The organism is Catellatospora vulcania (genome assembly GCF_009720385.1).
In the GTDB taxonomy this organism is placed as follows: domain Bacteria; phylum Actinomycetota; class Actinomycetes; order Mycobacteriales; family Micromonosporaceae; genus Catellatospora; species Catellatospora vulcania.
The window spans coordinates 1-57409 of the sequence record NZ_WARX01000007.1 but is presented as its reverse complement, the minus strand read 5'-3'; the positions used below and the strand labels follow the sequence as shown (position 1 = coordinate 57409).

At 71.9% G+C, this 57409-nt stretch carries 51 protein-coding genes (1 of these 51 cut by a window edge); 23 read left to right on the top strand and 28 right to left on the bottom strand.

The window, feature by feature from the left end; genetic code table 11:
* Window positions 1-190, top strand: partial view of a PP2C family protein-serine/threonine phosphatase gene (locus tag F6W97_RS28285; protein WP_230687048.1) — the final stretch only. Its footprint begins 1409 nt before the window's first position; 190 of the gene's 1599 nt are visible here — the last part of the coding sequence; its start codon lies beyond the left edge, outside the window; the stop codon is at window positions 188-190.
* Window positions 191-203: 13 nt separating this feature from the next.
* A complete protein-coding gene (locus tag F6W97_RS28280; RefSeq protein ID WP_155373593.1) occupies window positions 204-1142 on the top strand; it encodes an anti-sigma factor RsbA family regulatory protein in 939 nt (312 codons plus the stop codon).
* 2 nt (window positions 1143-1144) lie between these two features.
* Here F6W97_RS28280 and F6W97_RS28275 read toward each other — a convergent pair whose 3' ends face one another.
* Both F6W97_RS28275 and F6W97_RS28270 read right to left on the bottom strand, forming a co-directional pair.
* A complete protein-coding gene (locus tag F6W97_RS28275) occupies window positions 1145-1594 on the bottom strand; it encodes a CBS domain-containing protein (RefSeq protein WP_196279369.1) in 450 nt (149 codons plus the stop codon).
* A gap of 35 nt (window positions 1595-1629) precedes the next feature.
* Window positions 1630-2307, bottom strand: a complete 678-nt coding sequence (locus tag F6W97_RS28270) for a DUF6766 family protein (RefSeq protein ID WP_230687047.1) — start codon at window positions 2305-2307, stop codon at window positions 1630-1632.
* 133 nt (window positions 2308-2440) lie between these two features.
* Between F6W97_RS28270 and F6W97_RS28265 the strand changes: the two genes are divergently transcribed.
* A complete protein-coding gene (locus F6W97_RS28265) occupies window positions 2441-4024 on the top strand; it encodes an HAD-IIIA family hydrolase (protein ID WP_230687046.1) in 1584 nt (527 codons plus the stop codon).
* 16 nt (window positions 4025-4040) lie between these two features.
* Here the strand turns inward: F6W97_RS28265 and F6W97_RS28260 are convergent, their stop codons facing one another.
* The 3 genes from F6W97_RS28260 to F6W97_RS28250 all read right to left on the bottom strand — a co-directional run bounded on the left by F6W97_RS28260 (window position 4041) and on the right by F6W97_RS28250 (window position 5140).
* Window positions 4041-4283: a hypothetical protein gene (locus tag F6W97_RS28260; RefSeq protein ID WP_155373591.1), complete on the bottom strand. Its 243-nt coding sequence runs from the start codon at window positions 4281-4283 to the stop codon at window positions 4041-4043.
* A 63-nt stretch (window positions 4284-4346) separates the two neighbouring features.
* Window positions 4347-4745, bottom strand: coding sequence for a hypothetical protein (locus tag F6W97_RS28255; protein ID WP_155373590.1), 399 nt, complete (start codon window positions 4743-4745; stop codon window positions 4347-4349).
* 65 nt (window positions 4746-4810) lie between these two features.
* Window positions 4811-5140, bottom strand: coding sequence for a DUF2795 domain-containing protein (locus F6W97_RS28250; RefSeq protein ID WP_155373589.1), 330 nt, complete (start codon window positions 5138-5140; stop codon window positions 4811-4813).
* Window positions 5141-5275: 135 nt separating this feature from the next.
* On the opposite strand from F6W97_RS28250, the gene F6W97_RS28245 reads away from it, so the two are divergent.
* Window positions 5276-5497: a hypothetical protein gene (locus F6W97_RS28245; RefSeq protein ID WP_155373588.1), complete on the top strand. Its 222-nt coding sequence runs from the start codon at window positions 5276-5278 to the stop codon at window positions 5495-5497.
* A 34-nt stretch (window positions 5498-5531) separates the two neighbouring features.
* On the opposite strand, the gene F6W97_RS28240 is transcribed toward F6W97_RS28245, so the two are convergent.
* Window positions 5532-5858 (bottom strand): plasmid stabilization protein, encoded by a 327-nt coding sequence (locus tag F6W97_RS28240; RefSeq protein WP_155373587.1) that lies wholly within the window; start codon window positions 5856-5858, stop codon window positions 5532-5534.
* A 136-nt stretch (window positions 5859-5994) separates the two neighbouring features.
* Here F6W97_RS28240 and F6W97_RS28235 point away from each other — a divergent pair, with 136 nt between their 5' ends.
* The 4 genes from F6W97_RS28235 (at window position 5995) to F6W97_RS28220 (ending at window position 12644) form a co-directional block, all read left to right on the top strand.
* The gene (locus F6W97_RS28235; RefSeq protein ID WP_155373586.1) at window positions 5995-7719 is read left to right on the top strand and encodes an NlpC/P60 family protein; all 1725 of its coding nucleotides are present in this window, start codon (window positions 5995-5997) and stop codon (window positions 7717-7719) included.
* An 8-nt stretch (window positions 7720-7727) separates the two neighbouring features.
* The gene (locus tag F6W97_RS28230) at window positions 7728-9605 is read left to right on the top strand and encodes a GH25 family lysozyme (protein WP_155373585.1); all 1878 of its coding nucleotides are present in this window, start codon (window positions 7728-7730) and stop codon (window positions 9603-9605) included.
* A 174-nt stretch (window positions 9606-9779) separates the two neighbouring features.
* A complete protein-coding gene (locus F6W97_RS28225; protein ID WP_155373584.1) occupies window positions 9780-11054 on the top strand; it encodes an arginine deiminase in 1275 nt (424 codons plus the stop codon).
* Window positions 11055-11093: 39 nt separating this feature from the next.
* Entirely contained in the window at window positions 11094-12644 is a 1551-nt protein-coding gene (locus tag F6W97_RS28220) for an alpha/beta fold hydrolase (RefSeq protein ID WP_155373583.1), read from the top strand.
* 7 nt (window positions 12645-12651) lie between these two features.
* Here F6W97_RS28220 and F6W97_RS28215 read toward each other — a convergent pair whose 3' ends face one another.
* Together F6W97_RS28215 and F6W97_RS28210 are read right to left on the bottom strand one after the other, a co-directional pair.
* Window positions 12652-13260: a hypothetical protein gene (locus tag F6W97_RS28215; protein ID WP_155373582.1), complete on the bottom strand. Its 609-nt coding sequence runs from the start codon at window positions 13258-13260 to the stop codon at window positions 12652-12654.
* Complete coding sequence (locus F6W97_RS28210; RefSeq protein WP_155373581.1) at window positions 13253-13819, bottom strand: hypothetical protein; 567 nt, start codon at window positions 13817-13819, stop codon at window positions 13253-13255. The genes F6W97_RS28215 and F6W97_RS28210 overlap by 8 nt, the downstream gene beginning before the upstream one ends.
* A gap of 253 nt (window positions 13820-14072) precedes the next feature.
* On the opposite strand from F6W97_RS28210, the gene F6W97_RS28205 reads away from it, so the two are divergent.
* The gene (locus F6W97_RS28205) at window positions 14073-14303 is read left to right on the top strand and encodes a hypothetical protein (protein ID WP_155373580.1); all 231 of its coding nucleotides are present in this window, start codon (window positions 14073-14075) and stop codon (window positions 14301-14303) included.
* Window positions 14304-14317: 14 nt separating this feature from the next.
* On the top strand, window positions 14318-14779 hold the full coding sequence (locus F6W97_RS28200; protein ID WP_155373579.1) for a hypothetical protein: 462 nt from the start codon (window positions 14318-14320) through the stop codon (window positions 14777-14779).
* Window positions 14780-14820: 41 nt separating this feature from the next.
* Here F6W97_RS28200 and F6W97_RS28195 read toward each other — a convergent pair whose 3' ends face one another.
* On the bottom strand, window positions 14821-15207 hold the full coding sequence (locus tag F6W97_RS28195; RefSeq protein ID WP_155373578.1) for a DnaJ family domain-containing protein: 387 nt from the start codon (window positions 15205-15207) through the stop codon (window positions 14821-14823).
* A 263-nt stretch (window positions 15208-15470) separates the two neighbouring features.
* Between F6W97_RS28195 and thrS the strand changes: the two genes are divergently transcribed.
* The 3 genes from thrS to lon all read left to right on the top strand — a co-directional run bounded on the left by thrS (window position 15471) and on the right by lon (window position 20207).
* Window positions 15471-16718, top strand: a complete 1248-nt coding sequence (thrS, locus tag F6W97_RS28190) for a threonine--tRNA ligase (RefSeq protein ID WP_155373577.1) — start codon at window positions 15471-15473, stop codon at window positions 16716-16718.
* Window positions 16719-16866: 148 nt separating this feature from the next.
* Window positions 16867-17673 carry a hypothetical protein gene (locus F6W97_RS28185; RefSeq protein WP_155373576.1) on the top strand — a complete coding sequence of 269 codons (807 nt, stop codon included), beginning with the start codon at window positions 16867-16869 and terminating at the stop codon, window positions 17671-17673.
* 170 nt (window positions 17674-17843) lie between these two features.
* Window positions 17844-20207 (top strand): endopeptidase La, encoded by a 2364-nt coding sequence (lon, locus tag F6W97_RS28180; RefSeq protein ID WP_155373575.1) that lies wholly within the window; start codon window positions 17844-17846, stop codon window positions 20205-20207.
* A gap of 70 nt (window positions 20208-20277) precedes the next feature.
* On the opposite strand, the gene F6W97_RS28175 is transcribed toward lon, so the two are convergent.
* Entirely contained in the window at window positions 20278-20481 is a 204-nt protein-coding gene (locus tag F6W97_RS28175; protein ID WP_144124622.1) for a cold-shock protein, read from the bottom strand.
* Between the two features lie 189 nt (window positions 20482-20670).
* On the opposite strand from F6W97_RS28175, the gene F6W97_RS28170 reads away from it, so the two are divergent.
* On the top strand, window positions 20671-21336 hold the full coding sequence (locus F6W97_RS28170; RefSeq protein ID WP_155373574.1) for a class I SAM-dependent methyltransferase: 666 nt from the start codon (window positions 20671-20673) through the stop codon (window positions 21334-21336).
* Here F6W97_RS28170 and F6W97_RS28165 read toward each other — a convergent pair.
* Entirely contained in the window at window positions 21333-22103 is a 771-nt protein-coding gene (locus F6W97_RS28165; protein WP_155373573.1) for an AAA family ATPase, read from the bottom strand. The genes F6W97_RS28170 and F6W97_RS28165 overlap by 4 nt on opposite strands.
* 71 nt (window positions 22104-22174) lie before the next feature.
* Here F6W97_RS28165 and F6W97_RS28160 point away from each other — a divergent pair, with 71 nt between their 5' ends.
* Both F6W97_RS28160 and F6W97_RS28155 read left to right on the top strand, forming a co-directional pair.
* A complete protein-coding gene (locus F6W97_RS28160; protein ID WP_196279368.1) occupies window positions 22175-23116 on the top strand; it encodes a DUF5996 family protein in 942 nt (313 codons plus the stop codon).
* 9 nt (window positions 23117-23125) lie between these two features.
* Window positions 23126-24475, top strand: a complete 1350-nt coding sequence (locus tag F6W97_RS28155) for a chloride channel protein (RefSeq protein WP_155373572.1) — start codon at window positions 23126-23128, stop codon at window positions 24473-24475.
* A gap of 106 nt (window positions 24476-24581) precedes the next feature.
* On the opposite strand, the gene F6W97_RS28150 is transcribed toward F6W97_RS28155, so the two are convergent.
* The 7 genes from F6W97_RS28150 to dhaK form a co-directional block, all read right to left on the bottom strand.
* A complete protein-coding gene (locus F6W97_RS28150) occupies window positions 24582-26021 on the bottom strand; it encodes a M1 family metallopeptidase (RefSeq protein WP_230687045.1) in 1440 nt (479 codons plus the stop codon).
* 38 nt (window positions 26022-26059) lie between these two features.
* Complete coding sequence (locus F6W97_RS28145; RefSeq protein ID WP_155373570.1) at window positions 26060-27760, bottom strand: glycerol-3-phosphate dehydrogenase/oxidase; 1701 nt, start codon at window positions 27758-27760, stop codon at window positions 26060-26062.
* A 10-nt stretch (window positions 27761-27770) separates the two neighbouring features.
* Window positions 27771-29288, bottom strand: a complete 1518-nt coding sequence (gene glpK, locus F6W97_RS28140) for a glycerol kinase GlpK (protein WP_155373569.1) — start codon at window positions 29286-29288, stop codon at window positions 27771-27773.
* Window positions 29289-29328: 40 nt separating this feature from the next.
* Entirely contained in the window at window positions 29329-30198 is an 870-nt protein-coding gene (locus F6W97_RS28135; protein ID WP_155373568.1) for an MIP/aquaporin family protein, read from the bottom strand.
* A gap of 227 nt (window positions 30199-30425) precedes the next feature.
* Complete coding sequence (locus F6W97_RS41295; protein WP_155373567.1) at window positions 30426-32006, bottom strand: putative PEP-binding protein; 1581 nt, start codon at window positions 32004-32006, stop codon at window positions 30426-30428.
* Window positions 32006-32650, bottom strand: coding sequence for a dihydroxyacetone kinase subunit DhaL (gene dhaL / locus F6W97_RS28125; RefSeq protein WP_155373566.1), 645 nt, complete (start codon window positions 32648-32650; stop codon window positions 32006-32008). Before dhaL ends, F6W97_RS41295 begins: the two co-directional genes overlap by 1 nt.
* A 2-nt stretch (window positions 32651-32652) precedes the next feature.
* Complete coding sequence (dhaK, locus tag F6W97_RS28120; RefSeq protein ID WP_155373565.1) at window positions 32653-33651, bottom strand: dihydroxyacetone kinase subunit DhaK; 999 nt, start codon at window positions 33649-33651, stop codon at window positions 32653-32655.
* Window positions 33652-33860: 209 nt separating this feature from the next.
* Between dhaK and dhaM the strand changes: the two genes are divergently transcribed.
* Both dhaM and F6W97_RS28110 read left to right on the top strand, forming a co-directional pair.
* Window positions 33861-34253, top strand: a complete 393-nt coding sequence (gene dhaM / locus F6W97_RS28115) for a dihydroxyacetone kinase phosphoryl donor subunit DhaM (protein ID WP_155373564.1) — start codon at window positions 33861-33863, stop codon at window positions 34251-34253.
* Complete coding sequence (locus tag F6W97_RS28110; protein ID WP_155373563.1) at window positions 34237-34497, top strand: HPr family phosphocarrier protein; 261 nt, start codon at window positions 34237-34239, stop codon at window positions 34495-34497. Before dhaM ends, F6W97_RS28110 begins: the two co-directional genes overlap by 17 nt.
* 202 nt (window positions 34498-34699) lie before the next feature.
* Here the strand turns inward: F6W97_RS28110 and F6W97_RS28105 are convergent, their stop codons facing one another.
* Complete coding sequence (locus F6W97_RS28105) at window positions 34700-35668, bottom strand: aldo/keto reductase (protein WP_155373562.1); 969 nt, start codon at window positions 35666-35668, stop codon at window positions 34700-34702.
* Between the two features lie 174 nt (window positions 35669-35842).
* Between F6W97_RS28105 and F6W97_RS28100 the strand changes: the two genes are divergently transcribed.
* Complete coding sequence (locus tag F6W97_RS28100) at window positions 35843-36925, top strand: alpha/beta fold hydrolase (protein WP_155373561.1); 1083 nt, start codon at window positions 35843-35845, stop codon at window positions 36923-36925.
* 54 nt (window positions 36926-36979) lie between these two features.
* Here the strand turns inward: F6W97_RS28100 and F6W97_RS28095 are convergent, their stop codons facing one another.
* On the bottom strand, window positions 36980-41242 hold the full coding sequence (locus F6W97_RS28095; protein WP_407924616.1) for a discoidin domain-containing protein: 4263 nt from the start codon (window positions 41240-41242) through the stop codon (window positions 36980-36982).
* A gap of 656 nt (window positions 41243-41898) precedes the next feature.
* Here F6W97_RS28095 and F6W97_RS28090 point away from each other — a divergent pair.
* Complete coding sequence (locus F6W97_RS28090) at window positions 41899-44379, top strand: discoidin domain-containing protein (protein WP_155373559.1); 2481 nt, start codon at window positions 41899-41901, stop codon at window positions 44377-44379.
* Between the two features lie 183 nt (window positions 44380-44562).
* On the opposite strand, the gene F6W97_RS28085 is transcribed toward F6W97_RS28090, so the two are convergent.
* Window positions 44563-44772 carry a hypothetical protein gene (locus tag F6W97_RS28085; RefSeq protein WP_155373558.1) on the bottom strand — a complete coding sequence of 70 codons (210 nt, stop codon included), beginning with the start codon at window positions 44770-44772 and terminating at the stop codon, window positions 44563-44565.
* A 144-nt stretch (window positions 44773-44916) separates the two neighbouring features.
* Here F6W97_RS28085 and F6W97_RS28080 point away from each other — a divergent pair, with 144 nt between their 5' ends.
* Window positions 44917-45873 (top strand): ATP-binding cassette domain-containing protein, encoded by a 957-nt coding sequence (locus F6W97_RS28080; protein ID WP_155373557.1) that lies wholly within the window; start codon window positions 44917-44919, stop codon window positions 45871-45873.
* Complete coding sequence (locus F6W97_RS28075; protein ID WP_155373556.1) at window positions 45870-46688, top strand: ABC transporter permease; 819 nt, start codon at window positions 45870-45872, stop codon at window positions 46686-46688. Before F6W97_RS28080 ends, F6W97_RS28075 begins: the two co-directional genes overlap by 4 nt.
* Window positions 46689-46833: 145 nt before the next feature.
* Here the strand turns inward: F6W97_RS28075 and F6W97_RS28070 are convergent, their stop codons facing one another.
* The 4 genes from F6W97_RS28070 to F6W97_RS28055 all read right to left on the bottom strand — a co-directional run bounded on the left by F6W97_RS28070 (window position 46834) and on the right by F6W97_RS28055 (window position 53347).
* Window positions 46834-50085 (bottom strand): AfsR/SARP family transcriptional regulator, encoded by a 3252-nt coding sequence (locus F6W97_RS28070; RefSeq protein ID WP_196279367.1) that lies wholly within the window; start codon window positions 50083-50085, stop codon window positions 46834-46836.
* A 169-nt stretch (window positions 50086-50254) separates the two neighbouring features.
* Entirely contained in the window at window positions 50255-51640 is a 1386-nt protein-coding gene (locus F6W97_RS28065; RefSeq protein ID WP_155373554.1) for a DUF1996 domain-containing protein, read from the bottom strand.
* Between the two features lie 499 nt (window positions 51641-52139).
* Window positions 52140-52721, bottom strand: coding sequence for a hypothetical protein (locus tag F6W97_RS28060; protein ID WP_155373553.1), 582 nt, complete (start codon window positions 52719-52721; stop codon window positions 52140-52142).
* A 191-nt stretch (window positions 52722-52912) separates the two neighbouring features.
* A complete protein-coding gene (locus F6W97_RS28055) occupies window positions 52913-53347 on the bottom strand; it encodes a potassium channel family protein (protein WP_330164991.1) in 435 nt (144 codons plus the stop codon).
* A gap of 156 nt (window positions 53348-53503) precedes the next feature.
* On the opposite strand from F6W97_RS28055, the gene F6W97_RS28050 reads away from it, so the two are divergent.
* Window positions 53504-54166: a hypothetical protein gene (locus tag F6W97_RS28050; protein WP_155373551.1), complete on the top strand. Its 663-nt coding sequence runs from the start codon at window positions 53504-53506 to the stop codon at window positions 54164-54166.
* A 118-nt stretch (window positions 54167-54284) separates the two neighbouring features.
* Here the strand turns inward: F6W97_RS28050 and F6W97_RS28045 are convergent, their stop codons facing one another.
* The 3 genes from F6W97_RS28045 to F6W97_RS28035 form a co-directional block, all read right to left on the bottom strand.
* Window positions 54285-55676: a GH1 family beta-glucosidase gene (locus F6W97_RS28045; protein WP_155373550.1), complete on the bottom strand. Its 1392-nt coding sequence runs from the start codon at window positions 55674-55676 to the stop codon at window positions 54285-54287.
* Window positions 55673-56569 carry a carbohydrate ABC transporter permease gene (locus F6W97_RS28040; RefSeq protein ID WP_155373549.1) on the bottom strand — a complete coding sequence of 299 codons (897 nt, stop codon included), beginning with the start codon at window positions 56567-56569 and terminating at the stop codon, window positions 55673-55675. The genes F6W97_RS28045 and F6W97_RS28040 overlap by 4 nt, the downstream gene beginning before the upstream one ends.
* Window positions 56569-57409 (bottom strand): carbohydrate ABC transporter permease (locus F6W97_RS28035; protein WP_155373548.1); only part of this gene is annotated, 841 nt, incomplete at its 5' end. The genes F6W97_RS28040 and F6W97_RS28035, both read right to left, overlap by 1 nt.

Sequence of the window (57409 nt, the reverse complement as noted above, 5' to 3'; positions counted from 1 at the left end):
CGTCACCGAACGCCGCAACAGCCACGAGTTCTTCGGCACCCAGCGGCTCGCCCAGCGGCTGACCTACCTGGCCGGCCATCCGGCCGACGTGATCGCCGCCAGGCTGCGCACCGCCGCGGTGGACTTCTCCGCCGACCCGCCGCGCGACGACATGGCCATCATGGCGGTGCGCAACGACGCGGAACAGTGAGAGGGGTGCCCGCATGAGCTATCCGCGCTCCCCGCTCGCCCGCCACGACGCCCTGCAGTACCACGACGACGACCAGCTGCTCGACGCCGTGGTGCCGTACCTGCGCGAGGGCGCCGAAGCCGGCGACAGCGTGGTGCTGATCTGCCGCCCCGACAACGCCGCCCGCCTGCGCGACGCGCTGGACGGCCACCGGATCGCCGAACTGGCCTACGGGGACGTGTACGGCGGCACCATCGCCGCCCTGACCGCCTACCGCGAGCTGGTCGCACGCGAGCAGCAGCGCGGCAGCAGCCGGGTCCGCGTGGTGACGGAGATCGACTTCGGGTCCCGGCCCAGCGGGCAGTGGGAGTGGGCCCGCTTCGACGCCGCGCTCGGCCACGCCCTGGCCGACTACCCGGTCTGGAACCTGTGCCTGTACGACCGCCGCCGGGTCCCCGCGGACATCCTGCGCGCCGGCGAGAGCAGCCACTCTCACCTGCTCGCCGAGGGCGGGCGGGTGCCCAGCGCCCGCTACACCGACCCGGTGACCCTGCTGGGCGAGGCCGGCATGCGCTGGCGCGACCCGCTCGAGGACGCCCCGCCCCGGCTGGACGTCGCCGGCCCGCACGACCTGGCCGCGCTGCGGGCCGCCGTGGAGCAGACGCTGCTCGGCGACGGCATGTCCGCGTACGCGGTGCAGGGGTTCGTGCTGGCCGTCAGCGAGGTCGCCACCAACGCGATCCTGCACGGCGCGGCCCCGGTGCGGGTGCGGCTGTGGTCCGACGGCAGGCGCGCGCTGTGCTCGGTGTCCGACGGCGGGCGGTGCTTCAGCGCGTACAGCGGTTACGTGCCCACCGACCGGGTGGTCGGCGCCGGTGGCATGGGGTTGTGGCTGGCCCGCCAGATGACCGACGACCTCACCATCGACGCGGCGGACGGCGGCTGCGTCGTCCGCCTCGGCCTCAACGCCTGAGCTCACCCGTCCGGCCTGGTGGACCAGCCCATGCCCGGGGCGCCCGCGTCGGACTCGGGCGGCTGCGGGCGCTGGCCGCGGGTCAGGTCGTTCCAGGTGATCACGCCGATGACCCGGTCGCTCTCGCAGACGGGCAGCCGGCGCAGCGAGCGCTGCTTCATGATCCGGGCGGCCTCGCCGGTGTCGTCGTCCGCGTGCACCGTCACCAGTTCCCGGTGCGTCAGCTCCTCGGCCAGCACGGTGCGGGGGTCGCGTTCCGCGGCGATCACCCGTACGACGTCTCCGCTGGTCACGATGCCGATCAACCGCTCGCCCTCGGTGATCAGCACGTCGCCGATGCCGTGGTCGCGCATCAGCCGGGCCGCCTCGGTCAGCGTCGTGCCCGCCTCCACGCACACGGGCCGGCCCGTCATGACGTCCCGGATCGTGCGTCCGGCCAGTTGCTCTTCCACGCTCCCAGTGTCGCCGGGCCGGGACCCCGCCGGGCTCATTCGCCGGTCTGCGCGTCCGGCGCGGTCACCGGCTTCGACTCGGGCGAGCCGTGCTGGCGCAGCACGATGCTCAGCACGATGAGCGCCCCGACGGCCAGGAACTCGCTCTGCCAGTTCTGCATGGACTGGAACCAGAAGTCCGGCGAGCCCAGGAACTCCAGCGCGCTGATCGGCGGCCGGCCGCGCAGCGCCTCCTGCTCGTTGTGCTCGGCGACGCCGCCGAGCAGGTGGCCGGCGAACGACAGCACGAAGAACCCGAGCAGCACCAGGGACAGGCTGTTGCGGTAGAGCACCTGCGCGAAGCCGCGCCGCCGGGAGGGCTTCGGGGAGTCCCCCGTCGCCGCGCCGGGCAGGTCCTGCGGCCGGTCCGGCTCGTCGGGCTGCTTCGACTCCGCCGAGCCGCGCTGCACCAGGTACGCGGTAAGCAGCACGTACGAGCCCATCTGGAGGAACTCCGACTCCCAGTTCTCGAACACCGCCTCCGCGAAGTGGCCGGTGCGCAGGTAGTGCAGGTATGAGTCGGCGGCCACCCCGTAGTCGGCCAGCTCCTCGTTGCGCGCCTGCCAGCCGAACACGCTCTGCAACACGATGAACAGGGCGAAGGCGCCGAACATCGTGACCGACAGCGCGTTGTCCCGCAGCAGCCGTGGTAGCCGTGGCGGTCCCGGTGTCACCGGTCACCACCCGTAGAACGTCCTAGGCTGCTAGACCATTGATGCGGGTCGCCAAAAAGGATTCTTGTGACAATCATTACTTAAACCACTCCGTGGGATGTTTGGTGCAAGCAAGACAGGGTAAGCCCCGCAGGTGCGCAGAGCTGAGATCGACAGCAGGTCCACCGGCCTGTTCGATGCGGTGCTGTTCGACCGCGACAACACCCTGATCCGCGACGTGCCACGACTCGGCGACCCCGATCTGGTCGTGCCGATGCCCGGCGTACGCGCCGCGCTGGACCTGCTGCGCGAGGCCGGCCTGCGGATCGGCGTCGTGTCGCACCAGTCCGCCGTCGGGTTCGGGTTCGTCACGCGGGCGCAGGCGGAGGCGGTCGACGCGCGCATCGCGGCGCTGCTCGGCCCGTTCGACACCTGGCAGACCTGCTGGCACACCCCCGCCGACGGGTGCGCCTGCCGCAAACCTTCGCCCGGCCTGATCACCGCCGCGGCCCGCGACCTCGGGATCAGCCCGCACCGCTGCGTCATGGTCGGCGACCTCGGCACCGATCTGCAGGCCGCCGCCGCGGCCGGGGCGACCGGGCTGCTGGTGCCGACCGGGCAGACCTGCGTGGCCGAGGCCGCCGCGGCGCCGTACCGCGCCCCCAGCCTGCTGGCCGCCGCGGAGTGGATCCTCGCTCGCGGCAAGCTGCTGCGCCCGGGCCCGGCGGGCGCCGACGAGCCCGGCAACGTGCTCGCGGTCCGCGCCGGCTCGGCCGGAGACGTGCTGCTCACCGGACCCGCCCTGCGGGCGCTGGCCGCGCGGGCGCACTCGGTCTCGCTGCTCACCGGGCCGCCCGGCGTGCCCGCCGGGCGGCTGCTGCCGGGCGTGACCCGGGTCCTGGAATGGCGCACCCCGTGGGCCGAACGCGATCCCGCTCCGGTCGACAGATCGGCGGTGGACGGGCTCATCGACACCGTACGGTGCTGGCAGATCGACGAGGCTGTCATCTTCACCTCGTCGGCGCAGTCGCCGCTGCCCACCGCGCTGCTGCTGCGGCTGGCCGGGGTCGGCCGGATCAGCGCCGTGTGCGAGGACTATCCCGGGGCCCTGCTCGACGTGCGCCACCGCGTGCCCGACGACCTGCCCGAGGCGCACCGCGCGCTGTCGCTGGCCGCCGCGGCCGGCTATCGGCTGCCCGACGGTGACGACGGCCGGCTGCGTACGGTGCTGCCGGACGCGCGCACCCGCACCGGCCGCGTCGTGGTGCATCCCGGCGCCAGCGCGTCGGCGCGCGGGCTGCCCCGCAAGATCGCCGTCGAGATCGTGCGGGAACTGGCGCTTTCCGGCCGGGAGGTGCTGGTCACCGGCGGGCCCGACGAGACCGAGCTGACCGCCGAGGTGGCCGGTGACGTCGCGGGCGACCTCGGCGGGCTCACCGACCTGGCCGCGCTCGGCCGGCTGCTGGCCGGCTCGGCCTGCCTGGTCGTGGGCAACACCGGCCCGGCGCACCTGGCCGCGGCGGTCGGCACACCGGTGGTGAGCATGTTCGCGCCCACGGTGCCGTTCGCCCGGTGGGGCCCGCACGGCGTCCCGCACGTGCGACTGGGTGACCCCGACGCGCCGTGCCGCGACACCCGGGCGCTCACCTGCGCCCAGCCCGGCCACCCCTGCCTCGGCGAGATCGATCCCGCCGAGGTGGTCGCGGCCGTGGACCTGCTGGCAAGGACCAGGCCCTGAGCCGCCGGGCAGGCGCTCACTCCTCCGGGTCGACCAGCGCCCGGAAGCGGTAGATCCAGGCGGGTTCCCCGGCCGGGTTGGCTTCGCGCACGTACACGGCCTCCCACGGGTCGTCGCCGGCCCACTGGTCGCGCCCGGCGTCCATGCCGTTCGGCAGGCAGATCGAGTACGTCTCCGGCGGGTCGACGGCCGAATCCACCTCGATCTCCCGCGTGATCTCGGCTGCGCCGTGCACGAACTTCGCGGCGATCCTGTCCACCCGAACCGACTCCCTTCGATCAGCACCCGTTCGCGGTCACGGACCCGTCCTGCGGGCCGCCTGTCACACCTCGGTGGCCAGCTGGTCGGCCGGCACGTTCAGGGTCACCGCGTCGTCGCGTACGGCGGCTATCTGGGCTGCGCCCGCATAGCGTCCGCGCCGCAGCAGCCCCCTGCCCTTGATCTTCACGTAGCCCTCGCGCAGCAGCAGCTCGGCGAGCTCCTGCTCGACGTCCGGCTCCGGGCCGGCCGCCTCCTGGACGATCCGCCCGAACAGGCTCACCGACTCGCTCATCCGCTGTCCGTCCGCGGTGAGCGCGGCCTCGTCCCCGATCTTGACGTCCTGCACGGTGCCCAGCTCGGCCCCGGTGCTGTCGACGACCCGCATGCCCTCGCGCACCGCGCCGATCGGCCCGGGATCGTCGATCCCGGGCACCAGCCCCGCGCCGTCCTCGTCGGCCATGTCAAAACCTCACCACGCCGGAGCGCCTCCGCGTGCAGGTTCCGCCGTGCGGGGTACCACCGGCCTCAGAAGCGGTCCTCGACCTCCAGGCCGAGGGCCTGCCACAGCTCCCGGCCATTGGCGAAGCTCCGTCCGGGTTCCAGCGTGCCCAGCTCGTCGAGCACCTCCTCGGGAGCGTCACCGCCACGCGCCACGTCGAGCAGCTGCTCGGCGGTGGCGGGGAAGGTCGCCAGAGACACGTGCTGACCGATGCGGGCACGCAGCTCGCGGCGGTCCGGGTCGCGCTCGTCGGCGCTCACGACGCCGTCGCGACCGGGCGTGTCCCAGGACCGCGCGTCGATGTCGTCCTCGACCGGGTCGACGGCCTGCCTGCTGCCATACGGTGTGTGCGTCATACCGCCGGGGTTCCCGCGAGCGGGCGACCCGAAACACCTTCACCCGATTTGTCGCGACGGATAGGCCTCGCCCCGGTTCAACCAGGCGGACACTGGGTACGACGTCGCCGGATCACGGACGGAAGGAGGCGGGAGATGGCCGAGGACACCGGCGAGATGCTGGAGACGCTGCTGGACACGCTGTTCATCGGGGAGGAGCGGCTCAGCGTCGCCGAGCTGCGCCGCCGGGCGGTCGCCGAGGACATGCCCTCACAGGTGCAGCTGTCCATCGACACCCTGCCCGAGGGCGAGTACGCCCAGGACGAGGTCCTCGATGCGCTGCACACGCATACCGTGATCACGCCGCCCTCGTCCTGACCGGTCTCGGTAGCCCAGGCGGCGGCCTCCGGCCTCAGCGGTCGACGGCGCGCAGCAGCTCGTCCTTGGTCATGGTCGAGCGGCCCTTGATGTTCTTCTTCTTGGCCTCCTCGTAGAGCTGGTCGCGCGTGCGGCCGCCCTCACCGCGGTGCGAGCGCAGCCCGCCGCGGCGACCCGACGAGATGTCCTTCTTCGACAGCGCGCTGGACTGCTTGGCCTCGCCCGCGCGCGCCCTCTCCTTGTTGACGGTGCGGGCCGCGATCTCCTCGGCGACGTCCTCGGACTTGCCGCGCTCCTCCGCGCTGGCCTTGATGTGCTTGTACTGGCGCTCCCGCTTTTCGCTCCAGGCCTGCTGAGGCATGACAGCTCTCCTTTCACGCTGCTGTGGGCATTCCCGCCGCCTGCCGGGCCGAAACGTGCGACGCGCCCGCGGAAGATCGCTCCACGGCACGCCCGAGCAGGCGCAACGCCATCCGGCACCGCTCCGTTAACACGGCATGCGGGAAAGCGGATCATGCACGGGGAACGGGGGCGTCCGGACCGGCTCACGCCTGCGGCACGGCGAGCGGGAGGGCCGCGACCGCGGTCCGCTGCACCGGGCGGCCGCCGGTCTGCTGGCCGCCGTCGCGGCGCTCGCGCTGGCCGCGCCCGCGGCGGCGGCGCCCGACGGCGCGGACGACCCGGACGTGCTGCGCCCGCAGGGCGTCGACGCGCAGGGCCTGCCGCTGCAGCCCGACGGCCTGGCCGGGCCGTCCCGCGGGCTGGGCCGCCCGATCACCCGGATGCAGATCCTCGCCCGCGCCGCGATCTGGGCCGACGCGGCCGTCGGCTACAGCCAGCTGAAGTTCCGCAAGGGGTGGCGCACCGACTGCTCCGGCTACGTCTCGATGGCCTGGGAGCTGGGCCGCAACCACTGGACCGGGGACCTGCACCAGGTCGGCGAGCGGGTGGACTTCGCCGACATGCGTCCCGGCGACATGCTGCTGTACCACAACCGGGCGCGGCCGAAGGACGGCTCGCACGTCGTGCTGTTCGAGCGCTGGGTCGGCGAGCCGGGCGGCGACTTCGTCATGTACGAGCAGACGCCGCCCTCGGTCAAGCACCGCACCTGGTCGGACTCGGGCTACAGCCGCAAGAGGTACAAGTCCTACCGCTACCGCAACGTCATCGAGGACGAGGCGGTCTGGTACCCGGTCGCCGGGGACTGGGACGGCGACGGCCGGGTCACCGCCGGCACGGCCGTGCCGGAGGGCGACGCCTGGCGCTGGCGGCTGTCCGACGACCCCCGGGGCGCGACGACCGACGCCGACTTCCTCTTCGGCGACGTGCGCAAGCTGCCGATCGTCGGGGACTGGGACGGCGACGGCCGGTGGACCCCCGGCACCGTCGACCTGACCGGCGAGCACCACGACTGGTACCTGGCCAACTCGCTGCGCGGCGGCGAACCCGACGTGCGCCTCGGCTACGGCGACGTGGAGAAGGCCCCCGTCGTCGGCGACTGGGACGGCAACGGCACGTTCACCCCGGGCGTGGTCGACGCCGAGGGCGACGTGCGCGACTGGTACCTGGCCAACAGCCTGGCCGGCGGCGACCACGACGTGCACGTCGGATTCGGCGACGTGGACAAGGTGCCGGTGGTCGGCGACTGGAACGGCGACCGGGTGAGCACGCCCGGCGTCGTCGACGGCGACGGCGAGCACCGGGACTGGGAGCTGACCAACAGCCTCGACGAACCGGCGACCGACACCGAGGTTTCCTTCGGCGACGTGGCGCAGCTGCCGGTGACCGGGGACTGGGACGGCGACGGGTTCGTCACCCCCGGCGTCGCCGACCCGGCCCCGGGGCACGAGTGGCGGCTGTCCAACGCGCTGGCCAGCGGGATCGCCGACACCGTCTTCGCGTACGCCGGTGCGCCCATGGTCCCGGGCGGCCCCGCCGGGCCGTCGCCTTCCCCGGCCGCCGCACCGAGCGTCGTTCCCCTGCCGCTACCCACGGCGAGCATCTCCCCCGCAGTGCCGAGCCCCACGCCGAGCGCGCCCGCCGCGATCCCCGGCGCGGCCATCCCCACGACGCCCGTGTCCGCGCCGCCCGGGTCCGCGACGCCGGGCGGGGACGCCGGGCCGCTGCCGGGCTCGACGCCGGAGCCGTCGGCGAGCCCGGCAGCCGAGTTCGCGCCGCCACCCGGGGTGCCACCGCTGGACCAGCCCACCGTTCTGCATTGAGGAGAGCCGTGAAACGTACCCGCACCGCCACCGCCCGCCGCGCCGTGATGGCCGCGGCAGGGCTGGTCCTGTCCCTGACCGCGCTGCCGGCCGGGGCCGCGCCGCCGAATGACCCGCTCGGGCCCGACGGCAGGCCGATCACCGACGGCTGGGCGGGCGCGGGCACCCCGGCAGAGCTGGCACCGCCCGCAACCGCGCGGGCGATGGCCGCCGCGCCGGGCGGTTACCCGGTCACCGGCATCGACGTGTCGCACCACCAGGGGAACATCGACTGGGACAAGGTCGCCGACAAGGGCGCCAAGTTCGTCTACGCCAAGGTGACCGAGGGCGTGCACTACGTCGACGCCTCGTTCAAGGACAACTACAGCGGGGCGCGCAAGAACGGCATCCTCTTCGGGGCGTACCACTTCGCCCGGCCGGACAAGACCAACGGGCGTACCCAGGCCGACTTCTTCCTCGACCGGGCGCAGTACCGCAACGACGGGCGCAGCCTGCCGCCGATGCTCGACATCGAGTGGCCGTACAAGCTGGGCGGCAAGCTGGTCGCGCCCGGCCCGTGCTGGGGCAAGTCCAAGAGCGAGCTGGTCCGCTTCATCCGCGACTTCACCGAGCGGGTACGCGAGCGCACCGGCAGCGCCACCATGATCTACACGAACCCGAACTGGTGGAACCCGTGCACCGGGCGCAACGCCGACTTCGGCGACCACTACCTGTTCGTGTCCAGCTACACCGACAAGGTCCGCGGGCTGCCCGCCGGGTGGGACCGGTGGACGCTGTGGCAGTACGCCAACCACGGCAAGCTGCCCGGTGACGAGAACGTCTTCAACGGCAACCTGGCCGACCTGAACAGCCTCGCCGCGAACCCGGCCGGGCCGCTGCCCCGCCCCGTCGTCGGCGACTGGGACGGCAACGGCACGATGACGCCGGGCCTGGTCAGCGCCGAGGGCGAGACCTGGCGCTGGCGGCTGTCCAACACGCTGGACGGCACACCCGACCCGGCGCTCGACTTCACCTACGGCGACTCGGAGAAGGCCCCGATCGTCGGCGACTGGGACGGCAACGGCACCTACACCCCCGGCACGGTCGACGCCGAAGGAAAACGGCGGGACTTCTACCTGGCCAACGGCTTCCGCAGCGGACCGGCCGACATCCACACCGGCTTCGGCGACGTCGAGGACATCCCGGTGGTCGGCGACTGGGACGGCAACGGCACGTTCACCCCGGGGGCGGTGGACAGCAGCGGCAAGCTGCACGCGTGGAAGCTGACCAACACGTTCGAAAAGCCGGTGACCGAGGTCCAGTTCGCGTACGGCGACGCCGCCAAGACGCCGATCGTCGGCGACTGGGACGGCAACCGCACCTTCACGCCCGGCACCGTCGACATGGACGGCGAGCGCCACGACTACTACCTGAGCAACGTCACCACGGGCGGCCCGACCCAGGTCCACACCGGGTTCGGCGCGGTGTACACGGTGCCGCTGGTCGGCGACTGGAACGGCGACAAGGTCTTCACGCCCGGCGTGATCGACGCCTCCGGGGACGCGGGCCTGGTCTGGCAGCTCACCAACAGCCTGACCACCGGCGCCGCCGAGGTCACCTTCACGTACGGCGGCACCGGTGCGGGCGCGGCTCCCGCACCCGCCGCCGTCCCGGCCCCGGCGTCGCCGCAGCCCGGCACGTCGCCGAGCCCTTCGCCCATGAGCGCGCCCGCGGCCGCGGCCCGGCCGTCGGCCTCGCCCAGCCGCATACCGTCGGCCTCGCCGAGCCGCACTCCGGCGGCGGCGTCGAGCCCGTCGCCCACGCGGGCCGCCACCTCCGCACCCGGCCCGCGCCCGACGCCCTCGGGCCACACCCACCCGGCAACCCGCAGCGCGCCACGGCCCTAGCCCAGCTCGCAGTTCCGCGAAGGTTAAGAAGGGCACCTTCTGCAACGCATAGCGTTGTGAAGGTGCCCTTCCTTCGCTTCGTGAAGCGGCGATTCGGCGCGAAGAAGGTGAATCGGACGTAGCATTCGGGGCAGCGGCGAGGACGGTGGGAGGGCTGCGGCGAAGGAGCGCGCGATGACCGGATTCGGAGTCCACTCGGAGGTCGGCAGGCTGCGCAAGGTGCTGGTGCACCGCCCCGACCTGGCGCTGCGCCGGCTCACCCCGTCCAACCGGGGCGAACTGCTCTTCGACGACGTGCTCTGGGTGGAGCGGGCGCAGCAGGAGCACGACCAGTTCGTCGCCGAGCTGCGCTCCCGCGACATCGAGGTGTTCCTGCTGCACGACCTGCTCACCGAGGCCCTGGCCTCGCCCGAGGCGCGGGAGTGGGTGATCGGGCACACGGTCAGCCCGTACACGGTGGGTCCGGCCATGGTGGACGCGGTGCGCGAGGCGCTGGCCAACATGGACCCCGAAACGCTCGCCACGCACCTGACCGGCGGGGTGACCCGGGCCGAGCTGATGCAGTTCGCCGACGACGACCGGCTGGCCGCGCGCTCGCTGGCCGTGGCGACCACGGTCGGCTCGTCGTTCATCCTGCCGCCGCTGCCCAACCACCTGTTCACCCGCGACACCTCGTGCTGGATCTACGAGGGCGTCTCGCTGAACCCGATGTACTGGCCCTCGCGCCAGCTGGAGACCGTGAACCTGGGCACGGTCTACCGCTTCCACCCGATGTTCCGGCAGGAGAAGATCAACTTCTGGTTCCCGGACGCGGGCAAGGACGAGCACGACGAGTTCGACATACAGTCTTTCGGCCGCTCGTCGATCGAGGGCGGGGACGTGATGCCGGTCGGCAACCGCACCGTCCTGATCGGCATCAGCGAGCGCACCACACCGCAGATGGTCGAGATCCTGGCGCAGCGGCTATTCGCCCGCGGCGGGGCCGACCGGATCATCGCCGTGCAGCTCGAACGCAAACGCCAGTTCATGCACCTGGACGTGGTGTTCACGTTCCTGGACCGGGACACCGTCACCGTCTACCCGAAGGTCGTCGACGGCACCACGGCATACAGCATCCGCCCCGGCGACAAGGCGGGCACGCTCGACGTCACCGCCGAGGACAGCTTCCTGGCCGCGGTCGCGCACGCCATCGGGCTGTCCCACGAGAAGGACCTGCGCGTCGTCACTACCGGCGGCGACGAGGCGCAGCAGGAACGCGAGCAGTGGGACTGCGCCAACAACGTGGTCGCGCTGTCCCCCGGCGTGGTCGTGGCGTACTCGAAGAACGTCTACAGCAACCGCAAGTACCGCGAGGCGGGCATCGAGGTCGTCGAAATCGACGGCTTCGAGATCGGCAAAGGCCGCGGCGGCGGCCACTGCATGACCTGCCCGCTGCTGCGCGACGCCTGACCGCGCGGGCGGCCGGTCGGCGACGAACGGGGGATCGTCATGGCCAGGGGTGTCTTGATCCGGCGCGCTCGGCTCGGGCTGCGCGCGGCTGCGGTCGCCGTCGTGGCGGGCCTGGCCGCCGGATGCGCGACCGTGCCGAACGCCATGGTGACGCGACGCGAGCAGCCGGGGATCGCCTGGACGAGCTGCGAAGGCCTGGACCAGCGGTTCGAGTGCGCCAAGGTGCCGGTGCCGCTCGACTGGTCCGAACCGAACGGGCAGCGCATCGAGCTCGCGGTGATCCGCCACCTCGCGAGCCGCCCCCAGGAGCGCATCGGGTCGATGTTCATCAACCCGGGCGGACCCGGTCAGAGCGGTGTCGAGCTGGTACGCGGCGGCGGCGACGACTTCGACGCGTGGGGCGGCGGCCGCTTCGACGTGGTGAGCTGGGATCCCCGCGGCACCGACGGCAGCTCCCCGGTCCGGTGTTTCACCAGCGACGCCGACGAAGCCCGGTTCTGGCAGGGCGTGGCGATCCCGTCCACCGCGGCCGAGTCGACGGCGTACCAGGCCAAGGTCACCGAGCTGGCCCGGCGCTGCGGCGAGGTGAGCGGCAAGCTGCTGTCGCACATCTCCACCGCCGACACCGCCCGCGACCTCGACAGGCTGCGCGAGCTGTCCGGCGACAAGCTGATCACCTATGTCGGGCTGTCCTACGGCTCGATGATCGGCCAGACGTACCTCAACCTGTTCCCCGGCCGGACCCGGGCGATGATGCTCGACGGCATCGTCGACGCGGTCGACTACACCACCAGCGCGGAGACGCGGACCGCCAACAACGTCTCCTCCGCCGACGCGGTCTTCGCACAGTTCGTCAAGCTGTGCCAGGAGGCGGCCTCGGGCCGGTGCGCACTCGCCGGGCACGGCGTGCCGGTCGCCGAACGCGTGGAGACCCTGTTCGCCATGGCGCGCCGCGCACCGATCCCGGCACCGCACGCCGACCCGCCCGGCACGCTCAGCTACAGCGACCTGCAGTTGTCCACGTTCAACCCGCTCCGCACGCCGCTGACCTGGCCGCAGTTCGCCAAGGACCTCGACGCCGCGGCCGCCGGCGACGCCTCGGCGCTGCTGACCACGGCCCGCCAGCTGAAGGGCCCGGTCGGCTTCGCCGCGGCGACCACGTCCGCCGCAATCAGCTGCGTGGACGGCCCCGCCCGCGCGCCCGTGTCGCGGTGGCCGGCCGAGATGGCCCGCTTCACCGAGGCGGGCAGGCTCTGGGGCACGGTGCTCGGCTGGTGGCTGTGGGCCCCGTGCGCCGCGAACTGGCCCGCCTACGACGCCGACCGCTACGCCGGACCGTGGAACGCGCCGACCGAGACACCGGTCCTGCTGATCGGCGCCCGCTATGACGCGGGCACGCCCTACCGCAACGCGCAGGTCGCCGAGAAGCGGCTCGCCAACGCGGAGCTGCTCACCCTGGACGGCTACGGCCACCCGAGCTACCAGGTCCCCAGCGAGTGCATCGACCAGGCACGCGAGCGCTACCTCGTCGACCTGGTCACGCCGCCCAAGGGCACCGTCTGCCGGCCCGACCAGCAGCCGTTCGGCTGACCGCGCCCTACTGGCCGAACGGGTAGTCCGGGAGGAACTGGTAGTAAAGCGGCTCGCCGTCCGCGGCGAACGCCTGGATCCGGTCGGCCTGACCCGCTTCGAGGACCGCCACGACGTACCGGAAGTCGCTGTCGAACAGCCGCTCCGGGCGCAGCGACGCCGCGGGAGCGGTGCCGGCGGCCGGCACCTGGAGAACCGCTATCTCGTCGTAGACCACCGACACGATGAGGACCCGTCCGCCCTCCGGCAGCGGCACCTTCAGCAGCGACGGGGCCCCGAACAACGGGCCGGCCGGATCGGGCAGGGGGCCGTGCCAGAGCCGCTGGACGTCCCGCTCCCAATGCTGGTCGCACATCAGCGCGCGGCGCGCCCCGTTGACCCGCACCTGCAGGCAGCCCTCGCCGGAGTCCGTCGACTGGCCGAGCACGCTCCACGCGACGGTCCCCGACGTGCCCTGGCCGAGCAGCAGCAGCGGGCCCGGCGGATCGCTGGGCCAGAACATGAACGCCGCGATGATCGCCAGCACCGGCACCGTCACGAAGTCCTGCGGGCGCGGGCGCCACCAGGGCCGCCGACGGGGCGCGGCGGTGGGCGCGGCGGGAACCGGCTCAGACAATGTCGATCTCCTGACCTGACGCGTCGAGCAGTTGCACCCCGGCCATGACCGGCTGCCCGCCGACCTCGGCCAGGTCGACCGGCAGCCGGGCATCCCGCAGGTGCAGCAGCACGGCCGGATGGTCGAGGCCCGGCACCGCCTGGGTCGGGGCCTCGATGACGTGACCGCCGGGCAGGGTGTAGCGCACGGTGACGGTCCCGTCCGGCAGCAGACCGAACGCGATCAGCTCGGTCGCGAATCGGCCGGACGGGTCGAGGACGAACGTCTCGCGGGTCTGCGGCGCCCAGCCGTGCGCCCCCTCCGGCTTGCGCGCCGGGCAGTAGGTCAGCACCTCGTCCGGCGACCTGCCGCCGATGTCGCGCCGGTAGACCAGGCAGCCCTCGTCGGCTCGGACCGAGACGGGATGGTCGCGCTCGGTGTAGGCGAGCAGCGGATCAGGCCCCGGAATCAGCACCGACCAGCCGATGTAGGCGAGCATCGCCAGCACCAACGGGCCGGCCACGATGCCGAATCTGTCGAAGTACGACTCCCAGAATCCCGCGGGTTGCGGCGGCGGCACGGGTGGCACGTCCGTGGCGGCGACCTCGGGTGCGGCGGCGGAAGCCCGCTGCGCGGCGGCTGCACGGGCTTCGTGAAGGGCATTCCGGCGCCTGGATCGCCTTGACATCGGCCCAGGATATAGACCGACCGCCAACCGGTTGATCGATGCGTTCACCTGCCTGGAATCGGATCAGCGGGGCCACGGGCACGGGCTGACGCCCTGTCCGTGTGGAGGTCTGCGGCGCTGGCCGGTGCTCGGTACCATGCCCGCCGTGATCCCCCTCCGACCGATCGTCCGCACCCGTGTCGTCGTCCTGCTGGTCCTGGCGCTCGCGGCGGCTGCCCAGCTCCTCACCGACCGGGGCTTCGAGCCGTTGCAGGTGGTTGCGCCCCTGGCCGGAATGGTCGTGAACGCGTACTGGCTCATCCGCCCGAACGGGCAGGCCACGGCTTTCACGGTGCGGACCGGGCGTTCGTCGCGTCGTCACGTTCGGCACGCCTGATCGCCATCGCGATGGTGTGCCTGCAGTCCCGCACCATCTTCGGCGAAAGGGTCGTTGACGGCCCCGTCGGCAACCTGATGATCGCGATCTCCGGCACCTGTGTCGCGGTACTCATCGGGATGGTCTGGTGTGACCTGCCCCGGCTCGAACTGCGCGCCGAAGGCATCCACCTGCCAGGACTCCGCGCCTTGGACATCCCCTGGGAGGCGCTGGCCCCCGGGTTCCCGCAGCGCCCCACGATGCGCAGCTGGCTGCTCCGCCTGACTGTCGCCCGGCTCGAACTCCTGCCGGTGCGTATGCGGCGCCGCCCGATGCTTTCGCTCGGCTGGGACACCCACCCGTGGCTCGTCGCGGGGGCGATCCGGTGGTACGTCGAGCACCCTGAGGACCGTGTCCGCATCGGCACCCGAGCCGAACACGACCGGCTGGTGTCGATGCTCCGCGCATCCACCGAAGCGGCCACCCCGGTGGCCTGACGCGCCGTGGCGGTCGCCCCCGACCGCGGTGACGGCTGCGGTCAGCGGCCGCGGCGGGCCCGCCACTGGCGCACCGCGGCGTCGGCGTCGACCAGGGCCAGGGCCACCGCGGGACCGGCCAGCTCGCCCCGGTGCGCGCGGACGATCCGGACGTTCAGTTCCGCGATGTACGTGCGTACCGCCTGCTCCGAGGTCTTCTTGGCGACCGCTTCGGGCAGGTCCTCGACGTCGCGGCGCAGCAGCAGGGTGGCCGGGATCGCCGCGGACAGGTTCTCGCGCTGGACGAGGTCGCGCAGCCACCAGTCATCGGGCAGCGTCTCCCCCGCCCCGGGCAGCGGCTTGCCCGCGCCGGGCAGGTCGTCGAACTCGCCGCGCTCCTGCGCCTCACGGATCTGCTTGTCGATGCTCGACTCGTACCAGTGCGCCACCGCTCACCCCCGGGTGATCGACTCCTCGATCCGAAGGTACCCCGGTGACGGATATCGCTTGCCCAGGGGTGCGGCGGGCACGTTATCGTGCTCGGTATGCATCAGCACGCGGTCAGCACGACGACGCCGGGACGTCCCGGCGCTTGTACGCGTTGACCTGCTGATCTTTCAGTCGACCGTCGGCCCCGGGGCACACGCCCCGGGGCCGGCGCGTATCCGCCCCCACGTGTGCTCCGGGCCGTTGAACTCCCCAGGAGCACACCGTGAAGGACCACCGCCGCCTCGGCCGCGACCTCGAGATCTACCACTCCGACCCGATGATCGGCGCGGGGCTGCCGCTGTGGCTGCCCGCCGGCGCCGCCGCCCGCCACGCGATCGAGGAGCACGTGCGCGAGGAGGAACGGCTCGCCGGATACCAGCACGTCTACTCCCCGCCGATGGCCAAACGCCAGATGTTCGAAAAGTCGGGACACCTGGCCAAGTTCGCCGACGACATGTTCCCGGCGATGTCCGAGGACCCCGACGCGGCCGCCGACGACCCTGAGGCGCTGATGCTGCGCCCGAGCCTGTGCCCGCACCACGCGATGGTGTTCCGCTCCCGCGGCCGCTCCTACCGCGAGCTGCCGGTGCGCATCGCCGAGCTGGGCGGCATGTACCGCGCCGAGCGCTCCGGCGTGGTCGGCGGGCTGAGCCGGGTGCGGGCGATCTCGCTCAACGACGCGCACGTGTTCTGCTCACTCGACCAGGTCGGCGCGGAGGTCGCGCTGGTCCTGGCCATGTGCGCCCGGATCCATCCGGCGCTCGGTTTCGCCGCCGACGGCTACCGGCTGTCGCTGCGCGGGCCGGGAGCGGGCTACCTGGGCGCGGACGCCGACTGGGCGCGGGCCGAAGCGCTGCTGCGCGACGCCCTGGTGCAGGCCGGGGTGCCGTTCGAGGAGGTCCCGGGCGAGGCCGCGTTCTACGGGCCGAAGATCGATATTCAGGTGCGCGACCTCGCCGGGCGGGAGTCCACCCTGGCCACCGTGCAGGTGGACTTCGCGCAGCCGGAGCGCTTCGACCTGTCGTACACCGACCGCGACGGCAGCCCGGCCCGGCCGGTGATGGTGCACCGCAGCATCGTCGGCAGCATGGAGCGGCTGATGGCGCACCTGCTGGAGGTGCACCAGGGCGCATTCCCGGCCTGGTACGCCCCTGTGCAGCTGGCCGTGGCCCCGGTCGGCGAGGCGCAGGACGCGGCCGCACGGCTGTTCGCCGAGCAGGCGCTGCGCGCCGGTCTGCGGTCGTCGCTGAGCCTGGACGGGTCGCTAGGCCTGCGCATCCGTGAGGCGTCCCAACGCCGGGTGCCCTATCTGGCCGTCATCGGCTCCCGCGAAGCCGACTCGGGCGAGGTCTCGCTGCGCCTGCGCGACGGCCGGCAACTGCCGCCGATGCCGTACGCGCAGGCCCTGGCCCTGATCGGCGGCGCGGTCGCGACCCGCTCGCCGGAACTCGCGCCCGCGCCGGTGGCATGAGCGACGCTGCGGCCACATCCCAGGAGTTGTGGCCACAACTCCTGGGATGTCCGCACCGGGACAGACACCTCCGTGCCCGTGGCAGCGACTTCGAACCACTCGGAACGGTTAGCAGGGTGACAATCCCGCGTCAAAGGAGGAATCGCCCATGAGGTCGTCGCGCGTGCTCGGGTACGGGCTGGGAGTTTGGCTCGGCATGGTCGGCATCTCGCTGATCCTGCTGCCCGCCGAGGGCAAGCACGAGGCCCTGTACGAGTCGGTCAAGCTGACCACGATGGTGGCGCTGGTGCTCGGCTTCGCCATCCGCTACCTGCGCCGGCGCCCGGAGGCCGCAGGCCCCGAGGGCGTGCTGGTCGGCCTCGTCTGGGCGGCCGTCACCACCGCCGGTGACCTGGGCCTGTACCTGGGCGGCGCGTTCAACATCGGGCTCGACGTGTACTTCACCGACGTCGCCTCCTCGTACTCGGTGATGCCCGTGATCACCGGCCTGGCGATCGGCCTGCTCGCCCCCAAGCCGTCCACCTTCCCGGCCGCAGCCGAGCCCGCGGCAGCGACGGCAGAGTCGGCCGCGCACGCGGCGGTCGGCGCGCCCGCGGCCGTGCCCGCCGCCACGAACGACGTGGCGCCCTCGCAGGCGACCGTTGCCGAGCCTGCGCAGGCGGTCGCCACGGCCGAGATCACGCCGGTGCAGGCGGTCGCCACGGCCGAGGTAGCGCCGGTGCAGGCGGTCGCCGCCGAGGTCGCGGCCCAGGTCGCGCCCCAGCACCCCGGCCGCGCCGGAGCCGGCGCGCAGCTGGATGTCGACACGGTCGAGCTGCACACGATCCCGGACGCGCCCGCCGTGCCGGTGCCCGCGCCGAGCCACGCCGAGGCCAGCCTCGTCGCCGCCGGACCCGCCGCGCTACCCGCCGAGGAGACCGACCGCCCGATCTACATCCCCCGCGGCAACTGCTGACGCGACCCCACGGGAATCCCAACCCGCCCGAGACGGTTGCCGCCCACGTGCCCCCTGCGGCGCAGCGGTGCGATGTGGTGTGGGTCACAGGGGTTGGTTGAGGGAACAACCAAGGTCGTCCTGGACTTGAGTGGGTAAGACTCAAGTTCACAGGATGGCAGGTGTCGAAGATGACCACACTCCCCGTTCTTCCCCTGGATGACGCCGTCCTGCTGCCCGGCAACGTGGTGGCGGTGGCGCTCCAGCCGGACACCCAGGCCGCGATCGACGCGGCGCGGGCTTCCGGTGACAAGACCGTGCTGGCCGTGCCCCGCCTCGACGGCGAGTACGGCACGTACGGCGTGACCGCGGTGATCGAGAAGGTCGGCCGCCTCCCCAGCGGAGAGCGTGCCGCGGTGCTGCGCGGTGTGACCCGTGCCCGTATCGGCTCCGGTGTGCCGGGTCCGGGCGCCGCGCTGTGGGTCGAGGCGACCCTGGTCACCGAGCCGGAACCGGCCGGCCGCGCCAAGGAGCTGGCCCGCGAGTACAAGGCCCTGGTCGTCGCCGAGCTGCAGCAGCGCGGCGCGTGGCAGGTCGTCGACGCCGTGGAGCGGATGACCGACCTGGGCGAGCTGGCCGACTCGGCCGGGTACGCCCCGTGGCTGACGCTGGCGCAGAAGGTCGAGCTGCTCGGCTCGCCGGACGTGACGGCGCGGCTGGAGCTGCTGGTCGGCTGGGCGCGTGGGCACGCGGCCGAGCAGGAGGTCTCCGAGAAGATCAACAGCGAGGTGCGCGAGGGGCTGGAGAAGTCGCAGCGCGAGTTCCTGCTGCGCCAGCAGCTGGCCGCGATCCGCAAGGAGCTGGGTGAGGACGAGCCCGAGGGCTCGGCCGACTACCGGTCCCGGGTGGAGTCCGCCGACCTTCCCGCCAACGTCCGCGAAGCGGCCATGCGCGAGGTGGGCAAGCTGGAGCGCGCCAGCGACGCCTCCCCGGAGACGAGCTGGATCCGCACCTGGCTGGACACGGTGCTGGAGATGCCGTGGAACGTGCGCACCGACGACAACACCGACCTCGCCGCGGCCCGGGCGGTGCTGGACGCCGACCACGCGGGCCTCGACGACGTCAAGGAGCGCATCCTGGAGTACCTGGCGGTGCGCAACCGCCGCGCGACCCGCAACCTGGAGAAGGTGGGCGGACGCGGCTCCGGTGCGGTGCTGGCCCTGGCCGGTCCGCCCGGGGTGGGCAAGACCAGCCTCGGCGAATCTGTGGCGCGGGCGCTCGGGCGCAAGTTCGTCCGGGTGTCGCTGGGCGGCGTGCGCGACGAGGCGGAGATCCGCGGTCACCGGCGCACCTACGTCGGCGCGCTGCCGGGCCGCCTGGTCCGGGCGCTGCGTGAGGCAGGTTCGATGAACCCGGTGGTGCTGCTGGACGAGGTCGACAAGATCTCCGCGGGGTACGCCGGCGACCCGGCCGCGGCCCTGCTGGAGGTCCTCGACCCGGCGCAGAACCACACCTTCCGCGACCACTACCTCGAGGTCGACCTCGACCTGTCCGACGTGCTGTTCCTGGCCACCGCGAACGTGGTGGAGACCATCCCCGGCCCGCTGCTGGACCGGATGGAGCTGGTCACCCTGGACGGCTACACCGAGCAGGAGAAGGTCGCCATCGCCCGGGACCACCTGCTGCCGCGGCAGCTCGACCGGGCCGGCCTGACCGCCGGCGAGGTGTCCATCAGCGACGGCGCGCTGGGGGCTATCGCCGCCGAGCACACCCGCGAGGCGGGCGTACGCCAGCTGGAGCGCGCGCTGGCCCGGATCCTGCGCAAGGTCGCCGTCAAGCAGGCGGACGACAGCGCGCAGGTGCAGGTCGACAACGGCAACCTCAAGGAGTTCCTGGGCCGTCCCCGGTTCACGCCGGAGTCGGCGGAGCGCACCGCCACACCGGGTGTCGCGACCGGACTCGCGGTCACCGGAGCGGGCGGCGACGTGCTGTTCATCGAGGCGACCTCGATGGACGGTGAGCCGGGGCTGACCCTGACCGGCCAGCTCGGCGACGTGATGAAGGAGTCGGCGCACATCGCGCTGTCGTACCTGCGCTCGCACGGCCGCAAGCTGGGGCTGGACCCCAACGCGCTGGCCGGGCGGCGGATCCACCTGCACGTGCCCGCGGGCGCGGTGCCCAAGGACGGCCCGAGTGCCGGCATCACCATGGTCACCGCACTGGCGTCGCTCGCGTCCGGACGTCCGGTCCGGCCGGAGTTCGGGATGACCGGCGAGGTCACCCTGAACGGGCGGGTGCTGCCCATCGGCGGCGTCAAGCAGAAGCTGCTGGCGGCGCACCGGGCGGGCCTCACCGAGGTGATCATCCCGGCCCGCAACGAGCCGGATCTGGACGACGTTCCGGCGGACGTGCGGGAGGGTCTGACGATCCACGTGCTGTCCGATGTCGCCGACGTGCTGGCGCTCGCGCTGCGTCCGGCCGAGCCCGCCGAGGGCATGGCGCAGGCCGGTGACAACGCCGGCAACCCCGTGGCACCGGCGCTGGCCGGAGCCTGACGAACAGGGGCGAACGGGAAGGGCGTCCCCACCACCTGTACGGTGGTGGGGACGCCCTTTGCTGCACTGATCAGAGCGGGTGGACGTTAGCCGCCTGCGGGCCCTTCTGGCCCTGGGTGACCTCGAACTCGACCTGCTGGCCCTCTTGGAGCTCGCGGTATCCGCCACCGGAGATGGCGGAGTAGTGGACGAAAACGTCCGCACCCCCGCCGTCCTGCTCGATGAAGCCGAAGCCCTTCTCAGCGTTGAACCACTTGACGGTGCCGGTTGCCATGAATCCCTCTCACGGGGCCGTCGACTGCCCCGCACCGCACTGCGCGGTGCGGCTATTGCCCCACAACCGCTGACCCTAGCGCGCCATGCACGGGAAGGATGACTTTTGCCGACGAACAGGGCGATTCTGCGACCGATCGAGCGCCGGATCGGGCATGCTGGGCGAGTGACAGGTCGCGTTGATTACGCAATGCATGACCTCAAGGACAAAACACTCTCGGTGCACAGCGACGGTCTCGACCGGCTCTCGCTGATGCCGGTGCCCCTCGTACCCGAGATCCGCCTGCACCTCGCGGTCGACGCGATCGTGTGGTGGGCCCGGATGGAAGCCGAGGCGGGGCAGGCCCTGGCGACCCCGTTCTGGGCGTCCGCCTGGGCCGGCGGCCAGGGCGTGGCGCGGTACGTGCTCGACAATCCCGAGGTGGCGCACGGACGCCGGGTGCTCGACCTCGCCGCAGGCTCCGGCCTGGTCGGGATCGCGGCCGCACTGGCCGGCGCAGCCACGGTGACCGCCAACGACATCGACCCGTACGCCATCGCGGCGGTCGAGCTCAACGCGCGGGCCAACGGGGTGACCGTGACAGGCCGACAGGGCGACCTGCTCGACGGTGACGGCGGTGACGCCGATCTCGTGCTGGCCGGCGACGTCTTCTACAGCGACGAGATGGCCGAGCGGGTGATGCCCTTCCTGCGGCGCGCCGCCGACCGCGGCGCGCGGGTGCTCGTCGGCGATCCCGGCCGGGACTACCTGCCCACCACGGAGCTGGCCCTGGTGGCGACCTACGACACCGGCAGTGCGTTGACCTTCGTCGACGCCCAGCTCCACCGCGTCAACGTCTTCCAGCTCGGCGGCTAACCAGCCGCGCCGCTGCTGTCCGGGTCCGACCCGGACAGCAGGTGGTGCAGGTACACCTGCGGCTCGGCGAGGAACGAGCGGGTCAGCGCGACCGGCTCGGCCTCGTCGAAGCCGACCGGGGTGATCCCGCCGCCGCTGTCGAGCTGCAGGATGCGCGCCCCGGGCACGGCCAGCAGGATCGGCGAGTGGGTCGCGATGACGAACTGCGAGCCCTGGCCGGTCAGCTCCTGGATGCGGGCGATGACGGCCAGGCAGCCGTACACCGAAAGCGCCGCCTCCGGCTCGTCGAGCAGGTACAGCCCCTGCGCGCCGAACCGGTGCGTGACCAGGTCCAGGAACGACTCGCCGTGCGAGCGCTCATGCAGGTTGCGCCCGCCGTAGGAGCCCTGCACGTCCAGGCGCTCGATCTCGGTGGCGACGTTGTAGAACGACTCCGCGCGCAGGAAGAACCCGGTGCGCGGCTTGCGCAGGCCGCGTACCAGCGTCAGGTGCTCGCCGAGCACGGACTCGCTGGCCCGGGTGGCGAAGTTGAAGTTCTGCGAGCCGCCCTCCGGGTTGAACCCGGCCGCCACCGCGATCGCCTCGACCAGGGTCGACTTGCCGGTGCCGTTGTCGCCGACCAGGAACGTCACCTTCGGGTCCAGCTCCAGCCGCCCGGCCTTGCGCAGCCCCGCCACCACCGGCAGCGCGAACGGGTACGCCGTGGTGTCCACCCCGTCGTCGTCGAGCTCGACCCACCGCAGGAACCCGCCACCCGCCTTCGCCATCCCCCGACCGTATCGCCGCCCGCCCCGCCGAACCGCCGCCGCGCCCGGCCCGGGTCCGGCATGCTGGGAAGGTGACCAGCAAGGGAGTCTGGCCTGCGTTGACGCTGGCGGAGTGGTCGGACACACGGGACACGCTGCACCTGTGGACCCAGGTGGTGGGCAAGGTGCGGCTGGCGCTGGAGCCGATGATCAACCATTGGTGGCAGGTGCCGCTCTACGTGGACGTCCGCGGTTTCACCACCTCGCTGATGCCGTACGGTTCGGCCGGGCTGGAGATGACGTTCGACTTCCAGCGGCACGTGCTCGACCTGCGCACGACGGGCGGCGAGCGCCGCGAGGTGGAGCTGCGCCCGCGCAGCGTCGCCGATTTCTACGCGGCCGTGATGCAGGCGCTGGACTCGCTCGGCATGCCGGTCGACATCATGGCCCGGCCGGTGGAGCTGCCGGTGGCGATCCCGTTCGCCGACGACGAGCAGCACTGCGCGTACGACCCGGAGTACGCCCACCGGTTCTGGCTGGCGACGGTGCAGATGCACCGGGTGTTCACCGCGTTCCGGGCCCGGTTCCAGGGCAAGGTCAGCCCGGTGCACCTGTTCTGGGGCGCGCTGGACCTCGCGGTGACCCGGTTCTCCGGCGAGGAGGCCCCGCCGCATCCGGGCGGGGTGCCCAACTGCCCCGACCGGGTCAGCCGGCTGGCCTATGACCACGAGGTGAGCAGCTGCGGCTTCTGGCCGGGCGGCGGGGCCGAGGGCGCCTTCTACTCGTACGCCTACCCCGAGCCGCCCGGCTTCCAGGCCTGGCCGGTCCTGCCCGAGCAGGCCGTCTACGACATGGAACTGGGCGAGTTCCTGCTCCCGTACGAGGTCGTACGCACCGCCGAGGATCCGGACGCGACCCTGATGGCGTTCCTGCAGTGCACCTACGAGGCCGCCGCCGAGCTCGCCGCCTGGGACCGGAACGCGCTGGAGGTCTCCGCCGCCGTCTACGCGAGATCCTCGGGCGGCAGCGCATAACGTGGTGACATGTCGGACATTGCACCGCAGGAGGCAGCGGACCGCGAGACAGCACTCGTCCGGCAACCGGAATACCTGCGGGTCCTCGGAATCGCCGGGCTGCTGGGCGTGCCCGTGTCGCTGGTGGCCTTCGGCTTCCTGGCCCTGCTGCACGCCGCCGAGCACCGGATCTGGCACGACCTCCCGCACGCGTTGACCGGCGGCGACTCCCCGCCCTGGTGGTGGCCGCTGCCGCTGCTGGCGCTCGCCGGACTCGGCGTCGGCGCGGTGGCCCGCTGGGCTCCCGGCCACGGCGGGCACACCCCCGCCGACGGCATGGGCGGCCCGCCGCCGACCCCCGCACAACTGCCCTGGGTCCTGGTCGCGGCGCTGATCAGCCTGCCGCTGGGCGCGGTGCTCGGGCCGGAGGCGCCGCTGATCGCCGGTGGCGGCGGGCTGGCGCTGCTGGCCGCGCACCTGTTCGGCATCGAGCCCGGCAGCCGTCCGGCGCTGATCGTCAGCGGGGCGGGGGCCGCGGCCGCCATCGCCGCGATCTTCGGCAGCCCCGTGGTCGCCGCGGTGCTGCTGATCGAGATGGTCCAGCTCAGCGGTGCGGCACTGTCGGCCGTGGTGATCCCCTGCCTGCTGGCGGCGGGCGTCGGCTCGATCGTGTTCACCGGCCTGGGGCTCTGGTCGGGGCTGCCCATCGGCTCGCTGAACCTGCCGATCCCCGCCGTCCCCGTCCGGCCCGACCTCGGCGACCTGCTGTGGGCGCTGCCGCTGGCCGTCGTCGCGGCGGTCGGCATCCGGCTGGTACGCGGCCTCGCCAGGCGCCTCGTCCCGCGGGTCACCGCCCGGCCGCTGGAACTGACGGTGCTCGCCGCGCTCGGCGTGGGCGCGTGCGCGGCCGCGTACGCGCTGATCACCGGCCGGTCCCCGGCGGAGGTCGCCCTGTCGGGCCAGCAGATGCTCGCGGGGATGTCGGCCGACCCCACGGTCTGGCCGGAGACCGCGCTACTGGCCCTGGTCCTGTTCAAGGGCCTCGGGTACGCGCTGTCGCTGGCCGCGCTGCGCGGCGGCCCGATCTTCCCGGCGGTGACCCTGGGCGGCGTGCTCGGCGTGCTGGCCGCCCCGCTGCCCGGCTTCGGCGCGGTCCCCGCGATGGCCGCCGGCATGGCCGCCGCCACCGTCGCGATGCTCCCGCTGCCCGTCAGCGCCGTAGTCCTGGTCGTCCTGCTCCTGGGCCCGGCCGGCTTCTCCATGACCCCGGTGGTCCTCATCGCCACCGTCGTCGCCTTCATGACCGAACAACTCGCCGAACACGGCCTCTCCCGCCGCCGACCCCCGCCCACCGCCCCCTCCACCCGGCGCAACTCTTAAAGAGTCGCGGCCTGCGGACATGCCTGATGCCGCGACTCTTTAAGAGTCGCGGCACCGAGGCGGCGGGCGACGCGGGGCGGGGCGGGGCGGGGCGGCGTGGGGCGGGTTATTCGGGGCGGGTTTTGCCGTAGAGCCAGGGGTGGAAGAAGGCGTCGAGGGGGCGGGCGGCGATGCGTTCGGCCAGGGTGATGAACTCGGCGGTGCTGGCGTTGCCGTCGCGCTGCTCGGCGGTCCAGGTGCGCATGATGGTGAAGAACTTGTCGTCGCCGACGAGTTTGCGCAGGGCGTGCAGGGTCATCGCGCCGCGCTCGTAGACGCTGCTGGAGAAGATGCCGTCGCTGCCCGGGTCGGCGGTGGGCACCCGCCACATGCGGTCCTTGCGGTCCTTGTAGCGCCGGTCGTAGTGCTCCTGCACGGTACGGCCGCCCTGGTGCTCGTCCCACAGCCACTCGGCGTACGTCGCGAAGCCCTCGTTGAGCCACATGTCGCGCCACGACTGCACGGAGACGCTGTCGCCGAACCACTGATGCGCCAGCTCGTGCGCCAGGATGATCGTGTCCGGGCCCTTCTCCCAGGTCTTGGGCAGGTAGATGGGGCGGGTCTGGTTCTCCAGCTCGTCGGTGACCCGGTTGTCGCCGACCACGATGCCGCCGTACGCGTCGAACGGGTACGGCCCGAACAGGCTCTCCAGGAAGTCGGCGACCTCGGGGGTGCGGGCCAGGTTACGGTCGGCCTCCCCGGCCGGGACGGTGGAGGCCACCGCGTAGACCACCGGCTTGCCCCGGTGCTCGGTCTGCGTCACCCGGTAGTCGCCGACGACCATGGTGGCCAGGTAGGACGCCATCGGGGCGGTGACGTTCCAGCTCCACGTGGTCCAGTCGCCGTCGGTCTTCTTCCCCTTGAGCACCCCGTTGCTCAGCCCGCTGAGCTTGTTCGGCACGGTGACGTCGATGGTGTAGAGCGCCTTGTCCCGCGGGTGATCGTTGACCGGGAACCAGGCGGCGGCGGACTGCGGCTCGCCGACCGCCACCGCGCCGTCCTTGCCGACGAAGAATCCGTTGTGGTCGGCGTCGCGCTCCGGGCTGTCCCCCGGGTTGCCGTGGTACGCGATGACGGCGGTGAACGCCTGCCCCGAGTCGATGTGCTTCGTCGGCGTGATCACCAGCTCGTCGCGGTCCCGCCTGACCTCGGCCGGGTCGCCCTCGACCACCACGGAGTCGACGGTCAGCCCGATGAGGTCCAGGTGGAAGCGGTCCAGCGGCACGGTGGCCTGGGCCTTGACGGTGGCGGTGCCGTCGAGCCGGCCGGAGGCGGGGTCGAACTTCACCTTGAGCCCGTACGAGGCGACGTCGTAGCCGCCGTTGCCGTAGTTCGGGAAGTACGGGTCGCCTACCCCGGCCAGGTCGACCTCGGCTGGGGTGTCGGCCTCCAGGCCGGGTTCGAGGCCCATCGGTCCCGGCCGGGCGGGCGGCGGTGAGCCGCTGCACCCGCCCAGCAGCAGTGCGCCCGCCACGAGCGCGGCGCTCCAGATCCTGACATCACGCACGGCCGGGACAATTCGCATGAAATCACATTAGAGCGCCCTCAGCCAAGATCGGGCGCAGCCAGCCGAACCTGCTCCGCCGACTCGTCGTCGGGCTCCTGCTGCGACTGCCGCTCGGCCTCCACGCGGGCCGCGTACACCTCGGTCTCCTCCTCGATCTCCTTGTCGGACCAGCCGAGCACCCCGCCCATCAGCCGGGCCACCGTCGGGGCCGCCTGCACCCCGCGCGACCAGGTCTCGATCGACGCCCGGGTACGCCGGGCCAGCACGTCGTCGACGTGCAGCGCGCCCTCGTGCGAGGCGGCGTACACCGCCTCCGCGCCCAGGTAGTCGTCGGCGCCGGGTAGCGGCTCGGCCAGCGACGGGTCCTCGGCCACCAGGCGCAGCACCTCATGGATCATCGAGCCGTACCGGTTGAGCAGGTGCTCGATGCGCACCACGTGCAGGCCCGACTCCTGGGCCAGCAGGTGCCGCCGGTTCCACAGCACCTTGTAGCCCTCCGCCCCGGCGAGCGGCACCTCGTGCGTCATCGACTCCGGGACCCGCTGGTCCAGGCTGCGCACCGCCTCGTCGACGGCGTCCTTGCCCATCACCCGGTACGTCGTGTACTTGCCGCCGGCGATGACCACCAGCCCCGGCACCGGGTGCCCGACCAGGTGCTCGCGGGACAGCTTGCTGGTCTCCTCGGACTCCCCCGCCAGCAGCGGGCGCAGCCCGGCGTAGACGCCCTCGACGTCGGCCATGGTCAGCTTGGTGACCAGCACCGAGTTCACGTGCTCCAGCAGGTACTTGATGTCGTGCGCGGTCGCCGCCGGATGGGCCAGGTCCAGGTTCCAGTCGGTGTCGGTGGTGCCGACGATCCAGTGCCGTCCCCACGGGATCACGAACAGCACGCTCTTCTCGGTGCGCAGGATCAGCCCGGTGCGCGACTGGATGCGGTCGCGCGGCACCAGCAGGTGCACGCCCTTGGAGGCGCGCACGTGGAACTGCCCGCGGGTGTCGGCCATGCGCTGCGTCTCGTCGGTCCACACGCCGGTCGCGTTGATCACCTGCTGGGCGCGGATCTCGTAGGTCTCGCCGGTGAGCACGTCCTCGACCGTCGCGCCGACCACCCGCTCGCCTTCGCGCAGGAATTCGACGATCTTCGCCCGGTTGGCGACCATCGCGCCGTACGACGCCGCGGTGCGCACCACGGTCATCGTGTGCCGGGCGTCATCGACCTGGCCGTCGTAATACTGCACCGCGCCGACCAGCGAGGCCTTCTTCAGGCAGGGTGCCTCGCGCAGGGCCCGGCGATGGCTCAGGTGCCGGTGGTGCGGCACGCCGCGGCCGTTGCCGGTGCCCAGGCCCATCAGGTCGTACAGCAGCACGCCCGAGCCGACGTACGGCCGCTCCCACACCCGGTGGGTGAGCGGGTAGAGGAACTTCACCGGCTTGACCAGGTGCGGGGCGAGGCGGGTGAGCAGCAGCGCCCGCTCCTTCAGCGCCTCGGCGACCAGCCCGAAGTCCAGCATCTCCAGGTAGCGCAGGCCGCCGTGGATCAGCTTGCTGGACCGGCTGGACGTGCCCGAGGCCCAGTCCCGCGCCTCGACCAGGCCGGTCCGCAGGCCGCGGGTGGCCGCGTCGAGCGCCGCGCCGGCCCCGACCACGCCCCCGCCGATGACGAGGATGTCCAGCTCACGGGCGGCCATGTCGGCCAGCGCCTGGCGGCGCGACTCAGCGGAAAGCGCGACGACGTCCATGCTGGGCCCCTTACCCGACCTCGACCCAGTTCAGGGTCCGCTCGACGGCCTTCTTCCAGCCCTGATAGCCCACTTCGCGCTGCTCGTCGGTCCAGGTCGGCTCCCAGCGCTGATCCTCGTGCCACTGCTCGCGCAGCTGGTCGGTGTTCTGCCAGAAGCCCACCGCGAGCCCGGCCGCGTACGCCGCGCCCAGCGCCGTGGTCTCGGCGACGACCGGCTTGCTCACCGGCACGTTGAGGATGTCGGCCTGCAGCTGCATGCACAGCTTGTTCGCGGTGATGCCGCCGTCGACCTTCAGGAACTCCAGCCGTACGCCGGAGTCCTTCTCCATCGCCTCGACCACGTCGCGCGACTGGTAGCAGATCGCCTCCAGGGCGGCGCGGGCCAGGTGCGCGTTGGTGTTGAAGCGGGACAGGCCCACGATCACGCCGCGGGCGTCGGAGCGCCAGTACGGGGCGAACAGGCCGGAGAACGCGGGCACGAAGTACACGCCGCCGTTGTCGTCGACCTGCCGGGCCAGCGACTCGCTCTGCGCCGCGCCGCTGATGATGCCGAGCTGGTCGCGCAGCCACTGGATGGCCGAGCCGGTCACCGCGATGGAGCCCTCCAGGGCGTACACGGCGGGCTGGTCGCCGAACTTGTAGCAGACCGTGGTCAGCAGGCCCGCCTTCGAGCGCACCAGCTCGGTGCCGGTGTTGAGCAGCATGAAGTTGCCGGTGCCGTAGGTGTTCTTCGCCTCGCCGGGCGAGAAGCACACCTGCCCCACCGTGGCTGCCTGCTGGTCGCCCAGTGACGCCGGCAGCGCCACCTCCCCGGCGAACGGCCCGCCGGCCCGGGTCATGCCGTACAGCGACGGGTCCGACGACGGCCGGATCTCCGGCAGCATCGCGCGCGGGATGTCGAAGAACGACAGCAGCTCGTCGTCCCAGTCCAGGGTCTCCAGGTTCATCAGCATGGTGCGGCTGGCGTTGGTCACGTCGGTGATGTGCACGCCGCCGTCGGAGCCGCCGGTCAGGTACCACAGGGTCCAGGTGTCGGTGTTGCCGAACAGCGCGTCGCCGCGCTGGGCGGCTTCGCGTACGCCGTCGACGTTCTCCAGGATCCACTGGATCTTGCCGCCGGAGAAGTACGTCGCGGGCGGCAGCCCGGCCTTGCGCCGGATGGTGTCGCCGCGGCCGTCGCGGTCCAGCGCGGAGGCGATGCGGTCGGTGCGGGTGTCCTGCCACACGATGGCGTTGTAGTAGGGCCGCCCGGTCTTGCGGTCCCACACCACGGTGGTCTCGCGCTGGTTGGTGATGCCGACCGCGGCCAGATCGGAGGCCTGCAGCTTGCGCTGGGACAGCGCCGTGCGGATCACGGCGCTGGTCCGCTCCCAGATCTCCAGCGGGTTGTGCTCCACCCAGCCGGCCTGCGGCAGGTACTGCTTGTGCTCCAGCTGGTGCTTGCCGACCTCGTTGCCGCCCCGGTCGAAGATCATGAACCGTGTGCTCGTCGTCCCCTGATCGATCGCACCCACGAAGTCAGCCATCTCGCGTCCTCTCCCTGTACGTCGTCCTGGTCGGCACGGCTCACGCGTCGTTGTCGGACGTGCCCGACTCCTTCACCCCGACCGTGCCGACCGGCGTGCTCGCCTCTTCCACCTGCTCCACCGTGAGATACCGGCCGACCAGGAGGTGGTACAGCCAGGCGCCCAGCGGCCCGCCGATGAGCGGGGCCACGATCGGCACCCAGAAATAGAGATTCCCATACTGATCTCTGAAGGCGGACTCGTAACCGGTCAGATAAGACGCCAGCCGGGGCCCGAAGTCACGGGCCGGGTTGATCGCGTAGCCGGCCGCGGTGCCCCAGGCCATGCCGATCCCGACCACCAGCAGGCCGATCATCAGCGGGGCCAGGTTGGCCAGCGGCGGCAGGTTGAGCAGGTCGGTGAGCGCCAGCACCACGAACAGCAGGATCGCCGTGCCGATGATCTGGTCGCGGAACGCGCCCCAGGTGCCGATCGGCAGCGAGCCGTTGCCGGGCAAGGTGGAGAAGACCCCCTGCGTCTTCATGGTCAGCCCCGGGTCCACCTGGTGCAGCGTCTCGGTGTAGTTCCACCGGACGATCAGCGCCGCCACGAACGCGCCCAGGAACTGCGCGACGATGTAGGGCAGCACCTTCACCCAGGGGAATCCCTTGAACAGCGCCAGCGAGAACGTCACCGCCGGATTGAGGTGCCCGCCGCTGATGCGCGCGGCGACGTACACACCCATCGTCACGCCCAGGCCCCAGGCCCAGGCGATGCTGTCGTGATCGCCCAGCCCGCCGCCGACGACCTGCGCCACCACGCCGACACCGAACAAGATCAGGATCATGGTGCCGGCGAACTCCGCGCTCAGCTCGCGCCACAGGCCCTTCCTGGCGATCGCCTTCTCTGCTGCCGTCCCGGAACTTGCCATGTCTGTCCGCCCCCCAGAGGTGTCCGCGGGTAGGGGCGGCGGCGAGGCCGTGCGGCGTGTGCGTCGTGTGCCGTCGCGCGGCAGGAAAACCGCCGCCGACCACCGAAAACGGTGATCCACTCGCGCTACGTGTCCAGCATAGAACGAATCGCGTCCGGCCTGGATCGCTCTCCGATACCCGCTGCCGGGTATGCGTTCGTCGGGGGTGATGACGCACTGAATGGGGTTTATTCCCCGGGCTCCAGCGTCGTGTCACGAACCGCGGAACGCACCTCGTCCAGGGCCGTCGGCGCCGCCGACAGGGTCCGGCAGCCCGCCGACAGCAGCAGCGGCACCAGCACCGGGTCGCCGGCCGCGTCGCCGCACACCGACACGTCCCGGTCGTGCCGGCGGCCCGCGCGCACCACCGCCACCACCGCGGCCAGCACCACCGGGTCGGCGATCCGGCCCGGCGTCAGCGCCGGATCGCGCCGGTCCAGCCCGAGCAGCGCGGCGGTCAGGTCGTTGCTGCCGATCGACAGGAAGTCGGCCGCGGCCGCCAGCTCGTCCACCACCGCCACCGCCTCCGGCAGCTCGATCATCGCGCCCAGCGGCGGCGCCGGCACCCCGCGCGCGGCCGCCGCTGCCGCCAGCAGCTCCCGGCAGCGGTCCAGCTGGGCCACCGAGACGACCATCGGAATCATGACGCGCAGCAGTGCCCCGTCGGCCTCGTCCAGGATCGCCGCGAACTGGTCCGCCAGCGACCGCGGCTCGTCCAGCATCAGCTCCAGCCCGCGGTGGCGCGACGAGGTGCCCCACAGGAACGGCGGCAGCTTGTCCGGCGCGAAGTCCAGGGTGCGCACCGTGGCCCGGTGCCCGGCCAGCGCCGCCAGCACCGGCCGCAGCGCGGCGGCGTGCTCCTCGCGGGTCGGCCAGTGCCGCGTGTGCAGGAACGCCACCTCGGTGCGGATCAGCCCGGACCCCTGCGCCCCGGCCGCCAGACCCGCCACCGCGTCGGCCGCGGTCGAGACGTTGACCAGCAGCGTCACCGCAGTGCCGTCCCGGGTCACCGCCGGCTGGTCGCGCAACGCCGCCAGCTCCTCACGCCGCACCCGGGCCGCCGTGGCGGCCCGCTGGGCGGCCTCCAGCCGGTGCGGCGTCGGCGACACGGTCAGCGTGGCCACGACCGCGTCCAGCACCGCCTGGCGGCCCGCCGACGACGCCGGCACGCCCACCCCGAACAGCAGCGGCACCCCCAGTGCCCGCGCCACGATCGCCACGTGCGCGTTCGGGCCGCCCAGCCGGGACACCCCGCCCACCACCGTCGCCGACGGGTCGAGCAGGTCGTCAGCTCCGAGCTCCTCGGCGACCAGGATCACCGGCTCCTCGTCCGGCCCACCGGGCGGCGCGGCCCCGGACCGCAGCTGCTCGACCACGCGCCGGCCGATCTGGCGCACGTCGGCGGCGCGGGCGGCCAGGGTCGGATCCGACAGCGCCGCCAGCACCCTGGCGTACCGCTCCGCCGCGTCGAGCACCGCCCGGTCCGCCGGAGTCCCGTTCTCGACGCCGCCGATCGCCGCCGAGCGCAGATCGGGGTCGTCGGCGATGAGGGCGGTCGCCTCCAGGATGTCAGCGGGCGTGCCGTTCTCGCCGTGCCCCCGCATGGCCTGCGCGGTGCAGCGCAGCCGGGCCGCGACCGCGTCGAACGCCGCCCCGACCTGGTCCGGGGTGGCGGTCGCCGACTCGCCGTTGGCCCCGTACGCGAGATGGCGCAGCCGGCCCACCGCGACCCCCGGCGCGCCCGCCACCCCGCAGTAGACCTCGGCCATCACGGCGCCGCGGCGGCGTCGGCCAGGGCCTGGAAGATGAGCCAGGTCGAGGTCGCGCCCGGGTCCTGGTGCCCGATGCTGCGCTCGCCGAGGTACGACGCGCGCCCCTTGCGGGCCTGCAGCGGCACCGTGGCCCGCATGCCCTCGGCGGCCGCCGCCGCGGCGGCCCTGGTCGCCGCGGCCAGCCCGCCGTCACCGTCACCGCCGTGCTGTCGCAGCGCCGCGTCGTACGCGTCCACCGCCGGCAGGTACGCGTCCACGATGGTCTTGTCGCCGGGCGCCGCCCCGCCCAGCTTGCGCAGCGCCTCCAGGCCCGCGCGCAGCCCCGCACCGAACGCGGCCGCGTCCACCTCGGGCCCGTCCGGCAGCGCCTTGCCCAGCGCCCGCAGCGCGCTGCCGTACAACGGCCCGGACGCCCCGCCGACCTTCGACACCAGCGTCGAGCCGGCCAGCGTGAACACCGCGCCCACCCCGTCCGGCGCGGCTCCGGCCAGGGCTGTGCGCACCGCGCCGAACCCGCGGTTCATGTTCACGCCGTGATCGGAGTCGCCGATCGCGGCGTCCAGCGTGGTCAACTGGTCCGCCTGGGCCGCGATGGCGTCCGCTGCGGTGTCCAGCCAGGCCTTGGCCAGCGCGACGTCCATCGTCAGACCCCCCAGCGCAGCGCGGGCGTACGCACCGGGGCGTCCCACAGCCGCAGCAGCTCCGGATCGGCCCGGCACACCGTCAACGACATGCCCGCCATGTCCAGGCTGGTCACATAGTTGCCGACGAGATTGCGCGCGATGCGCACCCCGGCCGACTCCAGCAGGCCCGCCACCTCGCCGTAGAGCAGGTACAGCTCGATCAGCGGGGTCGCGCCCAGCCCGTTCATCAGCACGATCGCGTCCTCGCCCGCGGCGACCGGCTTGGCCGCCAGGATCGCCTCCAGCGTCATCGTGGCGATGTCACGAGCCGGCCGGAGCTTCTCACGGCGGCGGCCCGGCTCGCCGTGGATGCCGACGCCGACCTCCATCTCGTCCTCGCCCAGCTCGAAACCGGGCCGCCCGGCGGCGGGCGTGGTGCACGGGGTCAGCGCGATCGCGAACGAGGCGCTGGCCTCGTTGACCCGGGTGCCCAGCGCGGCGACCGCGGCGGCGTCGCCGCCCTCCTCGGCCAGCGCCCCGGCGATCTTCTCGACCAGCATCGTCGCGCCGGTGCCGCGGCGGCCCGCGGTCCAGGTGGAGTCCTCCACCGCCACGTCGTCGTCGACGAGCACCGTGAACACCTCGATGCCCTCGTCGCCGGACAGCTCCGCGGCCATCTGGAAGTTCATCACGTCGCCGGTGTAGTTCTTCACGATGTGCACCACGCCCGAGCCGGCGTCGACCGCCTTTGCCGCGGCGAGGATCTGGTCGGGCACCGGCGAGGTGAACACCTCACCCGGGCAGGCCGCGTCGAGCATGCCCAGCCCCACGAACCCGGCGTGCAGGGGCTCGTGGCCCGATCCACCGCCGGAGATCAGCCCGACCTTGCCGGCCCTCGGCGCGTCGGCCCGGACCACGATCTGCTGCTCCAGGTCCACCCGCAGCTCCGGATGGGCGGCGGCCAGTCCCACCAGCGCCTCACGGACCACCGCGTCAGGATGGTTGATGAACTTCTTCACGGCCGGGCTCCCTTCACTGCGCTAGTGGCTCGTCCCGGTGGTCGGCCCGGACGGCGGACCGCCTCGGACTCCCCACCAGCGTCGCCCCGGGCGCGTCGCGGCAGCCCGGGACGCGACCGTCGCGCCACCGGCGGGCGTCGTAAGTCCATCCTGCCCCGACCGGCGGCAGTGTGCCCGGTTTACCGGTGCGCGCGGGCTACCATCCCCACATGAGCGGCACCGTGGGCCTGGTCCTCGTCTCGCACAGTCCCGATCTGGCGGCCGGACTGCGCGAACTGCTGCGGCAGGTGGCCGGCGACGCGGTCGCGGTGACCGTCGCGGGCGGCGACGACGACGGCGGCCTGGGCACCTCGTACGAACTGATCCGCGACGCGATCGCCGAGGCCGGCTCCGGCGAGGGCGTGGTCGTCCTGCCCGACCTGGGCAGTTCCGTGCTCACCGCCAAGGCCCTCCTGGCAGACCATCCCGACCCCAGGGTGCGCCTGGTCGACGCCCCCTTCGTGGAGGGCGCGGTCGCCGCCGCCGTCATCGCGGCCACCGGCGCCGACCTGGACACGGTCAGCGTCGCGGCGGAGGAGGCCTGGCATGCCCGAAAGCTCTGAGACCACCGTGGTCCTGCCCGCCCACCTGCACGCCCGCCCCGCCGGCCAGGTGGTCGTCACCGCCGCCAAGTTCACCAGCACCGTCGAGATCGTCTACGGCGCCAAGACCGCCAACGCCCGCGGCGTCCTGGCCCTGCTCGCCCTCGGCGCCACCGCCGGGGAGACGGTCACCGTCCGCGCCACCGGCGACGACGCCCCGCAGGCCGTATCCGCCGTGGCCACCGCCCTCCAAACCACCGAGTGAGCGAAGGACCGGCACCTTCACCTCGCCATGCGTAGCGGAAGGGCACCTGCTTGACGCCTGCTGGCGGGAGCTGCCGGTCAGGGTGGGTGGCGCGGCGTCGCGAGCCCGTTTTTCATAGACGTTGGCCTATTAGATCGAGAATTCGTAGATCATAATCGATCCAATAGGCCAACGTCTATGAGGAAGGCGCCGGCGTCGCGCGTCAGCTCCAGTGCAAGGTGGAGCGGTGCTTCCAGTACTCGTCGGCGGGCTCGGCGAGGGCCGCGAGCCGGGACAACTGGTCCTCGGTCAGGCGCAGCCCGGCGGCGGCGAGGTTGCTCGCGAGCTGATCCGTCGTCGCCGCCCCGGACAGCACGATCCCCGACCACGGCTGGTGCAGCACGGCCGCCAGCGCCACCGCGTCCTGCGACGCGCCGGTCTCGGCCGCCACCTCGGCCAGCACCTTCAGGTCCGGTGACCGCACCGCCAGGCGGCCGTTGGCCATCGCCTCCTTGACGATCACCTCGCAGCCGGCGGCACGGGCGGCCGCCAGCGCCCGGCCCGCGGACGGCTCCAGCAGGTTCCAGGTGGCCTGCACGCTGCGGAACAGCGGCACCGCGTCGACCTCGATCCGCAGCGCGGCGTCGATCGCGTCGGCCTGCCGCGGCCCGCTGCTGGAGAAGCCGACGGTCACCCCGGCCGCGGCCAGCTCGGCCAGGCGGCGGTGCAGCGCGGTGTCGGCCAGCGCCGGGCTCTCCACGGTCAGCGAATGGATCTGGTACAGATCCAGCCGCTCCCCCAGCAGCTGCCGAGTCTCGCCGAGCTGGCGCTCGTACACCGCGAGGCTGTGGTCCTTGGTCTCGTGCACCTCGGCGTCGACCCGCCAGCCCCCCGTGTACGTGTAGCCCCACTTGCTGCCGATCACCATGTCGGGCACGTCGCGGGAGTCCAGCCACCCGGCGAGGAACTCCTCGGCGCGGCCGTACGAGCGGGCCGCGTCGGCGTACCGCACCCCTGCCGCGTACGCGGCGTCGAGCAGCTCGTAGCTGCGCTCCCGCAACGCCTCAACCGTCCGCGGGGAGGGCAGATCCCGGTCCCGGCCCAGGTTGATGTACCCCGGCCGCCCCACCGCCGCCAGCCCGAATCCGAGCCGGGCGACGGGGCTGCTCAGGTCGAGCCGGTCCAGCGACATGCCTACATCATTCCGCCTGCTCCGGCGGCCGTCGATGCGACTTACCGCGGAACCCGTCCGCGCCGCGTGACCGCCCGGTAGCGTCCGAGCTGGGCAAGAGAGTCCGCGCGCGTCCACGCCGCGGTGGTCGGCAGCACGCGCTCGCCTCCGTCGACACCTCACGGGAGGTTCCGGATGGTCGACCGGCGTACCTTCGGCAAGATCCTCGGCACCGGGGCGGTGGCCGCCCTGGGCGGCCTCGCCACGCCACCCGGCACGGCCCATGCGGCGCATGCAGCCCGCGCCGCAGGCACGGAACCCGCGGCCGGTGCCGTCTCCGCGAGCGGGCCGACGGCGAGCGTCGCGATGCGGGAACAGCCCGAATTCGGCCCGGTACGCCAGATCGACGCCGGCGAGCTGAACGTCGGCTACGTCGAGTCCGGCCCCGCCGACGGCCGGCCGGTTTTCCTGCTGCACGGCTGGCCGTACGACATCCACAGCTACGTCGGCGTCGCGCCGCTGCTGGCCGCCAAGGGCTACCGGACGATCGTCCCGTTCCTGCGCGGCCACGGCACGACGCGGTTCCGGGACGCGGCCACGCCCCGCACGGCGGAGCAGTCGGCCTTCGCGCTCGACCTGGTGGCGCTGATGGATGCGCTGGGCGTGCGGCAGGCGCTGCTGGCCGGGTTCGACTGGGGTTCGCGTACCGCCGACATCGTGGCCGCACTGTGGCCGGCACGGGTCAAGGCGCTGGTCTCGGTGTCCGGCTACCTGATCACCAACCGGGAGGCCAACAAGCAGCCGCTGCCCCCGAAGGCAGAGTGGGCGTGGTGGTACCAGTACTACTTCGCCACCGAGCGCGGCGTGCTCGGCCTCGACCGGAACCGGCACGACCTGGCGAAGCTGATCTGGGCGTACGCCTCCCCGACGTGGAAGTTCGACGACGCGACCTTCGACCGCACCGCCGCAGCCTTCGACAACCCCGACTACGTGCCGATCGTGATCGGCAACTACCGCTGGCGGCTGAGCCTGGCGCAGGGCGACCCGCGCCACGACGAACTGGAGGCGCAGCTCGCGAAGAGCCCGACGATCGGGGTCCCCACGATCACGATCGACGCCGAGCAGGACCCGTTCGTGGCGCCGGGCAACGGCGCGGCCTACCGCGCGAAGTTCACCGGGCCGTACGAGCACCGCGCGTTGCCGGGCATCGGCCACAACGTGCCCCAGGAGGCTCCGGGGCCGTTCGCGCAGGCCGTCGCCGACGCCGACCAGCTCTGACCGGCGACATGAAGGAGCGCCCGGCGGGAGTCCGCCGGGCGCTCCGATTCACCGTCAGCTGATGTTGAGGGTGAAGGTGGTGGTGGTGTTGCGGATGTTCTGGAAGTTGTTGCTGAAGGTCAGGTTGTTGAAGGTGGCCGAACCCCTCGCCGGACCCTGACCCGTCTCGGGCAGCTCGTTGACCCAGATGCCGATGCCGGACTTGGCATCGAACGCGTCACCGCTCTTCTGCGCGCCGCTGATGCTGACGTTGGTGAAGATGGTGTCGGTGACGAGCTGCTGCTCCGGGTACTTCGACTGGAACATGATGCCGGAGTACGTCGGGTCGACGATGTCCACATCGGTCACCCGGATCCCGCGGAACTCCTTCGAGGCCGCGAAGACCCAGATGGCGCCGAAGGTCTGCTGGCCCCAGAAGTGGCCACCGGCCCGCACGAGCGAGATGTTCTCGAACCGCGTGGGTGTGGTGCCGAACCCGACGAACGGGTATCCGAAGTCCAGTGAGCTGATCGTGATACCCGAGTACGTCAGCATGTCCGCGATGTACATGTTGCGGAACACGTTGTCGTAGCCGCCGTACACGGCCAGACCAGCGGCGCGCCAGGTCAGCGTCGCCGAGATGTTCTCGAAGACGTTGCCGTGGTTGCCGACCGAGCCACCGGAGTCGATCGCCGAGAACAGCGCGAACGCGTCGTCGCCGTTGCCGCGTCCTTCGACGTTGCTGACCGTGTTGTTGGTGGAGTCGTTGGTCAGGTTGATGCCGTCGGCGAAGGTGTCGCGGACCCGGCTGTTCTTGACGTTCCAGCCGCTGACCTTGACGCCCCACCAGCCGCAGACCGTGTGCTCGACCCAGACGTTGTCGAACGTCAGGTTGTTCACCTGGTTCAGCTCGCCCCAGACCTTGCCCGGGCCGTCGATGCGGGTGACGTAGTTGCCGAAGAACGCCAGGTGTTCGAACGAGGAGCCACTGGCGGTGTTCTCCACCCGGAAGCCGGCGTCGGTGTTCTCCTGGCCGGCGGGGGTGGCGAAGCGGGTGTACCACATGCCCGCGCCGACGACCTTGATCGGCTTGCCGTAGATCTGGAACTTCTGCGCCGTCTCGTAGTTGCCGGCGGGCAGGTAGACGCCGATGAAGGCGCCGGTGGTGTCCATCCGGACCGCGTCAAGCGCGTTCTGGACCTCCTGGTGCGAGGTGCCGGTCGGGACCTTGTACTTGGTCACGTCCGGGTTCGCCCGGGGGCTCACCAGTTCCAGGTTGATGAAGTCGATCGCGAAGGTGCCGCTGTTGGCGGAGTCCTTCTGCAACTTGATCGTGGCGCCTGCCGGGATGGTGGAGTCCAGCAGGATGTTGGCCTCGTCGTACAGGTGACGCGGCGCGCCGGCGCCGGGCGAGTTGCTCGGCCCCGCCTCCGCGCCGTAGAGCCACGAGTACTTCGAGGTCAGCGTGATCGCCTTGTGGAACACGTTGTTGACGTAGATGTTCAGCGTCGACGTGGTGCCCGTGCCGCCCGCGTTGTCCGGGATGGAGAACCGGGTGACCAGCGCGTTGGACGCGGACTTGGTGGTCCACTGCACGTACTGGCCGTTGCTGTTCAGCGTCACGGCCTTGCGGCCGCTGGCCTCACCGGCGAGGTCGCCGATGATGCGGTTCGGGCCGACGACGGACGCGCCGCCACCGGTCGAGCCGTCCTCGGCCTCGTACATGTCGTAGTTCATGTTCGCGCCACGCCCGACGAACAGCGGCGTGTTGCTGGTGTTGTTGGCGTACTTGACGGCCAGCTCGTTGGCGTCGTTGGCCAGCACCACGCGGACCGTGTACCGGCCGTTGGCCGCGGTCCAGGTGCCCAGGTTCTGCGCCGCCGAGGTGGCGCCCGCGTTGATCACGCCGGAGACCGACCCGGTCAGCGTGCGGACCACGGTGCCGGCCTCGTTGAGGACGGTCAGCGTGATGCCGTGCGCGCCGCTCGCCGAGGCGATGGTGCCCTGGTTCTTGATCGCGACCGAGAACGTGACGTTGTTACCCGCGGACGGGTTGCTCGGCGTCCAGCTCAGGTTCGCGACCAGGTCGGAGCTCTGCACCGGGCTGACCGTGAGGTTGCTCGCTGCGGTGAAGCTGTTGTTGGTCTCGCTCTGCTCGACGACGGTGTTGGCCTCGTCGACCTTCGCGGTGACCGCGTAGGAGCCGGCGTTGCGGGTGCCGATGTTGGCGTTGACCGTCGCCTGCGCGCCGGCGGCCAGCGAGCCGACCGAGCCGGTGCCCACCAGGGTGGTGCCCAGGTAGAAGTTGACGCTGGTCGCGCCCGAGGTGTTGGTGCCCGCGTTGCGGACCACCGCGCTCAGCGTGATCGCGTCGGTCTCCACCGGGGAGGCCGGGGACCAGGTGACCGAGGTGACGGTGAGGTCCGGGTTCGGCGCCGGGGTGCCGATGACCTGGAGCTCGGCGACCTGGCCGCCGGGGGCGCCGGAGTTGCCGGTGAACTGCAGCCGGATGTCGGCGTAGCTGCCGGAGGCGTTGATGGTCACCGTGTTTCCGGTGGCCGGGTTGAAGCTGTACGCCTGCGCGGAGACCACGTTGACGAACGACGACGAGCTCTGCTCGCGGCCCAGGACCTGGATGGTCTGGGTACGCGCGCCCCACGCGGCGTCCGGGTTCAGCTTGACGACGACCGAGCTCACGCCGACGTTGGAGCCCATCGCCACGGTGAGCTGGTTGGGCGACGTGCTGCCCTCCCAGTACGTGGTGAGGTCGCCGTCGTTGGCGTTCTCCGGCGCGAAGATGTGCGTGTGGCCGTTGTCGGTGATCGGCTTGTTCAGCGCCTGGTTGGTGCCGCCGCCACCGGAGCCGTTGCGGGTGACGATGTTGCTCATCGGCGAGATGTTGCCCGCCGCGTCCTTGGCCCGGACGTAGTAGCTGACCGTCGCCGTGTCCGGCTGGTTGTCGGTGTAGACCAGGGTGCTGCCGTTGACGCTGCCGCGCAGCGCGCTGTTGGCGTAGATGTCGTAGCCGGTGACGCCGACGTTGTCGGTCGACGCGGTCCAGGTCAGCCGGATCTGGCCGGACGCGGGCAGGGTGTAGGCGAGGCTGCCGGGCGCGGTGGGCGCCTGGGTGTCGCCGGTCTGCCCGGTGCGGGTGACGGTGTTGCTGTTGCCCGACTGGTTGCCGGCCGCGTCCCGGGCCCGCACGTGGTAGCTGACCGTCTGGCTGTCCGGCCGGCTGTCGGTGTAGGTCAGCGTCGAGCCGCTGACGCTGGTCAGCAGGTCGCCGTTGGCGTACACGTCGTACGCGGTGACGCCGACGTTGTCGGTGGACGCGTTCCAGGTCAGGCGGATCTGGCCGGACGCGGGCTGCGTGTAGGCCAGGCTGCCCGGCACGGTCGGGGCCTGGGTGTCACCGGTGGTCGGGCCGTAGATCTCGAACTCGGAGATCTGGCCGGCCGGCCACGCGGTGTTGGCGGTGATGTTGATCCGCACGTACCGGGTGGACGCGGTCGCGAAGTTGATCGTGACCGTGTTCGCGCCGGTGAAGTTGTACCCGGTCGAGGCCACGATGTCGGAGAACGTGGTGCCGTTGGTGCTGCCCTGCACGGCGAGGGTCTGCGTGCGCGCGCCCCAGCCGGTCGGGATCTTCAGCACGACCCGGTTCACGCTCACCGTGGAGCCGAGGTCGACGCGCAGCCACTGCGGCCAGGCGTTGTTCACGCTCTCCCAGTAGGTGCCCTGGTTGCCGTCGTTGGCGTTGCCCGCGCCGTACACGTCGGCGTGGCCGCTCTCGGCGATCGCCTTGCCGCTGGCCAGGTTGCCGGACGAGCCGCCGCCCGCGCCGTACACCTCCAGCTCGGACAGCTGCGCGGCCGCCCAGCCGGTGTTGGCGGTGATGTTGATCCGCACGTACCGGGTGCTGGCCGCGGCGAAGTTGATCGTCACCACGTTGCCGGCGCCCGGCTGGAAGTTGTACCCGGCTGAGGCCACGATCGTGCTGAACGTGCTGCCGGTGGTGCTGCCCTGCACGGACAGCGTCTGGGTGCGCTCGCCCCAGCCCGCGGGCAGCTTCAGCACGACCTGGTCGATGCTGACGGTGCTGCCGAGGTCGACCTGCGCCCACTGGGCGAAGGCGCCGGAGCTCTCCCAGTACGACCCCGCGTTGGAGTCGACGAGATTGCCGGTCACGTATGGTCCGTTGACGCTGCTCGCCGTGGTCGCCTTGCCGGCGGCCAGGTTCGGCCCTCCGGCGGCCGAGGCCGATGTGGTCGGCCCCGCCACGACGGCCAGGCTGGCGGCGACGACCGTCGCGAGCAGCCTGATGCGGACGTTTCTGATTTTCACTGCACTCCTCCCTGCATTGCCTCTCCTGCGTTTCATCCCGCCGCGAATCCGCGGTCACCGTCGACGAACGACGGCCACCCCGTGGTGCGGAAGGCGACCCGGCCGGAGCGGATTGCGGCGACGTGCCAGCTCTCGCGCACACGCCGCCACGGCCGAGGAGCCACCTGCCTGTTACGAGTTCAAGTCATCGGTGTTTCTGACTGTGGTAGCAAAACGTTAGTTCCTAGGTAGTTAGAAGTCCACAGTCCAATGCAAAAAACGTAGCAACAGTCGGGTGAGGACGGACGGTGATCATTTCGTATGCGTACGGCCACGACCCCTCCGCGACCAGCACCGGTCACCGCCGGTGACGCCAACTCATGACCACTGATCTCGAAAGTCTCCGTTGTGGACGGCCGATCACATCGTCACGCGCGGATGAGCAGGGGCGGTCTGCGGACCCGGGGGACCCCGTCCCATGCGCCCGCCGCGACGGCAACCGTTGCGCCGTCACCGTCCGCAACGTCTCGGTTGGCATTGCAAACTTGCACGCAACTCTAGAGTTTTTGCGAGCACGTATCTAAGGTTTTGCCTACACCGCTCCCCCGGCCGCGCCGCAGGCGCTCCAGGGCAACAGCACCGTCCCGATCCCGTTACGGAGAGGACCCGTCATGTCCGTCTGGACACGGCCGCTACGCGTGGTGCTCGCCGCGCTGGTGGTGGCCGCCGGGCTCACGGCAGCGCCCCAGGGCGCGCAGGCCGCCGACCCGCCGCCGTCGCCGAACGTGCACGTCTTCTACTACTCCTGGTACGGCAACCCCGCCGTATACGGCCAGTACCGCCACTGGCAGCAGGGCGGCCACACCCCGCCCGCCGACGTCGGCGCGAACCTCTACCCCAAGCTCGGCGCGTACGACTCCGGCGACTACGCGGGGGCTGTCGCGCAGCACATGCAGTGGATCCGCCAGTCGGGCGCGGGCGTGCTCGTCTACAGCTGGTGGGGCCAGGGCTCCTACGAGGACAACCTGGCCGCCGGTGTGCTGACCGCCGCCGCGGCGCAGGGCCTGAAGGTCGCCTGGCACCTGGAGCCCTACGCCGGGCGCACCGCCGCCTCCACCGTCGCCGACATCAACTACCTGAACAGCCGGTACGGGTCCAGCCCTGCCTACTACCGCGACGCCGCGCACGGCAACCGCCCCGCGTTCTACGTCTTCGAGAGCCTGCTCATCAGCGACTGGTCGCCGATCGCGCCGTTGAAGAGCAGCAACATCATCCTCGCGCAGACCACGGACACCTCGAAGGTCGCCCACTTCGGCGGCATGTACACCTACGACGGCATCGCCGGCTCGACCGCCCCCGGCTGGGCCAACGCGAGCGCCTTCTGCAAGGCCAACGGCCTGATCTGGGCCCCGTCGGTCGCGCCCGGCTACCTCGACGACCGGGCCGTGCCCGGCAACACCACCCCGACCGTCGGCCGCGCCAACGGCGCCACCTACGACCTGCAGTGGAACAACGCGCTGACCCCGGCCACCGGCGGCCTGCCGGACTGGGTGTCGATCACGTCGTTCAACGAGTGGCACGAGGGCTCGTCCATCGAACCCGCGCACGCCACCCCGCCCGCGGGCTTCGGCTACCAGACCTTCGACGGCGCGTACGGCCTCACCGGCGCGGCCGCCGAGACCGCGTACCTGACCCGGACCCGGTACTGGGCCACCGAGTTCGCCAACCGGTCCGGCCCCGGCGACGTCGTGCCGCCGACCGTGCCCGGCAACCTCACCGTCACCGGCAAGACCGCGACCAGCCTGTCGCTGTCCTGGACCGCGTCGACCGACAACGTCGGCGTCGTCGGCTACACCGTCTACCAGGAGCTGGGCGCGACCGACAACGTCGCCGCGTCCCCCATCGGCACCTCGGTCACCCTCACCGGCCTCACCCCGGCCACGACCTACTCCTACTACGTACGCGCCCGTGACGCCGCCGGGGCGATCTCCGGACCTAGCAACACGGTCACCGCCACCACCGACCCGCCCGCACCCACCGTCAACGTGGCGCTGAACCGGCCCGTCGTCGCGTCCAGCGCCAACGGCGGCTTCCCGCCCGGCAACGCCGTCGACGGCAACGCGAACTCGTACTGGGAGAGCGCCAACAACGCGTTCCCGCAGACGCTGACCGTCGACCTGGGCAGCGCTCTGCCGGTCACCCGGGTCACCCTGAAACTGCCCCCGAGCTGGGGCGCACGCACCCAGCAGATCGCCGTGCACGGCTCCACCGACGGCGTGAACTGGCAGCCCCTGTCGGCGGCCGCCGCCCGCCTGTTCGACCCGGCCACGGCCAACACCGTCAACATCACGGCCTCGGCCACGGCGCGCTACGTGCGCCTGACCATCACCACGAACACCGGCTGGCCCGCGGGCCAGATCTCCGAATTCGAGGTGTACGCGGGCGGCGTCGTCGACAACCAGCCGCCGAGCGTGCCCGGCAACCTCACCGTCACCGGCAAGACGCAGACCACGGTGTCGCTGTCCTGGACCGCGTCCACCGACAACGTCGGCGTCACCGGCTACCGGATCCTGCGCAACGGCACCCAGGTCGGCACCGCGAGCGGGACGGCGTTCACCGTCTCCGGGCTGGCCCCAGGCTCGGCGCACACGTTCACCGTGGCGGCGCAGGACGCCGCCGGCCTGGTCTCCGGGCCGTCGAACGCGGTCACCGTCACCACCGATCCCGCCGGCAACGTCAACCTCGCCGCGGGCCGGCCGACCGCGGAGAGCGGACACGTCCAGTCCTACGGCGCGGCCAACATCACCGACGGCAACCGCGACACCTACTGGGAGAGCCCGAACAACGCCTGGCCGCAGTGGGCGCAGGTCGACCTCGGATCGAGCACCGCGGTGTCGCGGCTGGTGCTGAAGCTGCCCGCCCCGGCCTCCTGGGCCACCCGCAGCCAGACCCTGTCCGTGCTCGGCAGCGACGACGGCATCACCTGGCGCACCCTGGTCCCTTCCGGGACCTACACCTTCAACCCGACCACGGGGAACACGGTCACCCTGACCTTCGCGGTGACTCCCACCCGGTACGTCCGCGTGGTCTTCACCGGCAACACGGGCTGGCCCGCAGGCCAGCTCTCCGAGCTGGAGGCCTACGCCTCCTGACCGAGCCGCCCGCCCCGGCGTCGCCTCCCACGTGAACGCCGGGGCCGGGCCTCGCCGTCGCGCTGTCGCCCGCTGCAGTTTCGGGGGAAGTGGACGAATAGGCGCGGGCGAAGGTGCACTTTCCCCGAAACTGCAGCGCAGGGCGCAGGGCGCGGGGCACGGGGCGCGGGCGAGGCGGGTGGGTCAGGCGTCGTGAGGGGCGTCGAGCATGGCGTGGCGGATGATCCAGCCGAAGGCGAGGACCTCTTCGCCGTGGAATTCGAGGCCGACGATGCGGCCGAACGTCTGGTCGAGCTGGGTGCCGCCCATGCGGTGGACCGCGCAGGCGACCCAGCCGGAGCGCGGGGAGGCGGGGGCGGACAGGAGGACGTGCTTGCCGCAACGGTGAGACATGGGCTGACCTCGGGGTTCAGGGGTTGTCGACGGTAGCACCGCCGAGGCGTGTGCCCAAGGTGTGCGCGCATGCCAGCGCGCTGTGCGCGCCCTGCCAGCGGCCCCGTCCACCCTGGTCCCGTCAGACCAGGGAAGGAAAAGCTCATGACCTACGCTTTCCAGGCCGAGGGCCTGGTCAAGCGGTACGGCAAGACGATCGCGCTGGACGGCGTGGATCTCGCCGCCCGGCCGGGCACCGTGCTCGGCGTGCTCGGCCCCAACGGCGCGGGCAAGACCACGGCGGTACGCGTGCTCGCCACGCTGCTGCGCCCCGACGCGGGCCGGGCCGTGGTCGGCGGCTACGACGTGGTCCGCGACGCCGACCAGGTGCGCCGCCGCATCGGGCTGACCGGCCAGTACGCCTCCGTCGACGACGACCTCACCGGCACCGAGAACCTGCTGCTCATCGGCCGCCTGATGGACCTGCGCACCGCCGACGCCCGGGTCCGCGCCGCCGAGCTGCTGGCCCGCTTCGACCTCACCGAGGCGGCCGGCCGCCCCGCCCGCACCTACTCCGGCGGGATGCGCCGCCGCCTCGACCTCGCCGCGAGCCTGGTCGGCCGCCCCGAGGTGATCTACCTCGACGAGCCGACGACCGGCCTCGACCCGGCCAAGCGCGACGACGTGTGGAACATGGTCCGCGCGCTGCTCGCCGACGGCACGACCGTCCTGCTGACCACGCAGTACCTGGAGGAGGCGGACGCGCTCGCCGACGAGATCACGGTGATGGACCACGGCCGGGTCATCGCCCACGACACGCCCGCCGACCTCAAGCGCATCGTCGGCGGCCAGACCATCGCCGCCCGCCCCGCCGACCCGGCCCGGCTGGGCGACACCGCACAGATCCTGGCCGCCGTCTCGGGCCACCAGCCGGAGTCGCCCAGCCGTGGCGTGCTCACCGTCCCGGTGCCCGACGACACCGCGTTCGTCGAGGCCGTACGCCGCCTCGCCGCCGCGGGGATCACGATGACCGAGCTGTCGCTGCGCCTGCCCAGCCTCGACGAGGTCTTCCTCACCCTCACCGGCCACGGGGCCGACGACCGCCAGGAGGCCGGCGTATGACCACCACGCTCACCCCGCCCGCCCCGGCCGTGACTCCCTCGGCCCCGGCCCGCCGCCGGTTCCGCCTGATCCGGCACAGCCTCGCGCTGGCCGCACGCAGCCTGACCAAGACCCGGCGCACCCCCGAGCAGCTGCTCGACGTAACCCTGCAACCGGTCATCTTCGTGGTCATCTTCGTGTACCTGCTGGGCGGCGCGGTCGCCGGCTCGCAGCACGCCTACCTGCAGTTCCTGCTACCGGCGATCATGGTGCAGACGGCGATGTTCGCCTCCACCGCGATCGGGGTAAACCTCAACACCGACATCAAGAAGGGCGTCTTCGACCGCTTCCGCAGCCTGCCCATCGCCCGCTCCGCCCCGCTCATCGGCGCGGTCGTCGGCGACGTGATCCGCTTCGTGGTCGCGATGGTGGTGCTGCTCGGCTTCGGCACCGCGCTCGGCTTCCGCTTCGGCAACGGCCTCCTGCTCGGCCTGACCGCCTGCCTGGTGGTACTGGTCTTCTCGTTCTGCCTCAGCTGGACCTCGGTGCTGATCGGCATGCTGGTCCGCGAACCGGGCGCGGTCCAGGGCATCTCGTTCCTGATCATGTTCCCGCTGACCTTCGGCACCAACATGATGGTCCCCACCGACACCCTGCCCGGCTGGCTCCAGGCCTGGGTCAAACTCAACCCCGTCACCGACGTCATGGCCGCCGCCCGCGGCCTCATGCTCGGCGGCCCCGTCGCCGGCCCTGTCACATCGACGCTGCTCTGGTCACTGGGCCTGCTCGCCGTCTTCGCCCCCCTCGCCGTCCGCGCCTACCGCCGCCGCACCTGACCCCCGGCGAAAGGCCCCCACTCCCCCACCCCCACCGACCGAAGGAAGGGCACCTTCACATCGCTATGCGATGTAGAAGGTGCCCTTCCCATCCGTGCATGGCCGGTGAGCTGGGCGGCGGCAGCGGCGGTTCGGCGCTGAGCGATCAGGACAGGTGGTGGGGGTCGACGGCGTCGAGGGACCCGTCGCGGTCCAGCAGGCGGCCCTCGGCGTACGGGCCGGCGAGTGCGGGGTCCGCGGCCAGCCAGGCGGTCAGGCGCAGCACATCCGGGTTGGCCCGGTCGGGGCTGCCGCGCAGGGCCTCGGTCGCGCCGAGCGTCCGCGCCGCCCGCGCCCGCTCCCCCCGCGCCCGCCACACGTCGGCCACCCCGACCCCGACCCGCGCCACCACCGGCATGTCCTTCACGGTGAGCGCACCGGCGTACGCCTCGACCAGGCAGGCCGCCGCCTCGTCAAGGTCGCCGGTGTCGACGGCCAGGTGCGCCTTCGACGTCAGGATCAGTGAGCGGAACTGCGGTGAGGCCATCACGGCGTCGCCGAGCTGCGCCAGCGCGTGCCCGTACTGCCGATTCGCCTCGGCCAGGTCGCCGCGCTGGCGGGCCAGCTCACCCAGGCCCAGGCGGGCGCCGCAGGCGTGCCGGACCGACCCGTGCTCGGCGATGTCCGTCAGTATCGCCTTGGCCGCCTCCGTCTCGCCCCGTTGCCCGCGTATCACCGCGAGCCGCACCTGCTGGTACTCCGTGTCGTCCGTCCCCGACAGCTCCCGGGTCAGCTCGATCGACTCGGTGATCGCGGCCACCGCGCCGTCGAAGTCGCCACGGTTGGACCTGGCCTCGCCGAGGGCGGTCAGCGCGATGGACAGCCCGCCCCGCTCCCCCACCCGCCGGAACCCCGCGACCGCCTCCTGCAGGTCGGCGTACATGGCCTCGCCGTCGCCGTCGTTGTCGGCGATGAACGCGCGCGACATGCGCAGCATCGACCGCACCCACGGGTCGGGGTGGGCCAGCTTGCGCTCGATCGCCGCGAGCCCGGCGGCGGTGTCGTCGATGAGCAGCGCCGCGACGGGTTCCAGCAGGGCCAGCAGCGGATGGTCCCAGGACGGATCGAGGCTGCCGGCCAGCCGGCCGATCTCCTTGATCAGCTCAGTGCCGTCGCCGGGCTGGTCCGAGTTCGCCGTGTTGATGAGGTAGAACGCGGTGGCGAGGGCGCGCTGCGGGCCGGGCGCCTCGCCGGGCACCGCGAGCGCCTGCCCGAGCCAGCTCGCGGCTTCGGCGTTCGCGCCGAGCACGGTCCAGTGCAGCCCGAGCGCGGCGACCAGGCGCACCGCGGTGTCGGCGTCGCCCGCGTCGACGGCGGCGTGCAGCGCTGCCAGCAGGTTGTCCCGTTCGGCGGACAGCAGCCGGATCCAGTGCAGCTGGTCGGCGGCGCGCAGGTGCGGCTCGGCCTGTTCGGCGAGGTTCAGGAAGTACGCCGTGTGCGCGGCCCGCACCCGGGGCAGGTCGGTGTCGGCGAGCCGTTCCAGGCCGTACTCGCGGATGGTGTCGAGCATCCGGTAGCGGGGCTCGCCGTCGCCCGTGGCCTGCAGCAGCGACTTGTCGACCAGCGCGTCGAGCAGGTCGGCGATGTCGGCCGCCGGGACCAGCTCGTCGGCGCACACCCCGGCCGCGCTGTCGCGGGTCGCCCCGGCCGGGAACACCGACAGCCGCTCGATCAGCAGGCGTTCGGGTTCCAGCAGCAGGTCCCAGCTCCAGGCCACGACGGCACGCAGGGTGCGGTGGCGGGCCATCGCGGTGCGGCTGCCGCCGGTCAGCAGCCGGAACCGGTCGCCGAGCCGGTCGGCCAGGTGCGCCGGGGACATGAACCGCAGCCGGGCGGCGGCCAGCTCGACGGCCAGCGGCAGCCCGTCGAGGCGGCGGCAGATCTCCACCACGTCGGCGACGTTGTCGTCGGTGACCGCGAAGTCGGGCCGCACCGCGGCGGCGCGGTCGCGCAGCAACTGCACCACCGGGTACGCCAGCGCGCCTGCCATGCTCGCCGACGGCTCGGGCAGGGCCAGCGGCGACACCGGGCACAGCGCCTCGCCGAGGATGTTCAGCGGCTCGCGGGTGGTGGCCAGCACGCGCAGCCTCGGGCAGCGGGTGAGCAGCTCCTCGGCCAGCGCCGCGACGGGCTCGACGAGGTGCTCGCAGTTGTCCAGCACCAGCAGCACGTCCTCGGCGGACAGCGCGTCGACGAGCCGCGACATCGCGTCGCGGGGCAGGACGGGCTGGCCATTGTCCATGAAGCCCGACTCGCGCAGGTCGAGGGCGCCGAGCAGTGCCTGGACCAGGGTCACCGGGTCGGTGACCGGGGCCAGCTCGACGAGGCACACCCGTACCGCGGGATCGTCGGCGGCCTGCCGCGCGGCGGCGGTGAGCGAGAGCCGCGTCTTGCCCGCCCCACCGGGACCGACCAGTGTCACGAGCCTGCCGGCGGCCAGCAGCCGCCCGATGCGGTCCAGCTCCTCCGCCCGGCCGACGAAGCTGGTCAGCGATGCCCGCAGGTTGTCGCGCCGGGGCAGGGAGCTGGATGTAAGCGCAGCGGGCGGGTCGGACGAGGTCCGGCCCGCGCCGGTCGGTGTGAACGAGGTTCGTGTCGCGCCCGGCGATGTGAAGGAGGTGCGGGCGGCGGGGTCGTCGCGCAGCACGGCCAGGTGCAGCTGCCGCAGCTCGACGGACGGGTCGACGCCCAGCTCCCCGGCGAGGCGGCCGCGGAAGTCCTCGTAGGCGGCCAGCGCGTCGGCGGTGCGCCCGGCGGCGTGCAGGGCCCGCATCAGCAGCGCTCGCGGGCGTTCCCGCAGCGGCTGGTCGGCGACCAGGCGCTCCAGTTCCGGCACCACCCGGTCGGGCGCGGCCACGGCCAGCTCCGCCTCGACCCGGTCCTCGACGGCGAGCAGCCGCAGCTCCGCCCACCGCGCCGCCGCCGCGACGGCGTACGGCGCGTCGCAGACCTCGGCCAGTGCGTCGCCGCGCCACAGGGCCAGGGCCCGCCCGAGCAGTTCAGCCGCGTCGGCGGGGTGCCCGGCCGCCAGCGTGGCACGCCCGCGCCGGGCCAGTTCCTCGAAGTGCAGGGCGTCGACGGACTCGGGCACGGTCTCCAGCCGGTAGCCGCCGGGGCCGAAGCTGACCGCGCCGTCGGGCAGCGCCCGGCGCAGCCGGGACACCAGCGTCTGTACCGCGTTGGCCGGGTCGGCGGGCAGCGTGTCGCCCCACAGCGCGTCGGCGAGCGCGCTCACCGGCACGGTCCGGCCCGCGTCGACGGCCAGCCTGATCAGCAGCGCGCGCAGCCGGGCCCCGGCCACCTCGACCGGTTCTCCGGCGAGGCGCACCTCCAGCGGACCCAGAATCCCCACGCGCACGTCGCCCAGTGTTCCAGGCCTGCGCCCGCCCCCCGAACCAGCTGCAAGATCGCCGCACTTGCCGGGCAGGTGTGCGTATCTTGACCCGCGATACGACCGTTCGCCTGGCAAGTCCGGCGATCTTGCGACTGCGGCCGGCCCCGCCATGTCGGGGCCGGCCGTGGTGCGGTTAGGGGAGCTGGTAGTTCGCGTTCAGGGCTGCGCCGCGACCGGGCTGGGTCTCGTCGTAGCCGCGGGCGTTGCACTGCAGGCCACCGCGTACGCAGTGGTTGACCAGGGCGGCCTGCACAGCCGGGTCCCAGGCGTTGAAGAAGTCGTAGTGGAACGAGTAGCCCCGCCCGCTCGACAGCCGCACCTGGGACATGTCCCCGCTGGCCGGGAACGCCATCTTGAACTCGATCATCGGCAGCGCCACCGGGTGGCTGGTCGGGCAGACCAGGTTGACCGGGTACGCCATGTGGCTCTTGTGGTCGGGGGTGTCCAGGTAGAGGCCGTTCCAGCAGCTCGGGGCCTGGTAGCGGACGTTGACCTGGGTACCGACCGGGCAGTACGCCGGGAAGTCGGCGTTGTGGTAGCTCTCGCCGCACTCCCAGCCCTCGACCGACCCGAACATGAACTGGTCGGCCGTGGCGTTCGGGCTGCCGACGACGAACCGCAGGCCCGGCGGGAACGGCCGGACGCTGGTGTAGTCGTTGACACCCGTCTTGTAGTAGATGACCTGCGGCCCGACCGGGTTGACGACCTGGGTGCCGTTGTACATGGTCGGCATCCAGTACCCGGACTTGTCGCCGGGCGCGAGACACGTCGTGCCGCCCGCGTTCAGCGACGTGAGCGTGCTGGCGGCGTTGGTGGTGCGGTTGCCCATGAACGTGTGCATGTGCGACGCGCCCGGCAGGCCCGGGTAGACGATCGGGTCGTCGGGCCGGTCGTGGCTGGTCGCGCAGTTGGCCTGGAACTCGTGGAAGTACGCGTGCGGCGGGTTGTAGGTCGACGGCGTCACGCCGGTGACCTGCGGGTTCGCCAGCACGTATCCGGTGGCGGGCGGCGTGGTGCCGTTGTCGCCGTACACCTTGAACTCCCACAGCGAGTAGCCGTAGCCGCCGTTGCGGACCGTGCCGTACATCCGCACGTAGCGGCCGTTGCCCGTGACGTTGAGCGTCTGGGTGCCGCCGGTGCTCGTGGTGGTGCTGTAGATCGAGGTCCAGTTGTTGCCGTCGTTGGAGACCTGGATCTGGTACGCGGTCGCGTAGGCGCCCTCCCACTGCAGCACGACCTGGCTGATCGCGGCGGTGGAACCGAGGTCGACACGCAGCCACTGCGGGTCGCTGAACTGGCTGGACCAGCGGGTCGCGGGGTTGCCGTCGACCGCCGCAGCGGCGGGGACGCCGCCGTTCTCGGTGGACGACGCGGTGGCCGGCCTGCCTTGCGAGAGCAGGGTGACGGCCGCCTGGGCGGACTGCATGGGCACCACGGTGACCAGTGACGCCAGCAGGGCGGCGGCGGCTAGGCCCGCGACCCTGGAGCGCCTCGGCCGGCTCTGGCCGATGGATGTCATCGAATCTCCCGGAGGATGGGGGCTCGGCGACCAGGGACTGGTACGTCGAGCCGGGACGGACGGGTCCGTACCGCGGGGCCGATGACGGGCATGGCGTCTCCACACCGCAGTACGATGGAGAGCGCTCTCCAACAGTGTTACGCCGCGGTTGCACTTACGTCAATGTCCCGTCCATTTTGCCCGTTCTGTCGGTCCCGATGTCGGGGCCGGGCGATCCGCCGGGCATGGCTGAATCACGAAGCGCCACAGGGAAAGCGATCCGAAAGCATCTGCTAACCGTTTAATTCGGACGGATTCGTCGGGGGTATTGACGCGCGGCAACATCCGCGTAACATCTGCGCTGTGGAGAGCGCTCTCCATCGCCGGTGCCGCCCCTGGATCCGAGGCGGCGGCACCGGCGTCAAGCACCGCGAAGGCTCTCGCAGGCCGGACCGGTGACCCGGAGCGCGCCCGCCATGCGACGTGGGCCCCTCCCCGTCGCGAAGATCGCTGCTTCCGGTCAGGACCTGTCGGGCGCCCGCTGGTCCTGACCGGGCAGGTCGAGCGCCGTCCGACGCCACGGACCCGCGCCTGCCGGCTCGACGGCGATCTCCAGCGCGTCGAGGACGTTCACGAGTTGCACCGCGCGCCCGCACGCGAACACCAGCTCCAGCCCGCCGAGCAGCCATGCCTCGAGCGGCCCACCGTCTACCACGGCGAGCCGGAAGTCGTGCTCCAGCACCCGCACCGCGGCCAGCCTCGCACCGAGCAGCACGTCCAGCTCGGCACGCGCGACATCCGCCCACGCGACTTCGCGCTCGGGATCGTCCTGGTCGTCGGTGTCCGGCAGCGGGTCCCCGACCAGGTCATCGCGGCTCACGAAGAGCCTGTCGAAGCCTTCGGCGGCGACCTCCAGCCGCTCGCCCTCGAACTCCAGCACCACCGGCAGCGTCCTGCACCGGTCGCCCTCGCCCACGTAGCAGAGCCCGCGTATCCGGGTGAGCCGGCGTCCGGCCAGCGACCGCAGGTGGTCACCATGCACGTCGAGCAGCCCGTCCACCGTCGCCACCGGCTCCGGCCGATACCCGGCGATCCCCCACACCGGCGCGATGCTACCGGCAGCCGCCTACCAGCAGCCGCGCCTACCGGCGGCCGTGGCCACGGCGGCCGTGACGCTCGCCGCGATGACCCCATGGCGCGCATGATCCGTTTTTGTGGACGCTGAACGTTGCTCTGGCGACGTCAGGCGTCCACAGAAACAGATCATGGCAGGCGAGGGCGGCCGGCGTGCGGCTACCGGCGGTCGGCGTCGGCTCGTGCCTCGACGGCGTCCAGCGCCGCGGCCGCCGGGGCGGCGTCGGCCGGAGCCAGCCGTTCCACGATCGCGCGGATCTGCCGGAGCTGGTTCTTGATCTCTTCCTGCTCCTCGTGCTGGAACGCGTCGTTGTCGACGATGAGCTTGCTGGCGAAGTGCGCCGTGATCAGTGGGATCACGAAGAGGACCATGACCGAGATCAGGAGTCCGGCCATCACCCGGCCCTGCCAGGTCTCCGGGTACGTGTCGCCGTAGCCCACGGTCGAGGCGGTCACCACGGACCACCAGAGCGCGTCGCCGGGTGTCTTGCCGTCCTCGACCAGCCAGTAGATGCCGCTGGAGGCCAGGATCAGCAGCAGGTAGCTGAAGACGAGGGCCTTCGGCGAGTTCGTGAGGCGTCTGAGCAGGTCCACCGCCACATTGTGCAGGCGCGCGCAAGTCCGCGTCAGTGGCCGTCCGGACGGCCCTCCCAGCATCCGATCGGTTGGCCGCGAGGGCGCGGAAATGTCGCCCCCGTCGATTAGAATGTGTGTACGAAAAACAATCGCTGAGCTGCGAACGGAGCCGACATGCCTACCCCTCAAGCGACCGTCGCCGACACCCCCGCCAAGCCCCTGCTCCCCTACGCCACGCTGCTGGCGTTCACCCGCTACGTGGACCGCTCCGGCCCCGCCAAGGCGGCGTTCGTCGGCAAGTTGCGCAAGCAGCGGGAGACCGGGCGCGGGTTCAACCCGCACAGCCGGCTCATCAAGGCCCTCAAGACCGACATCGACCAGCACACGCCGGGCACACACCTGGTGGAGGTCAACGACGTCGTCGACCCCCGCTGGCAGCGGCTCTACGCGTCGCTGACCGCGGGCGCGGCCAGCTACCTGACTTCCATCGAGGGGCAGGGCTGCCGGCTGACGCAGACCAACGACGCGCTCGCCATGATCGGCAGCCTGCCGGTGCGCATCAGCGCCCACTTCGGGCTGCGCTATGAGGACGGGCACAGCGAAGCGGTGCGGCTGCACTTCGACGAGGAGCCGCCGACCGCCGACCTGATCATGGCGACGCTGCACCTGCTGCGGGCGAACATGGACCAGATCCTGCCGCACGCCGAGCCGGTGCTGGTCGACGTGCGGCGCGGCATCGCCTACCGCAGCGAGGCGACCAAGGGCGCGGACGTGGACCGCTGGCTGACCGGTGAGGCGGCAGGCTTCGCCGCGATGTGGAACGCCCCGCAGCACTGACCGCAGGGCACGACGCCCCGGCCCGCAGGTTCGCGGGCCGGGGCGTTCACGTGTGACGGTCGCCCCCAACCGTCACACTGCCTGAGCGCGACGGACAGCAGCGCTCAGACCGGGCTTGTCACAGGCCGTTGTCCCGGATGACCTGCGTGTACCAGCGGGCGCTGTCCTTGGGCACCCGGCGCTGGGTGTCGTAGTCGACGTAGACCAGGCCGAAGCGCTTGTCGTAGCCGTACGCCCACTCGAAGTTGTCCATCAGCGACCAGGCCAGGTAGCCGCGGACGTCGGCGCCCCGCTCGATCGCCTTGTGCACGGCCCGCAGGTGGCCGTCGAAGTAGGCGATCCGGTCCGGGTCGGCGACCCGGTCGCCCTCCAGGATGTCGTGGTACGCCGAGCCGTTCTCCGTGATCATCAGCGGGGTGCCCGGGTAGTCCCGGGACAGCCGGACCAGCGTGTCCGACAGGCCCGTCGCGTCGATCGGCCAGTCCATGCCGGTGACCGGCAGGCCCTGCGGCGGGAAGTCGATACCCTCGCTGCCCGGGTAGTTGGCCTGGCCGACCGCGCCGACCTTGGCCCGCACCAGGGCCGGCTGGTAGTAGTTCACGCCGAGCAGGTCGATCGGGGTGGAGATGACGTCCAGGTCGCCGTCGTGGATCGCGTCCGCGGCGCCGAACCGCTCGAACAGCGGCAGCATGTCGTCCGGGTACTGCCCGCGCAGCACCGGGTCGAGCCAGATCCGGTTCTGCAGGCCGTCGACGAGCCGGGCCGCGTCGCGGTCGTGCGCGTCGTGCGGGTTCTGCGGATTGACCCGGGTGAGCACGTGCGTGATGGACAGCTCGCGTGCCCCGCCTGCCCGCAGCGCCTGCGCGGCCAGGCCGTGGCCCAGCAGCAGGTGGTGCGCGGCCAGGTAGGCGGCCTGCGGCTCGCGGCGGCCGGGAGCGTGGTCGCCGCTGGCATACCCTAGGAACGCCGAGCACCACGGCTCGTTCAGCGTGGTCCAGGTCGCCACCCGGTCGCCTAGCCGCGCGATCGTCGCCGAGGCCAGGTCGGCCAGGTAGTACGCGGTGTCGCGGTTGGTCCAGCCGCCCCGGTCCTCCAGCACCTGCGGCAGGTCCCAGTGGTAGAGGGTGACCATCGGCGCGATGCCGTTGGCCAGCAGCTCGTCCACGAGGCGGTCGTAGAAGTCGAGGCCGCGCGGGTTGACCGGGCCGGAGCCGTCGGGCTTGATGCGCGGCCAGGCGACCGAGAACCGGTAGGTGCCCAGGCCCAGCTCGGACATGAGGCGCACGTCGTCGCGGTAGCGGTGGTAGTGGTCGCAGGCCACGTCACCGCTGTGGTTGCGGAACACCCGCCCCGGCTCGCGGGACATGGTGTCCCAGATCGACGGCGTACGCCCGCCCTCGGTCGCGGCCCCCTCGATCTGGTACGACGCGGTCGCCGCGCCCCAACGGAACCCCTGCGGGAACGACAGCCGCGAAGGCGCAGCGATCTCCTGTGGCAGAACGCTGGTCATCCCTTGATCGCCCCTTGCATGATGCCTCCGATGATGTGCTTGCCCAGCGCCACGAAGACGACGAGCAACGGGACCGTCGCGATGATCGTTCCGGTGAGCGACAGCGAGAAGTCCGTGATGTAACCGCTGGCCAGCGCGGACAGCGCGACCTGCACGGTCGGGTCTTCCGGGGTGAGCACCACCAGCGGCCAGAAGAAGTCGTTCCAGGCCGTCATGAACGTCAGCATGCCCAGCACCGCCGCGGCCGGCTTCGACACCGGGAGCACCACGTGCCAGAAGATGCGCAGCGTGGTGCAGCCGTCGGCACGGGCTGCCTCGATCAGCTCGGTCGGCACCGCCTCACCGAGGTACTGCGTCATGAAGAACACCCCGAACGCGCTGACCAGGCTGGGCGCGATTACCGCGTACATGGTGCCGGTCCACTCGATCTTCGCCATGAGCATGTACAGCGGGATGATGCCCAGCTGCGTCGGCACCATCATGGTCGCGATGACCATGACGAGCAGCGCGTTACGCCCCCGGAAGGCCAGCTTCGCGAACGCGAACCCGGCCAGGGTGGAGAACAGCACCACGCTGATCGTGATCGCGCCCGCCACCATGAACGAGTTGGCCAGCGCCTTGGCGAAGTCGATCGTGCCGAAGGCGCGCTCGACGTTCTCGAACAGGTTCGGGCCCAGGCCCAGCGGCGGCGGCACCTGGCCGAGGATGCCGTTGTCGTGCGAGCCGACGACGAACGACCAGTACAGCGGGAACGCCGAGAACAGCGCCAGGCCGGTCAGGGCGAGGTAGGTGAGCTTGCCGGGACGGCGCTCCACGAAGCCCTTGTAGCGTTTCGAAGGCGCGGGCACGGGGGCCTCGGGGGCGCTCTTCGGACGGGTCAACGTGTCGGTCATCAGGACCTCCGCAGGCGGCTGGTCAGGAAGTAGTTGATCGCCGCGACGATCACGATGATGCCGAACATCGCCCACGCCGCGGTCGAGGCGTAACCGAAGTCGAACCGCGAGAACGCCACCTCGTACAGGTACAGCGACAGCGTCTGGAACTGCCGGTCCGAACCGCCGGTGACACTCGCTCCGCCGAACAGCAGCGGTTCGGCCAGGACCTGCATACCGCCGATCGTCGACACGATCACCGTGAAGATGATGGTCGGGCGGATCGCCGGGACCGTGATCCTCGTCAGCTGCTGGAAGCTCGACGCGCCGTCGAGGGACGCGGCGTCGTAGAGGTCTTTGCTCACGGCCTGCATCGCGGCCAGGTAGATCAGGGCGTTGTAACCCGTCCACCGCCAGATGATCATCACGGAGATCGCGATCTGCGACGACGCCGTGCCGGCCTGCCAGTCGATACGACCGAGACCGAGAGTCTCCAGAAGCCAGTTGACCAGGCCGTAGTCCTTGCCGAAGATCTGCCCGAAGATGATCGCCACCGCGGCCACCGACGTGATGTTGGGCAGCACCGCCGTCATCCGCCAGAACGTAGGAGCGCGCAGCCGCTGGTTGAGCACATGTGCCAGCACCAGGGCCATCAGCAGCTGGGGAACGGTCGACAGCACCCAGATCTGGGCGGTGTTACGCAGCGCGTTCCAGAAGTACTCGTCGGCGAACAGGTCCTTGTAGTTCTGCAGGCCCAAGAACGTGTGCGTCTCCGACAGCAGGCTCCACTCGTGCAGCGACACCCACGCGGTGTACGCCAGAGGGAAGATCCCGAACGCGGCGAACAGAAGGAAGAACGGG

Coding starts and splice junctions, on each gene's coding strand:
- F6W97_RS28280 (WP_155373593.1), top strand. CDS start 204: ATGAGCTATCCGCGCTCCCCGCTCGCCCGCCACGACGCCCTGCAGTAC.
- F6W97_RS28255 (WP_155373590.1), bottom strand. CDS start 4,745: ATGGCCGACGAGGACGGCGCGGGGCTGGTGCCCGGGATCGACGATCCC.
- F6W97_RS28250 (WP_155373589.1), bottom strand. CDS start 5,140: ATGACGCACACACCGTATGGCAGCAGGCAGGCCGTCGACCCGGTCGAG.
- F6W97_RS28245 (WP_155373588.1), top strand. CDS start 5,276: ATGGCCGAGGACACCGGCGAGATGCTGGAGACGCTGCTGGACACGCTG.
- F6W97_RS28240 (WP_155373587.1), bottom strand. CDS start 5,858: ATGCCTCAGCAGGCCTGGAGCGAAAAGCGGGAGCGCCAGTACAAGCAC.
- F6W97_RS28235 (WP_155373586.1), top strand. CDS start 5,995: ATGCGGGAAAGCGGATCATGCACGGGGAACGGGGGCGTCCGGACCGGC.
- F6W97_RS28225 (WP_155373584.1), top strand. CDS start 9,780: ATGACCGGATTCGGAGTCCACTCGGAGGTCGGCAGGCTGCGCAAGGTG.
- F6W97_RS28220 (WP_155373583.1), top strand. CDS start 11,094: ATGGCCAGGGGTGTCTTGATCCGGCGCGCTCGGCTCGGGCTGCGCGCG.
- F6W97_RS28185 (WP_155373576.1), top strand. CDS start 16,867: ATGAGGTCGTCGCGCGTGCTCGGGTACGGGCTGGGAGTTTGGCTCGGC.
- lon (WP_155373575.1), top strand. CDS start 17,844: ATGACCACACTCCCCGTTCTTCCCCTGGATGACGCCGTCCTGCTGCCC.
- F6W97_RS28175 (WP_144124622.1), bottom strand. CDS start 20,481: ATGGCAACCGGCACCGTCAAGTGGTTCAACGCTGAGAAGGGCTTCGGC.
- F6W97_RS28170 (WP_155373574.1), top strand. CDS start 20,671: ATGCATGACCTCAAGGACAAAACACTCTCGGTGCACAGCGACGGTCTC.
- F6W97_RS28165 (WP_155373573.1), bottom strand. CDS start 22,103: ATGGCGAAGGCGGGTGGCGGGTTCCTGCGGTGGGTCGAGCTCGACGAC.
- F6W97_RS28155 (WP_155373572.1), top strand. CDS start 23,126: ATGTCGGACATTGCACCGCAGGAGGCAGCGGACCGCGAGACAGCACTC.
- F6W97_RS28145 (WP_155373570.1), bottom strand. CDS start 27,760: ATGGACGTCGTCGCGCTTTCCGCTGAGTCGCGCCGCCAGGCGCTGGCC.
- glpK (WP_155373569.1), bottom strand. CDS start 29,288: ATGGCTGACTTCGTGGGTGCGATCGATCAGGGGACGACGAGCACACGG.
- F6W97_RS28135 (WP_155373568.1), bottom strand. CDS start 30,198: ATGGCAAGTTCCGGGACGGCAGCAGAGAAGGCGATCGCCAGGAAGGGC.
- F6W97_RS41295 (WP_155373567.1), bottom strand. CDS start 32,006: ATGGCCGAGGTCTACTGCGGGGTGGCGGGCGCGCCGGGGGTCGCGGTG.
- dhaL (WP_155373566.1), bottom strand. CDS start 32,650: ATGGACGTCGCGCTGGCCAAGGCCTGGCTGGACACCGCAGCGGACGCC.
- dhaM (WP_155373564.1), top strand. CDS start 33,861: ATGAGCGGCACCGTGGGCCTGGTCCTCGTCTCGCACAGTCCCGATCTG.
- F6W97_RS28110 (WP_155373563.1), top strand. CDS start 34,237: ATGCCCGAAAGCTCTGAGACCACCGTGGTCCTGCCCGCCCACCTGCAC.
- F6W97_RS28105 (WP_155373562.1), bottom strand. CDS start 35,668: ATGTCGCTGGACCGGCTCGACCTGAGCAGCCCCGTCGCCCGGCTCGGA.
- F6W97_RS28100 (WP_155373561.1), top strand. CDS start 35,843: ATGGTCGACCGGCGTACCTTCGGCAAGATCCTCGGCACCGGGGCGGTG.
- F6W97_RS28090 (WP_155373559.1), top strand. CDS start 41,899: ATGTCCGTCTGGACACGGCCGCTACGCGTGGTGCTCGCCGCGCTGGTG.
- F6W97_RS28085 (WP_155373558.1), bottom strand. CDS start 44,772: ATGTCTCACCGTTGCGGCAAGCACGTCCTCCTGTCCGCCCCCGCCTCC.
- F6W97_RS28080 (WP_155373557.1), top strand. CDS start 44,917: ATGACCTACGCTTTCCAGGCCGAGGGCCTGGTCAAGCGGTACGGCAAG.
- F6W97_RS28075 (WP_155373556.1), top strand. CDS start 45,870: ATGACCACCACGCTCACCCCGCCCGCCCCGGCCGTGACTCCCTCGGCC.
- F6W97_RS28065 (WP_155373554.1), bottom strand. CDS start 51,640: ATGACATCCATCGGCCAGAGCCGGCCGAGGCGCTCCAGGGTCGCGGGC.
- F6W97_RS28050 (WP_155373551.1), top strand. CDS start 53,504: ATGCCTACCCCTCAAGCGACCGTCGCCGACACCCCCGCCAAGCCCCTG.
- F6W97_RS28045 (WP_155373550.1), bottom strand. CDS start 55,676: ATGACCAGCGTTCTGCCACAGGAGATCGCTGCGCCTTCGCGGCTGTCG.
- F6W97_RS28040 (WP_155373549.1), bottom strand. CDS start 56,569: ATGACCGACACGTTGACCCGTCCGAAGAGCGCCCCCGAGGCCCCCGTG.